Source organism: Pseudomonas versuta, from assembly GCF_001294575.1.
Taxonomy (GTDB): Bacteria; Pseudomonadota; Gammaproteobacteria; order Pseudomonadales; family Pseudomonadaceae; genus Aquipseudomonas; species Aquipseudomonas versuta.
The window spans coordinates 2,117,627-2,174,982 of record NZ_CP012676.1; the positions used below are offsets into that span (position 1 = coordinate 2,117,627).

General features: G+C 59.6%; 51 protein-coding genes, 1 tRNA gene and 1 pseudogene (2 of these 53 running past the window's edge). 15 read left to right on the forward strand and 38 right to left on the reverse strand.

Annotated features, from left to right (window positions below; translation table 11 throughout):
- The 4 genes from AOC04_RS09420 to AOC04_RS09435 form a co-directional block, all read left to right on the forward strand.
- On the forward strand, window positions 1–568 hold the 3' portion of the coding sequence (locus AOC04_RS09420; RefSeq protein WP_060692722.1) for a sugar phosphate isomerase/epimerase family protein. The gene continues 215 nt to the left of window position 1, outside the view; the window shows 568 of its 783 coding nt (coding positions 216–783); its start codon lies beyond the left edge, outside the window; the stop codon is at window positions 566–568.
- Window positions 561–1,514, forward strand: a complete 954-nt coding sequence (locus tag AOC04_RS09425) for a sugar kinase (RefSeq protein ID WP_060692724.1) — start codon at window positions 561–563, stop codon at window positions 1,512–1,514. The genes AOC04_RS09420 and AOC04_RS09425 overlap by 8 nt, the downstream gene beginning before the upstream one ends.
- Window positions 1,515–1,578: 64 nt before the next feature.
- Window positions 1,579–2,874, forward strand: coding sequence for an MFS transporter (locus tag AOC04_RS09430; RefSeq protein WP_060692726.1), 1,296 nt, complete (start codon window positions 1,579–1,581; stop codon window positions 2,872–2,874).
- Between the two features lie 65 nt (window positions 2,875–2,939).
- Window positions 2,940–3,869 carry a 2-hydroxyacid dehydrogenase gene (locus tag AOC04_RS09435; protein WP_237178941.1) on the forward strand — a complete coding sequence of 310 codons (930 nt, stop codon included), beginning with the start codon at window positions 2,940–2,942 and terminating at the stop codon, window positions 3,867–3,869.
- On the opposite strand, the gene AOC04_RS09440 is transcribed toward AOC04_RS09435, so the two are convergent.
- From AOC04_RS09440 to AOC04_RS09455, 4 genes are all read right to left on the reverse strand, one after another.
- Window positions 3,870–4,949 (reverse strand): polyamine ABC transporter substrate-binding protein, encoded by a 1,080-nt coding sequence (locus tag AOC04_RS09440; protein ID WP_060692728.1) that lies wholly within the window; start codon window positions 4,947–4,949, stop codon window positions 3,870–3,872.
- Window positions 4,950–5,011: 62 nt separating this feature from the next.
- Window positions 5,012–5,353 (reverse strand): cupin domain-containing protein, encoded by a 342-nt coding sequence (locus AOC04_RS09445; RefSeq protein ID WP_060692729.1) that lies wholly within the window; start codon window positions 5,351–5,353, stop codon window positions 5,012–5,014.
- 38 nt (window positions 5,354–5,391) lie between these two features.
- Window positions 5,392–6,798 (reverse strand): NAD(P)/FAD-dependent oxidoreductase, encoded by a 1,407-nt coding sequence (locus tag AOC04_RS09450; protein WP_060692731.1) that lies wholly within the window; start codon window positions 6,796–6,798, stop codon window positions 5,392–5,394.
- Window positions 6,799–6,847: 49 nt separating this feature from the next.
- On the reverse strand, window positions 6,848–7,666 hold the full coding sequence (locus tag AOC04_RS09455) for a helix-turn-helix domain-containing protein (RefSeq protein ID WP_060696918.1): 819 nt from the start codon (window positions 7,664–7,666) through the stop codon (window positions 6,848–6,850).
- A gap of 259 nt (window positions 7,667–7,925) precedes the next feature.
- Between AOC04_RS09455 and AOC04_RS09460 the strand changes: the two genes are divergently transcribed.
- Window positions 7,926–8,204, forward strand: coding sequence for a DUF1652 domain-containing protein (locus tag AOC04_RS09460; protein ID WP_060692732.1), 279 nt, complete (start codon window positions 7,926–7,928; stop codon window positions 8,202–8,204).
- A 244-nt stretch (window positions 8,205–8,448) separates the two neighbouring features.
- Here AOC04_RS09460 and AOC04_RS09465 read toward each other — a convergent pair whose 3' ends face one another.
- A complete protein-coding gene (locus AOC04_RS09465; RefSeq protein WP_060692735.1) occupies window positions 8,449–10,926 on the reverse strand; it encodes a UvrD-helicase domain-containing protein in 2,478 nt (825 codons plus the stop codon).
- Between the two features lie 258 nt (window positions 10,927–11,184).
- On the opposite strand from AOC04_RS09465, the gene AOC04_RS09470 reads away from it, so the two are divergent.
- Window positions 11,185–11,880, forward strand: a complete 696-nt coding sequence (locus AOC04_RS09470; RefSeq protein ID WP_060692737.1) for a pirin family protein — start codon at window positions 11,185–11,187, stop codon at window positions 11,878–11,880.
- 81 nt (window positions 11,881–11,961) lie between these two features.
- On the opposite strand, the gene AOC04_RS09475 is transcribed toward AOC04_RS09470, so the two are convergent.
- Window positions 11,962–12,498, reverse strand: coding sequence for a hypothetical protein (locus AOC04_RS09475; RefSeq protein ID WP_060692739.1), 537 nt, complete (start codon window positions 12,496–12,498; stop codon window positions 11,962–11,964).
- 56 nt (window positions 12,499–12,554) lie between these two features.
- Window positions 12,555–13,736: a purine nucleoside transporter PunC gene (gene punC, locus AOC04_RS09480; RefSeq protein WP_060692741.1), complete on the reverse strand. Its 1,182-nt coding sequence runs from the start codon at window positions 13,734–13,736 to the stop codon at window positions 12,555–12,557.
- 118 nt (window positions 13,737–13,854) lie between these two features.
- Between punC and punR the strand changes: the two genes are divergently transcribed.
- Window positions 13,855–14,778: a DNA-binding transcriptional activator PunR gene (gene punR / locus AOC04_RS09485; RefSeq protein ID WP_060692743.1), complete on the forward strand. Its 924-nt coding sequence runs from the start codon at window positions 13,855–13,857 to the stop codon at window positions 14,776–14,778.
- A 200-nt stretch (window positions 14,779–14,978) separates the two neighbouring features.
- On the opposite strand, the gene AOC04_RS09490 is transcribed toward punR, so the two are convergent.
- From AOC04_RS09490 to AOC04_RS09500, 3 genes are all read right to left on the reverse strand, one after another.
- Window positions 14,979–15,515 carry a DUF4174 domain-containing protein gene (locus AOC04_RS09490; protein WP_060692745.1) on the reverse strand — a complete coding sequence of 179 codons (537 nt, stop codon included), beginning with the start codon at window positions 15,513–15,515 and terminating at the stop codon, window positions 14,979–14,981.
- Window positions 15,516–15,731: 216 nt separating this feature from the next.
- Window positions 15,732–16,313: a DedA family protein gene (locus AOC04_RS09495; protein WP_060692747.1), complete on the reverse strand. Its 582-nt coding sequence runs from the start codon at window positions 16,311–16,313 to the stop codon at window positions 15,732–15,734.
- Window positions 16,314–16,382: 69 nt separating this feature from the next.
- Window positions 16,383–17,429, reverse strand: coding sequence for a DMT family transporter (locus tag AOC04_RS09500; protein ID WP_060692749.1), 1,047 nt, complete (start codon window positions 17,427–17,429; stop codon window positions 16,383–16,385).
- 342 nt (window positions 17,430–17,771) lie between these two features.
- On the opposite strand from AOC04_RS09500, the gene AOC04_RS09505 reads away from it, so the two are divergent.
- A tRNA-Leu gene (locus AOC04_RS09505) sits at window positions 17,772–17,858 on the forward strand.
- Between the two features lie 594 nt (window positions 17,859–18,452).
- Window positions 18,453–18,587 carry a hypothetical protein gene (locus AOC04_RS24325; RefSeq protein ID WP_257719956.1) on the forward strand — a complete coding sequence of 45 codons (135 nt, stop codon included), beginning with the start codon at window positions 18,453–18,455 and terminating at the stop codon, window positions 18,585–18,587.
- A 77-nt stretch (window positions 18,588–18,664) separates the two neighbouring features.
- On the opposite strand, the gene AOC04_RS09510 is transcribed toward AOC04_RS24325, so the two are convergent.
- The 4 genes from AOC04_RS09510 to AOC04_RS09525 are packed head-to-tail and all read right to left on the reverse strand — an operon-like array spanning window position 18,665 to window position 22,158.
- On the reverse strand, window positions 18,665–19,285 hold the full coding sequence (locus AOC04_RS09510; RefSeq protein ID WP_060692752.1) for a PqiC family protein: 621 nt from the start codon (window positions 19,283–19,285) through the stop codon (window positions 18,665–18,667).
- A complete protein-coding gene (locus AOC04_RS09515) occupies window positions 19,282–20,943 on the reverse strand; it encodes a PqiB family protein (RefSeq protein ID WP_060692754.1) in 1,662 nt (553 codons plus the stop codon). The genes AOC04_RS09510 and AOC04_RS09515 overlap by 4 nt, the downstream gene beginning before the upstream one ends.
- A complete protein-coding gene (locus tag AOC04_RS09520) occupies window positions 20,936–21,550 on the reverse strand; it encodes a paraquat-inducible protein A (RefSeq protein WP_060692756.1) in 615 nt (204 codons plus the stop codon). Before AOC04_RS09520 ends, AOC04_RS09515 begins: the two co-directional genes overlap by 8 nt.
- Window positions 21,547–22,158, reverse strand: a complete 612-nt coding sequence (locus tag AOC04_RS09525) for a paraquat-inducible protein A (protein WP_060692760.1) — start codon at window positions 22,156–22,158, stop codon at window positions 21,547–21,549. Before AOC04_RS09525 ends, AOC04_RS09520 begins: the two co-directional genes overlap by 4 nt.
- 326 nt (window positions 22,159–22,484) lie before the next feature.
- Between AOC04_RS09525 and AOC04_RS09530 the strand changes: the two genes are divergently transcribed.
- The gene (locus AOC04_RS09530; RefSeq protein WP_060692762.1) at window positions 22,485–22,826 is read left to right on the forward strand and encodes a hypothetical protein; all 342 of its coding nucleotides are present in this window, start codon (window positions 22,485–22,487) and stop codon (window positions 22,824–22,826) included.
- 156 nt (window positions 22,827–22,982) lie between these two features.
- Here AOC04_RS09530 and AOC04_RS09535 read toward each other — a convergent pair whose 3' ends face one another.
- From AOC04_RS09535 to AOC04_RS09640, 22 genes and pseudogenes are all read right to left on the reverse strand, one after another.
- Entirely contained in the window at window positions 22,983–23,378 is a 396-nt protein-coding gene (locus AOC04_RS09535) for a hypothetical protein (RefSeq protein WP_060692764.1), read from the reverse strand.
- A gap of 239 nt (window positions 23,379–23,617) precedes the next feature.
- A complete protein-coding gene (locus tag AOC04_RS09540) occupies window positions 23,618–23,986 on the reverse strand; it encodes a histone-like nucleoid-structuring protein, MvaT/MvaU family (protein ID WP_060692765.1) in 369 nt (122 codons plus the stop codon).
- Window positions 23,987–24,135: 149 nt separating this feature from the next.
- The gene (locus tag AOC04_RS09545; RefSeq protein WP_060692767.1) at window positions 24,136–24,957 is read right to left on the reverse strand and encodes a MinD/ParA family protein; all 822 of its coding nucleotides are present in this window, start codon (window positions 24,955–24,957) and stop codon (window positions 24,136–24,138) included.
- A gap of 1,237 nt (window positions 24,958–26,194) precedes the next feature.
- A complete protein-coding gene (gene ggt / locus AOC04_RS09550; protein ID WP_060692769.1) occupies window positions 26,195–28,009 on the reverse strand; it encodes a gamma-glutamyltransferase in 1,815 nt (604 codons plus the stop codon).
- A 138-nt stretch (window positions 28,010–28,147) separates the two neighbouring features.
- On the reverse strand, window positions 28,148–28,813 hold the full coding sequence (locus AOC04_RS09555; protein WP_060692770.1) for a methionine ABC transporter permease: 666 nt from the start codon (window positions 28,811–28,813) through the stop codon (window positions 28,148–28,150).
- On the reverse strand, window positions 28,810–29,556 hold the full coding sequence (locus tag AOC04_RS09560) for a methionine ABC transporter ATP-binding protein (RefSeq protein ID WP_073514916.1): 747 nt from the start codon (window positions 29,554–29,556) through the stop codon (window positions 28,810–28,812). The genes AOC04_RS09555 and AOC04_RS09560 overlap by 4 nt, the downstream gene beginning before the upstream one ends.
- Entirely contained in the window at window positions 29,553–30,368 is an 816-nt protein-coding gene (locus tag AOC04_RS09565) for a MetQ/NlpA family ABC transporter substrate-binding protein (protein WP_060692773.1), read from the reverse strand. Before AOC04_RS09565 ends, AOC04_RS09560 begins: the two co-directional genes overlap by 4 nt.
- 15 nt (window positions 30,369–30,383) lie before the next feature.
- Window positions 30,384–31,421 (reverse strand): isopenicillin N synthase family dioxygenase, encoded by a 1,038-nt coding sequence (locus tag AOC04_RS09570; RefSeq protein ID WP_060692775.1) that lies wholly within the window; start codon window positions 31,419–31,421, stop codon window positions 30,384–30,386.
- Between the two features lie 452 nt (window positions 31,422–31,873).
- Window positions 31,874–32,455 carry a peroxidase-related enzyme gene (locus tag AOC04_RS09575; protein ID WP_060692777.1) on the reverse strand — a complete coding sequence of 194 codons (582 nt, stop codon included), beginning with the start codon at window positions 32,453–32,455 and terminating at the stop codon, window positions 31,874–31,876.
- The gene (locus AOC04_RS23940; protein ID WP_060692779.1) at window positions 32,452–32,958 is read right to left on the reverse strand and encodes a CMD domain-containing protein; all 507 of its coding nucleotides are present in this window, start codon (window positions 32,956–32,958) and stop codon (window positions 32,452–32,454) included. Before AOC04_RS23940 ends, AOC04_RS09575 begins: the two co-directional genes overlap by 4 nt.
- A complete protein-coding gene (locus tag AOC04_RS09585) occupies window positions 32,955–34,214 on the reverse strand; it encodes an acyl-CoA thioesterase/bile acid-CoA:amino acid N-acyltransferase family protein (RefSeq protein ID WP_060692781.1) in 1,260 nt (419 codons plus the stop codon). Before AOC04_RS09585 ends, AOC04_RS23940 begins: the two co-directional genes overlap by 4 nt.
- A complete protein-coding gene (locus AOC04_RS09590; protein ID WP_060692783.1) occupies window positions 34,214–35,782 on the reverse strand; it encodes an ABC transporter substrate-binding protein in 1,569 nt (522 codons plus the stop codon). Before AOC04_RS09590 ends, AOC04_RS09585 begins: the two co-directional genes overlap by 1 nt.
- Window positions 35,783–35,794: 12 nt before the next feature.
- Window positions 35,795–36,775: an ABC transporter ATP-binding protein gene (locus AOC04_RS09595; protein WP_060692785.1), complete on the reverse strand. Its 981-nt coding sequence runs from the start codon at window positions 36,773–36,775 to the stop codon at window positions 35,795–35,797.
- On the reverse strand, window positions 36,765–37,778 hold the full coding sequence (locus AOC04_RS09600) for an ABC transporter ATP-binding protein (protein WP_060692787.1): 1,014 nt from the start codon (window positions 37,776–37,778) through the stop codon (window positions 36,765–36,767). Before AOC04_RS09600 ends, AOC04_RS09595 begins: the two co-directional genes overlap by 11 nt.
- Entirely contained in the window at window positions 37,775–38,686 is a 912-nt protein-coding gene (locus tag AOC04_RS09605; RefSeq protein ID WP_060692789.1) for an ABC transporter permease, read from the reverse strand. The genes AOC04_RS09600 and AOC04_RS09605 overlap by 4 nt, the downstream gene beginning before the upstream one ends.
- A pseudogene (locus tag AOC04_RS09610) lies at window positions 38,683–39,656 on the reverse strand (ABC transporter permease). The gene AOC04_RS09605 and the pseudogene AOC04_RS09610 overlap by 4 nt, the downstream one beginning before the upstream one ends.
- Entirely contained in the window at window positions 39,653–41,113 is a 1,461-nt protein-coding gene (locus tag AOC04_RS09615; RefSeq protein ID WP_060692791.1) for an FAD-dependent oxidoreductase, read from the reverse strand. Before AOC04_RS09615 ends, AOC04_RS09610 begins: the two are co-directional and overlap by 4 nt.
- A 43-nt stretch (window positions 41,114–41,156) precedes the next feature.
- Window positions 41,157–43,655: a TonB-dependent receptor plug domain-containing protein gene (locus tag AOC04_RS09620; RefSeq protein WP_060692793.1), complete on the reverse strand. Its 2,499-nt coding sequence runs from the start codon at window positions 43,653–43,655 to the stop codon at window positions 41,157–41,159.
- A gap of 368 nt (window positions 43,656–44,023) precedes the next feature.
- The gene (locus AOC04_RS09625; protein WP_060692796.1) at window positions 44,024–44,974 is read right to left on the reverse strand and encodes a LysR family transcriptional regulator; all 951 of its coding nucleotides are present in this window, start codon (window positions 44,972–44,974) and stop codon (window positions 44,024–44,026) included.
- A 63-nt stretch (window positions 44,975–45,037) separates the two neighbouring features.
- The gene (locus AOC04_RS09630; RefSeq protein WP_082363680.1) at window positions 45,038–46,426 is read right to left on the reverse strand and encodes a tripartite tricarboxylate transporter permease; all 1,389 of its coding nucleotides are present in this window, start codon (window positions 46,424–46,426) and stop codon (window positions 45,038–45,040) included.
- The gene (locus tag AOC04_RS09635; protein ID WP_060692798.1) at window positions 46,423–46,881 is read right to left on the reverse strand and encodes a hypothetical protein; all 459 of its coding nucleotides are present in this window, start codon (window positions 46,879–46,881) and stop codon (window positions 46,423–46,425) included. Before AOC04_RS09635 ends, AOC04_RS09630 begins: the two co-directional genes overlap by 4 nt.
- 140 nt (window positions 46,882–47,021) lie before the next feature.
- Window positions 47,022–48,308, reverse strand: coding sequence for a hydroxymethylglutaryl-CoA reductase, degradative (locus tag AOC04_RS09640; RefSeq protein ID WP_060692800.1), 1,287 nt, complete (start codon window positions 48,306–48,308; stop codon window positions 47,022–47,024).
- Between the two features lie 125 nt (window positions 48,309–48,433).
- On the opposite strand from AOC04_RS09640, the gene AOC04_RS09645 reads away from it, so the two are divergent.
- Window positions 48,434–49,807, forward strand: a complete 1,374-nt coding sequence (locus AOC04_RS09645; RefSeq protein ID WP_060692802.1) for an aminotransferase-like domain-containing protein — start codon at window positions 48,434–48,436, stop codon at window positions 49,805–49,807.
- A gap of 214 nt (window positions 49,808–50,021) precedes the next feature.
- Window positions 50,022–51,308, forward strand: coding sequence for an amidohydrolase (locus tag AOC04_RS09650; protein ID WP_082363681.1), 1,287 nt, complete (start codon window positions 50,022–50,024; stop codon window positions 51,306–51,308).
- A gap of 18 nt (window positions 51,309–51,326) precedes the next feature.
- Here the strand turns inward: AOC04_RS09650 and AOC04_RS09655 are convergent, their stop codons facing one another.
- Window positions 51,327–52,001, reverse strand: coding sequence for an MgtC/SapB family protein (locus AOC04_RS09655; protein WP_060692806.1), 675 nt, complete (start codon window positions 51,999–52,001; stop codon window positions 51,327–51,329).
- A gap of 181 nt (window positions 52,002–52,182) precedes the next feature.
- On the opposite strand from AOC04_RS09655, the gene alr reads away from it, so the two are divergent.
- Window positions 52,183–53,412: an alanine racemase gene (gene alr / locus AOC04_RS09660; RefSeq protein ID WP_060692808.1), complete on the forward strand. Its 1,230-nt coding sequence runs from the start codon at window positions 52,183–52,185 to the stop codon at window positions 53,410–53,412.
- A 255-nt stretch (window positions 53,413–53,667) separates the two neighbouring features.
- On the forward strand, window positions 53,668–55,770 hold the full coding sequence (locus AOC04_RS09665; RefSeq protein ID WP_060692810.1) for a TonB-dependent siderophore receptor: 2,103 nt from the start codon (window positions 53,668–53,670) through the stop codon (window positions 55,768–55,770).
- A 215-nt stretch (window positions 55,771–55,985) separates the two neighbouring features.
- Here the strand turns inward: AOC04_RS09665 and AOC04_RS09670 are convergent, their stop codons facing one another.
- Entirely contained in the window at window positions 55,986–56,438 is a 453-nt protein-coding gene (locus AOC04_RS09670) for a carboxymuconolactone decarboxylase family protein (protein ID WP_060692812.1), read from the reverse strand.
- A gap of 111 nt (window positions 56,439–56,549) precedes the next feature.
- Between AOC04_RS09670 and pdxR the strand changes: the two genes are divergently transcribed.
- Window positions 56,550–57,356 carry the 5' portion of a MocR-like pyridoxine biosynthesis transcription factor PdxR gene (gene pdxR / locus AOC04_RS09675; protein WP_060692814.1) on the forward strand. Its footprint extends 594 nt past the window's final position, so the window shows 807 of its 1,401 coding nt (coding positions 1–807); the start codon lies at window positions 56,550–56,552; its stop codon lies beyond the right edge, outside the window.

The following is a 57,356-nucleotide window of genomic DNA, read 5'->3' on the forward strand; positions in this document are numbered from 1 at the left end:
GTGGGAAGCCGGGCAGTCGCGCCCCAATCCACAATTGATCGCCACCCTGCAACGGGCCCATGCATTCGGCGCAAAATGGCTGAAGGTTTCACTGGGTTATTTCACCGAACACTGCGATCTGCCAATCCTGGCCGCCTGCCTCAACCAGCAGCCCGTGCAGTTACTGGTAGAAAACGACCAGACCTCCCAGGGCGGGCGCATCGAGCCGATGCAGCGTTTCTTCGACAAGGTCGAGCAACAGCAGGCACCGATCAGCATGACCTTCGACATTGGTAACTGGCAGTGGCAGGACCAGGCAGCGGGCACTGCTGCGCGCCTGCTGGGCCGGTACGTCACCTACCTGCACTGCAAAGGGGTGGCCCGGCGCCCGGATGGCAAGTTGATTGCCATACCGCCCACCGACACTGACCTGCAAATGTGGCAGCAACTGATGACTCACATGCCCCACGGGTTGACCCGGGCCATCGAATATCCGCTGCAGGGCAGCGACCTCGGCTGGCTGACCAACGAACATGTGGCGGTGCTGGCCAAACTGAATCAACAGCAACAGGAGCTGAGCCATGTCTAAGGTTGATGTGCTGTCATTTGGCGAAACCATGGCCATGTGGGTGGCCGAACACACCGGCGATCTGGCTCAGGTCGAACTGTTTCACAAACGCATTGCCGGGGCCGACAGCAACGTGGCCATCGGTCTGGCACGCCTGGGTTTCAATGTGAAATGGCTAAGCCGTGTAGGTGACGATTCCCTCGGACGTTTCGTACGCAATACCTTGCAAGCCGAAGGCCTGGACTGCCAGCACGTGGCCATCGACCCGCAGCATCCGACCGGTTTTCAACTCAAGTCACGGGTGGATGACGGCAGTGATCCGCAGGTGGAGTATTTCCGTCGCGGTTCGGCCGCCAGTCATCTGGGCCTCGATGCCATCACCGCACCATTGCTCAGCGCCCGCCATTTGCACGCCACCGGCATCCCGCCCGCTCTTTCGGCCAGCTGCAATGAATTGTCTTTCGAACTGATGAAGTCCATGCGCACAGCCGGCAACAGCGTGTCGTTCGATCCCAACCTGCGGCCATCGCTGTGGGCCAGCGAACAGCAAATGATCCGTGACATCAACGCCCTCGCCTCCCACGCCGACTGGGTACTGCCGGGGCTGAGCGAGGGCCGGCTGCTGACTGGCTACAACGATCCGGGCGACATCGCGGCGTTCTATCTCGATCAAGGGGCTGAAGCGGTCGTCATCAAGCTTGGGGCCAAAGGCGCCTACTTGCGCACCGCCGAACTTGAACAATTTGTACCCGCCGTAGCGGTCACCCAGGTGATCGACACCGTCGGCGCCGGTGATGGCTTTGCCGTGGGAGTCATCAGTGCCCTGCTGGAAAACCTTGGCTTTATCGAAGCCGTGCAGCGTGGCAACTGGATTGGCAGCCGTGCCGTGCAGAGCCGTGGCGATATGGAAGGCCTGCCGACCCGCGCCGAACTGAATCAACACAGCGCGCTGACTGCGAGCGCTTAAACACTGAAACCCTGTTGTACCCGTTACCTGCTGCGACAAAAAAAACAAGCTCAGGAGCACCGCTATGCACACGCTAAAACTTGCCGCCCGCCGTTGGTGGTACATCATGCCGATTGTATTTATCACCTACAGCCTGGCCTATCTGGACCGCGCGAACTACGGGTTCGCCGCGGCCTCCGGCATGGCCGAAGACCTCAACATCACTCCGGGGCTGTCGTCGCTGCTCGGGGCCCTGTTCTTCCTCGGGTATTTCTTCTTCCAGGTACCCGGGGCGATTTACGCGCAGAAAAACAGCGTTAAAAAACTGATATTTGTCAGCCTGATCCTCTGGGGCGGCCTGGCGACGCTGACGGGCGTGGTGTCCAACGCCTACAGCCTGATTGCCATACGTTTCATGCTTGGGGTGGTAGAAGCCGCCGTGATGCCAGCCATGCTGGTGTACCTGTGCCACTGGTTTACCCGTGCCGAACGCTCGCGAGCCAATACCTTTCTGATTCTCGGCAACCCGGTGACCATGCTCTGGATGTCGGTGGTGTCAGGCTATCTGGTGCAGCATTACAGCTGGCGCTGGATGTTTATCGTCGAAGGCCTGCCAGCCGTTCTCTGGGCATTTATCTGGTGGCGTCTGGCCGATGACCGTCCAAGCGAAGCCAAGTGGCTCAACAGCCAGGAGAAACAGGACCTGCAAAGCACGCTGGATGCCGAACAGGTGGGGATGAAGCCGGTAAAAAATTACGCCGCAGCCTTCCGCTCACCGAAAGTGATCCTGCTGTCGTTGCAATTCTTCTGCTGGAGCATCGGGGTTTACGGCTTTGTCCTGTGGTTGCCGTCGATTCTCAAGCACGGTGCGAAGATGGACATGATCGAGGCCGGCTGGCTCTCGGCCCTGCCTTATCTGGCCGCCGTGATTGCGATGCTTGCCGTATCCTGGGGTTCGGACAAACTGCAAAAGCGTAAACGCTTCGTCTGGCCGCCACTGCTGATCGCCTCCATCGCCTTTTACGGCTCTTACACCCTGGGCGCAGAGCATTTCTGGTGGTCCTACACCCTGTTGGTGATTGCCGGCGCCTGCATGTACGCACCCTATGGTCCGTTTTTCGCCATCATCCCGGAAATTCTGCCGTCCAACGTGGCAGGTGGCGCCATGGCGCTGATTAACAGCATGGGGGCGCTGGGCTCATTTGCCGGCTCGTACCTGGTCGGCTACCTGAACAGCGAGACCGGTTCACCGGGCGCCTCATTCCTGCTGATGAGCGGCGCGCTGATGATTTCCGTGCTGCTGACCCTGATGCTCAAACCTACGGTCAATGACACGCCTGCGCCCAAGCAATTGGCTACGCAGCGTATGGCCCACTCTTGAATTCAACGCCGGTGATTACCTTGAAAAAGAATGTCGTGCTGTACAAAGAACTGTCCGCGCCCCTGATGCAACTCCTTGAAGAGCAGGCCAACGTCACGCTGATCAAACGCCTTGATGCCCAGGGCCTGGATCAACTGCGGGCCGCCCTGCCCCTGGCCCAGGGGTTGTTGGGCGCCAGCCTCAAGCTGGATGCGCAACTGCTGGACCTGGCCCCCGCACTGGAGGCCGTGGCCAGCGTTTCGGTGGGGGTCGATAACTACGACATCAACTACCTTACCGAGCGCAAAGTCCTGCTCACCAATACGCCGGACGTGCTTACCGAAACCACCGCCGACACCGGTTTCGCCCTGATTCTGGCCAGCGCCCGACGCGTGGTGGAGCTGGCTAATCTGGTACGCAACGGGCAATGGAAAAAAAACGTCGGCCCCGAACATTTCGGCACCGATGTGCATGGCAAGACCCTGGGCATCATCGGCATGGGCCGTATCGGCGAAGCCCTGGCCCAGCGCGGCCACTTTGGCTTCGGCATGCCAGTGATTTACCACAGCAACTCGCCAAAACCGGCGGTTGAGGAGCGCTTCAATGCGCAGTACCGCAGCCTCGATGAACTGTTGCAACAAGCCGACTTTATCTGCCTGACCTTGCCCCTGACCGCGCAAACCGAAGGCTTGATTGGCGCCGAACAATTTGCCCTGATGCGCCCCGAGAGCATCTTTATCAATATCTCCCGGGGCAAGGTGGTGGACGAAGCAGCGCTGATTCACGCCTTGCAACAGGGCCAGATTCGCGCGGCCGGGCTGGATGTGTTCGAGCGCGAACCGCTGGAGCTGACCTCGCCACTCCTGCAACTGGATAACGTGGTGGCCACCCCGCACATCGGCTCGGCCACCGTTGAAACCCGCGAAGCCATGGCCCGCTGTGCCGTCGACAACCTGCTGGCGGCACTGGCGGGCGAGCGCCCGGCCAATCTGGTCAACCCGCAGGCGCTGCGCTGATCAGTCACCGGCCTTGATTTTGGTCCATAGCCGCGTACGGATACGGTCGATATTCAGCGGCATGGCCTGAAGGGCAAACAGCTTGTCCATCATCGCCGCCGTTGGATAGACCTTGGTGTCAGCCTTGATCTCAGGGCTGACCAGGGCATCGGCCTGCTCATTGCCATTGGCGTAATGCACGTAGTTGCTGATGCCGGCCATCACGTCCGGGCGCAGCAAGTAGTTCATAAAGCTGTAAGCGGCCTTTTCGTCCGGCGCATCCACGGGCATGGCCACCATGTCAAACCAGATCGCGGCACCTTCCCTGGGAATCGAATAACCGATATCGACCCCATTGCCGGCTTCTTTGGCCCGGGTTTCGGCCTGCAGAATGTCTCCCGAAAAACCTACCGCTACACAAATATTGCCGTTGGCCAGGTCGCTGGTGTACTTGGACGAGTGAAAGTAGCTGATAAAGGGGCGGACCTTCATCAGCAGCGCTTCGGCCTTTTTGTAGTCTTCGGGGTTCTTGCTGTGATGGGGCAAGCCCAGGTAGTTCAGTGCTGCGGGCAATACCTCCGGGCCGTTATCAAGGATAGCGACCCCGCATTTGCTGAGCTTCTCCATGTTTTCAGGCTTGAAAATCAAGTCCCAGGAATCCACGGGGGCGTCATCCCCCAATACCGCTTTGACCTTGGCCACGTTGTAGCCGATACCGGTACTGCCCCACAGGTACGGGAAGCCATGCTGGTTCCCCGGATCATTGACCTCCAGCGCCTTGAGCAGCACCGGGTTAAGGTTTTTCCAGTTGGGCAGCTGGCGCTTGTCGAGCTTCTTCAGTGCTGCGCCCTGAATCTGTCGCGCCATAAAGTGGTTGGAGGGAAACACCACGTCATACCCGGAGTTACCGGTCATCAACTTGCCGTCCAGGGTCTCGTTGCTGTCAAACACGTCATAGGTGAAAGCAATCCCGGAATCACGGGAAAAGCTCTTCATCGTGTCGGGCGCAATGTAGTCCGACCAGTTATAGACCTTCACGGTCTCGGCGGCCTGAGACAAGGTGGCGGCCAACATCAGGGGCAACAGGGTCATACGGATCATGGTTCGATTCCTTGCATGTTCTGGCAGCTTTTTTATAGGCAGGTATCGGCAGTTTTCAGCGATCAAAGGATCAGTACATAGGTCTTGCGCACGGTCTCCTGGATGTCCCAGATGCCGGCACTGTTGGCAGGCAACATCAGTGCATCGCCCGCTTCTATGATCAGGGTTTCTCCGTCATCCGGGGTGAAGGTGCAGCGGCCCTGAATAAAGTGACAAAACTCTTGCGCCACAATCTGCCGGCGCCAGCGCCCGGGGGTGCACTCCCAGATGCCGGTTTCGACCCCGTCGGTACGCTCGACAGAGGTCACCGAGGTGATGGCCACCGGCGTGTCCAGCGGCACGGCCACCGGGAAGGACTCTTGCAACGGTACCCGGGCGGTGTTTTTGAATTGAGTGATACGCATCGGATGCTTCCTGATCAAAGCCCTGTTGAATGGTTGAGTTACTGCATGAAACCTTCCATAAACCCGGCCACCCGCGTGGCAAGCTTGCGCCGCCAGGGCGGGCTGTGGGGATTGGCCAGGGTTTTGTCTTCATGGACGAAGCTGCGGATAATCGCGTTGTAACCCAGCCAGCGGCAGGGTTCCGGTTCCCAGGCCCGGAGTGCGCCCAGCCCGCCTTCGGTCAACACCCAGGGCTGTTTAACCTCAAGGGTGTCGCGCTGCAAAATCAGGTCAGCCAGGGTGCGTCCCCCCAGATGGCTGGCGCCTACCCCTTCGCCGCCATATCCGCCCGACAGTGCAATACCTTGCCGGCGGTCACAGAGCATGTGCGGGTGAAACCGCCGCGACATCCCCAGATTGCCGCCCCAGGCATGGCTGATACGTACGTTTTCAAGCTGCGGGAACAGTTCACCAAACAGGTAACGGCGCAGTTCTATTTCGCTCTCGCTGAGGTCGAAGTTCTCCCGCAGGCGCCCGCCGAACTGATAGCCCCCGCGCGCACCGAACACCAGGCGGTCATCGACTGTGCGCTGGCCATAAGTGACCTGGCGGCTGCTCTCGCTGAAAGCCTGCCCCCGGGAGAGCCCGATCTCGTCCCACACCGATTGCGACAAAGGTTCAGTGGCGACCAGCAGGCTCTGCACCGGCAATTGATAGCGCCCCAGGGCTGGCAGGGTATTGGCGTAGCCTTCTACCGCAGGTACCACCCAACGGCTGCGCACCCGGGCCCTGGCGGTGGACACCTGGCCCGGCTGCCATTGCGTGACCGGGCTTTGTTCGAAGATCCGCACGCCCATGCGCTCAACGGCACGGGCCAGGCCGCGTACCAGTCTGGCCGGGTGAATGGTCGCAACATGCGGCGTAAAAATGCCGCCATAAGGCCTGGCAACACGGATCTGTTGCGCCAGTTCATCCGGGCTCAGCCAGTGATAGTCGGATTCGTTCAAGCCTTCGGCGTAGAGGCTGGCCAGGTAGCTGCGCAAACTGGCTTCTTGTTCGGGGTAACGGGCCGCGCAATACAAAGCACCACCTTTGCGGTAATCGCAGTCGATGCCTTCACGGTCAATGACGTTCTTCACTTCATCGGGGATGCCATGCAGCAAATCGAAGGACTCTCGACGCTGCCCGGGTGAAAGACCCGCAAGCATCCGGTCCTCACCGAGCAAGTTACCCATCAGCCAGCCACCATTGCGACCGGACGCGCCAAAGCCGGCTGTTTGCGCTTCAACAATGGCAATGCTCAGTTCAGGCGCATGGCGCTTGAGGTAATACGCAGTCCACAGCCCCGTATAGCCGGCACCGATGATGGCCACATCGACATCCAGGTCGTGCTCGAGCGTCGGCCGCGGAGCAAGCTCGTCTCCAAGCTGGTCCATCCATAAACTGATTGAGCGCCATGCTGGCATCACCGACTCCACACTGCTTCAAAGAATCGGTCGACACTACCTCCTGGCGTCAGGGAAAGTCTTGCGCGCGTACCCGCAAAGAAATTTGCCTGGCGTAAGCCTTGGGTGACTGGCCAGTGTGCTGGCGAAAACAGCTGTAGAACGCCGAGATCGAATTGAAGCCGGCCGCGAATGCCACTTCATCGACTTTCGCCGGCGTAACCGCAGCATCCATGGCGGCCAGCACATGCCGCAGACGGGCCTGATTCACATAGCGATAAAAGCTTTGCCCGAGCACCTGATTGAGCAAGTACGACATCTGGTTGCGCGTATAGCCACAGGCTTTTGCCACTTGTTGCAGGTCGAGCTGGGGGTCGAGATAGGGTTGCTGGCGCTCGAAGTAGCTTTGCAGGTCACGGGCCATAAAACTCAATTGCCGGGCAGAAAGCCCGAGACGGCTCACCGCCGGCCTTAATGAGGGCTGTAGCGCAGGGTTCACGGCTGTTTCGTGGACCAGCGAGGCGTACTCATTGACCCGCCAGATCAAGCCGTCACGCACCGTGATCGCTTCGCTGGCACGGAACGACACCAGCCCCTGACTGCCGCGCAGGGTCATGCGGTATTGAATGAACGCGGTATCGCCATCGAGACGAATGCGGTCGCTATGTTCCAGTGCTTCATCGGCTTCTCTTGGCATGGACTGCTGCACGTACTCGCGCAGCTCGCCGAGGGCCATGACCCGATTCTGGAAAAAGTCGTGATAACACACATCCGGGTGGTAAAGCGCCATCACCCCGTCCAGGTCACGATGCTTCCAGCACAAGTGGTAGCGCATCACAGTCTGGCCGGTAGCGCGGGTCTGTTCGGGGCCGTCAACGGGGTCTGACATGGAACGCTCGAAGGCAAAAAACAAAGAGTGCCGAGTTTGCACGCCGGCATCAATGGCCAGACGTGAGGGACCAGCGGTGTGAAAAAACGCTTCAGTGCATGATTTGCATCAAAACACGACTAAACAGTCTATCGGTATGTAACAAATTGCTTAGCAGCACGGGATAGGGGTGATAGGTTTAAACACGAAACACTCACAAAAACATCTGGCCGCAGGATGCCCTCCGGCCTTTCCAGTCCAGAGCAAAAGGAAGTGCTCCATGAACCAGACAAGCAACATACACAAGGTTACCTTCCCCAACGCCTGCCAGCTGATGCGCTGGCATTTTCATCCAATGGGCTTCGAGGCGACCATGGATGCGCCGGGAAGCATGGTCGCGCGCTTGTTTGACCGCGCCAGTGGCGAAACCTTCATCGCCATCGCCGGCATCCCCTGCGCAGCCACCATGACCCCCAGTCAGGTGAGCCATATCATCCAGGCGGTGGAAGACGAACTCGAAAGTTTCGTACCGCCGGTGGCCTGGCGGGCACAAGCCTGATCACCTGAACCCACAAAAAATCTGACCGGCGCCTGCCACTGTGGGAGCGGGCTTGCCCGCGATGGCATCGACCCGGTTCACACCCCTGGCCACGCTGCCTGAATCGCTGGCAAGCCAGCTCCCACAAAAAGTCTGACCGGCGCCTGCCCCCTGTGGGAGCGGGCTTGCCCCGCGATGGCATCGAACCGGTCCATACGCCTGACCACGCTGCCTGAATCGCTGGCAAGCCAGCTCCTGCAATCGTCTAACCGGCGTGCTCAGATACCTTGCGCTGATCCTCAAAAAACGCCTTGCCCCGCGGGATGCGGTCCGACGCCTTGGGGATGTTCGGGCCCTGGGCGTCGGGACTTTCCAGGTACCAATAGCAATGCGTGACCGCACGGGTAATACCGACATAGGCCAGGCGCAAAATTTCATCTTTCTGCGCGGTGTCGTAAGGGTCCGGGTCGCTGTCCTTGCCCAGGCCCGCCATGCGGTAAACCTGGTTTTTATACGGCGAAGACGTCAGGTGCTGACAGTCACCCAGCAGGAATACCGCGTCGGCCTGCAAGCCCTTGGAACTGTGATAAGTCAGTTGCTTGAGCCGGCGATCTTCTGGCGACAATCTAGAATCCACATTAACTACAGACTGAATATCCTTTTCAATCAATAGCTTATCGCTGCTTTTTCGATACAACATCAAGATGCTATCGCCGGCGTTGTAATGCTCGGTCAAGCGCGCAGCCAGCCCCTGATCATCGCGACTCAATACATTCACCGGCACTGGCGTCTTCGGGTCGCCGCTGGCTTTGGCGCGTTTCCCGGCAATGGATGGCGCCGCGCGGACGATATGCTCGGCAGCATCGATGATGTGCTGATGGCTGCGGAAGTTGTCGCTGAGCATCACCCGCGTGGTAGCGGGCGACGGGAATTCCTTGTTGAACTCCATGAAGTACTTGGGCGAACTGCCGCGCCAGCCATAGATCGACTGCCAGTCATCCCCCACACACAGTAACGACGAACGCTGGGCGCCCCGCCCGACATGCATCGCCGGGCCGCGGCTGCGGATTTCACGCAAGCTGGCACGCAACCAGGAAACGATTTGCGGCGAGACGTCCTGGAATTCATCAATCATCAAATGCGACAACGGCCGCAGTTGCTCATGGCTCAATAATTTGAAGTTTTGCGGCGTGTTCTCGCCGAACAGCGAAAACATGCGGTTATAGGTCATCACCGGGGGCGATTGCGCCAGCAAGTGATCTTCCAGCGCGCGCCAGTACAGGCTCAGGGCCTCGAAGAAATGACGGTCCGGATCATCTTTGGCAAATCGCATTTCCCCCACAGCAGCGGCAACATCGAGCCCCAGGTTCTCGATAAAGCTGGCAGCAGCGACAAAACAGTCCAGCAATGGCGCCGAACTCAACTCGCCCTTGAGCTTGTAATCAAAGCCCGGCCCGGCACTCGCGTCGCCCGCCAGCGAAGCAATAACACGCTTTGCAGCATCATAGCTTTCCAACCAAATCAAAGGCTTACTGCAAAAAGCTCGAAACAGTGTGCGTTTAACAGCCCATTCCGCGCGCACGCTCAACTTGGCCCCCGGCCTGCAGATTTGCGGGTTTTCGCGCGGATCAAAGCCCAGAACGACCCAGGCGTCCAGTTGTGGCACGTACCCGTGGCAGTGGAACTGCGAGCCATTGATTTGTACGGTTTCACGACTCGGTTCAATGCCCTGGATGGGCCAGGCACCTGCGGCAAACCACAGATCTTCGAGGGTGTCGCACAGTTCTTCGTCACGCTTGGCGGCCAGCTCAGTCACTGCCATGCGTTTTTGTACATCGGGGTGATCGCGCTCCAGCTCCTTGAGCTGCAGGGCATGCCTGCACAGCGGTGCCAGGGTGTCGCGAAAACGCTCATCTCGGGTATAGAGCCCGTGGTAGCAGGCATTCAGTTGTTGGCGCTGGGCATCATTAATGCGCAGGTCAAAGGGGTTGCTGTCGCTGTCATCGTCATTGAGCAGACTGCGTGTACTCAGGGTCTCAAAGGCCTGCAACTGGCTGTAGCCGGGCAAGCTGCGGACCATGGGCAAAATCCGCGAGTGGAAGGTGCGGACCACATCCCGCGCCTCCTTGAGACTCAAGGTGCGGCCCCACAAGGCAAAAATGGATTGCAGCTTGCTGATGAAGTCCTTGCGCGACTCGCGGGTGAACGTCACCACCGTCATTGAGCTCAGTTCAAAACCCAAATAGTGGCTGAGCAACAGAATGCGCAGAACCAGCGATGTCGACTTGCCGGCACCGGCACCGGCCACCACCGACGTCGACGGCGTGTCACTGAAAATCATCTTCCACTGTGCAGCACTGGGCTGAGCCTGCTCGGGGAGGAGCGCTGCAACATCGGCCTTAATCTGTTTTTTAAGCTCGCCAGTCAAGGGCAGGCGCCAGTCATCGAACAGATTGTCATCAATGCCGGGCGCACGCAGTACCTGGGGGCGAGTATCACTGATGATCAATACCTGCCGGCCCTCTTCCAGCCCTTCGACGCGGCCTTCTTGAAAGCCGTAATCCACCCCGGCGCTGTGACCGCTGCGAAACCCGTCCGCCTGGCCCTGTAACCAGGAGGCCGCATGTTGTGCGCGCAAATGGGTCAGGCCGCTGCCAAACAGTCTGGCGGCCAGACGCTTGAGCAAAGGCAATCGGGTCAGGGGGGCAAGTTCTTCAGGCAGATCGGGAATGTGTTGCGGCACGCTGACTCCAGGGTGTGAGGCTGTCCGGGCGGATGGGCTATGGTCGCTGCATTGCGTCAAGATATCTAGGAGCATCAGCTCTTTAGAGGATTTTTTGAAGGTAAAGAGCCATGTATCGCCCTGGAAAAGCATCTAATAAGTTGATTGTTTTAAAGCATTTTTTCCGCTTTTTATCGATATGTTCTTGAAGGAAAATCATCCCATCATCAACCGGGTAACCGTTCACAGCACACGGGCGACCTGAACAGGAGAAGAATCATGCTTGAACTCAGACCCTTCAACACCCTGGGCGGCGCAAACCATGGCTGGTTGGACGCTCACCACCACTTTTCGTTCGCCGAATACTACGACCCGACCCGGATGAACTGGGGCAACCTGCGGGTGTGGAACGACGACGTGATCGCCCCCGGCACCGGTTTTCCGAAACATGCCCATCGCGACATGGAAATCATCACCTATGTTCGCGAAGGTGCAATCAGCCATGAAGACAACCTGGGCAACAAAGGCCGCACTGAAGCCGGTGACGTGCAAGTCATGAGTGCGGGCACCGGGATTGCCCACAGCGAATACAACATGGAGTCGACCCCGACCAAAATCTTCCAGATATGGATCATTCCCAATCAGGAAGGTGACGCACCGACCTGGGGCGCCAGGCCCTTCCCCAAAGGCCAGCGCGAAGGCTTTGTCACCCTGGCCAGTGGCAAGCAAGGCGACCACGAAAGCCTGCGCATCCGGGCCGATGCACGCCTGGTGGCGGCTAATCTGAGGGCCGGCGAAACAGCTGAATATCAGCTCGAAAGCGGTCGCAGGGCCTATCTGGTACCGGCCACCGGCGTAGTAGAAGTCAATGGTTTGCGAGCAGGCGCCCGGGATGGCGTGGCCATCGTCGATGAGACCCTGTTGCGGGTCACGGCAATTGAAGACAGCGAAATCGTGCTGGTGGATGTGGCCTGATTGTAAACAAGGCCGGCACCTTCAAGGGTGCCGGCCTTTTTATTGCCCGTCTTGTTCCTGCGGCGGCTCAAACAGGCGTCCTCAGGTCAAGGGGTTGTCGATCTGGATATAAAGCGAAAACGCGCCCAATACCAGCCAGAAACAGGAAAATAGCCAGGGCGAACGCACAGAAAACATCAAGGATTTTTTGTAGCCCTTGTGGGTGGACTCCATTTCGCAGAACAGCGGCGACTCATCGTAAGCCATACCCATGACGGGCTGGCTGCTGAGCAGTTCACTTTGCTTGAAGTGCCAGTGATCGATGATGTCGTAGGCCGCCCGAATGCCCGGCCACGCATTGAGTGAAATCAGTATCCCCAGCACCGCTAGCATCGGCGGCACAGTGAGGGTAAAAAACTTGCCCCATTCCGGGTTCAGGTTGGCCATGCAGGAGGCAAAGGCGATCACCAGAAATGACTGTGCCGCCAGATAAGCATCCGTGCGGTGGGACAGGATGCTGGTCTCGTACTGGATTTCACGCCGGTAAAAGTCCAGCCGGTCCTTGGGCGAACCAAACATTTTGGCATCGCGGTCGCTTTGTACCTGCTCCGGATTGTTTGGCGTAATTATTTGGACCATCTGCAGCGCTCCGCAATGTCTGGGACACGTTTGGATAGCGCTGCCAATGACAAAGTTCAGCCTGTGACACAGGCCCGCGCAGGTGATTTGCGGCGCTGGATCAGATACCCCAGCACTGCCAGGGGAGCCGTGGCCAGCATCACCTCAACGGTAATCTGCAGTGGTTCAGTGATAAAACCCGAGACCAGCAGGCTGCCCAGGAAACACAGGCCCAGCTGCAGGGTGTTTTGCAAGGCGGCGGCCTTGCCCGAATTCTCCGAAAACGGCATCAGTGCATGGGCAACCACGATCGGATAGCTTGCGCCGTTAACCAGCGCCATCAAACAAAACGGGATCAGCAACGTCGTCAGCGTCGGCACGGTCAGCGTCGCAACGCAATACAGGCCCACCATGCTGATGCAATATGCCAGTAGCAGCCACGGCAAAAGCGTGTGGCCCTTGATGCGCTGCAAGGCACTGCGGCAGCTGTAACCACCGATCATGAAAGCCAGGGTCGGAAACGCGTAGCTCAACCCGATATCACTCGGGCTGTAGCCCATATCGCCAAGGATGAAGGGTGAAGCCGTCAACCAGGCGAAGAAACTGGCCGAGCACGCGGCAAAAATCATCACGTTGCCGCTGAAACCCGGCGTACGCAGCAACTGCCAATAGCTCACGGTGCTGGTTGCCGCCCTGGTTGTTGTGCGCACTTTTTCCTTGAGCAACAAGGTCGGCACGATCAGCAGCAGGGCCAATCCGAGCAGGACGCTGAAAATCGCCTGCCAGCCCAGATGGTTCAGCACCACAGCCCCCAGCAACGGGGCCAATGCTGGCGACAAGGCCATCAACGGCATGATGCTGGCAAACACCCGATTGGCTTTATCGGCCGGGTAGCGATCAATCACCAGGGCTTGCCATGTAACCGCCGCCGCGCAGATGCCGATCGCCTGGATAAACCGCAGGCTCAAGAGCAACACGCTGTTATCGACCCACAACATCCCCAGGCAACCCAGTGCAAACATCGACAAGCCGGCCAGCAGCACCGGCTTGCGCCCCAAGCGATCAGAGAGCGGCCCCCACAGCAGCTGACCAAAGGCAAAGCCGGCCAGAAATATGCTCAGGCTGGCGCCGACAGATCCGGCCGAAAGGCCCAGCTCGCTGCGCAACGTGCCAAAGGCCGGCAAGTACATATCCATGGCCAGGTAGCCCAGCATGCTGAGCCCCGCGAGGTAACAGGTAAAACCGAAAGAGTTTTTCATGGGGTTCCAAAACTTGCCATCAAACAATTTGTTGACTGGCGTGCATTATCCAGCTGCACATTTGCTTGTGAAGCGATAATAATTGCCTACAGACATCAAATATTTTGAAGGCAAGCCCATGTGGTCTGAATACTCCCTGGACGTAATCGATGCCGTCGCCCGACACGGTAGCTTCAGTGGTGCTGCACAGGAGTTGCACCGCGTGCCTTCGGCTGTCAGCTATACCGTGCGCCAGCTCGAGCAATGGCTGGCCGTGCCGTTGTTTATACGCCGCCACCGAGATGTCGAGCTGACCCCGGCCGGGCAAATGTTCGTCAAGGAAGCACGCGATGTAATGAAAAAAATGCTCGGCACCCGCCGCCTGTGCCAACAGGTCGCCAATGGCTGGAGCGGCCAGTTGCGAGTGAACGTGGATTCGATCGTCAAACACCCGCGATGCCGGCAAATGGTGATCGACTTCTACCGGCACTTTCCCGATGTGGAGCTGATTGTTCAGTACGAGGTGTACAACGGCGTGTGGGATGCACTGGTCGATGGCCGCACCGACCTGGTCATCGGCGCCACCAGGGCCGTTCCGGTGGCAGGCAGTTTTGCTTTCCGCGACATGGGCTTTCTGCACTGGCTGTGCGTGGTCAGCCCGCAGCATCCGCTGGCGAGAGTTGAGGGTTTGCTCGGTGATGAACAGCTGCGGCCCTACCCTTCACTGTGCATGGACGATACCTCGCGCAGCCTGCCAAAACGCGATACCTGGACCCTGGATAACCAGCGCCGGATGATGGTGCCTGACTGGACGACAGGGCTGGCCTGCCTGACGGATGGCCTGTGCGTAGGCATGGTGCCCGCGCATCTGGCACAGCCCCTGATTGAAAGGGGCCAATTGCTCGCGCTGCACTTGCAACAGCCCTTCCCGGCCAGCCCGTCATGCATCGCCTGGGTACAGAGCAATCATTCCCCGGCCATGAACTGGCTACTGGAATATTTGGGAGACACGCCCACCCTGAGCCAGGAGTGGCTCAATGACGCGGGATCTGAGGGGCAGTAATCAACCTGCGTTCTGGCTGAATGCCAGGGGATGCAAGTCTGAGCAGAAATCGTCATAAATTGAGAATGAATTGCGTTTTGACTACATGGTTTTCACGCCACTTTCACATGGACTGACATAGATTGGATCCACTCCTTTAGTGAATCCCATTTGGCCCGCTCCCCCCAGCGGGCCTTTTTTTGGCCGCGATTTAACAGGCCTCAATCATCCAGCTGAGCAGGAGCCTTGGCCGGTTTTACAGGCTTGCCGGCCTTGCCTGCCGGCGCGGTTTTCTCGGGGGGCACCACCTCAGCCTGGGCCTGAGTCTGGTTTTCGGCCACAGGCAAGGCGTCAACCGTTTTGAACAACTCAGTGAGGTCGGCATCACCCTCGGTTTCGAGCTTCTTCTCGCCATCCTTGCCAATCAAAATCACCTTGGCTTTGTCGATAATCATCCCGGGTTTGAGCCCGCGAATCAGCGACATCGTGCTCTGGGGTTCAAGGTCTTTGCCATCACGCTTGCCGGTGATGCCGACAATCGTATACAGCACCATGTTGCGCTCATTGAAGGCCTTCTGATTGGCCGGATCTGCCAGGGCTTGCTTGAGCGTGGTCAGGGTAGGATCGACTTCAGTGCGGGCAACGATGATCAAGGGGCGAAATTTGCCGCGATCCTGTTCAAGGGGGCTTGGAACTTCAACAGCCTGCGCCAGGCCGGTCACCAGCAAGCCGGTAAGGATCAATAAACGGATAAACATCCAGAACTCCTTTTATTAGCGGACCGGGTTCGTGAGCGAGCTGCCAATGCCTTGAAACCCGTGGCGTTGAGCTTGTCATTCAAAGCGTAGGCCAAGGGCTTGATCACGCAACCGGGTTCCCGGACTTTGCCTTTCACGTGTATTTTTTGCAACCGCACCCACTTCTATGGCCGAGGACAAAGCTGCGCCACAGCCTGCCCGCCTCAACTGGTAAACCTATTTGGCGCTCACCCGGTTTTTAGCGCGCAAATGGCGAGCCAGTGCCACCGCCACCATCAATACGATCACCGCCAGCACAATCGGCAAACGATACGGTTTGAGGTCGCCCAGAAAGCGCTGCAGAAACTCACCGGCCCAGTAGCCACCGCTGGCAAACAGAGTTGCCCATACCAGCGCGCCGGCCAGATTGACGCAGAAGAACTTGAGCGGTGAAACCTTGCTCGCCCCAATGACCATAGGCCCTACCAGACGCATGCCATACAGAAAACGCACAGAGAAAATCGACGCCGTGGGGTGCTGATTGATCAACTGCGTCACCCGTCCGATGGTGGCCTGATGTTTGTGCAGACGGGGCAACAGGCGAGCACCAAAATAACGACCGACCCAGAACAGCAACTGGTCTCCCAGCATCCCCGCCAGACTCGCGTAGCCAATCACCGGCAACAGCTTGAGCACATGTTGATGGGCGGCCATGCCCCCCAGAATCAGGATGGTCTCACCCTCCAGCAAACAGCCGATAAAGATGGCCAGATAGCCATAGGTCGCCAGCAAGTAGTTAAAATCGATGTGTTCAAACATGGGCGATCTGTAGCTCCATTCAAAGAGAGTGTGCGTGCATCCTGCCAGCGCAATTTAACACGCAGCCGGTCAGTGCCTATGCCGGTGATGGATATCCGGAAAATGCGGATGGTTATGCCGTACCGGATAATGCAGGTGCGCATGGCTGTGTGCAGAACCGGGCGCTACCTCTTCGGCATGCTCATGCTGATGGTGCTCATCATGAATGTGACGATGGGTGTGCTGCAGCGGCTGGTGCTCATGCATGTGCTCATGCTGCTCGGTGAGGTGCAGCCAGACGCCGAACATCATAAATGCCGCAGCCACCCAGAACAGCATCGAGACTGACTCGTCGAGCAGCACAATCGAAATGGCCGCCCCCAGAAATGGAGCAGTGGAAAAGTACGCCCCCGTCCGCGCAGCACCCAACCCGCGCAACGCCAGCACAAAAAGCACCAGGCTGACCCCGTAGCCTAAAAAGCCGATAAGCAAGGTAGGGCTCAGCGCCGCCAGAGGCGGAATACTGGCGCCCAGGGTCAGCCCTATTGCGCAGTTGACCAGCCCTGCAAACAAACCTTTGGTGCCGGCAATGAACAGCGCATCAGAAGCCGAAACCTTGCGCGTAAGATTGTTGTCCACCGCCCAGCACAAACAGGCAAACGCCACGGCCAGGGGCCCGCCCCAGGATTGCTCGACGCTGGATGCCTGCCCGGACGGCCACGACAAAACAATGCCCCCGGCAATAATTGCCAGCATGCCCACGACAATCCTGCGGTCTGCATTTTCCTTGAACACTACCCATGCCAGCACGGCTGTCAGCACCGGCTCCAGATTGAGCATCAACGACGCTGTCGCGCCACTGGTCAGGGTCAACCCCAGCATCAGGGCAACCGGGCCAAGAATCCCGCCGAACACAATCGCCCCGCCCAGCCACGGCCACTCTCTGACACTAAGCCCGGACTTTTTCCACCCCCGATCGCGGATAAAACGCAGCAACACCAGCCCTATGCCGCTGCCCAGATACAACAACCCGGCCAGCAGTACTGGCGGGATTTCAGTGCCCAGCAGCTTTGCCAGCGGAGTACTGGCCCCGAACAGTGCAGCCGCGGCCAATGCATAAATCACACTTGTATTCATCACACCCACTTCTGATTCAATCGTGCAAGCAGCCTAGACCAGTGCCCAGGCAAAGCGACCCGAATAAGTACCTGCCAGCAACAACGCAGTGCAGTCCCCTTAGTGACCGTGCCTTGGCGGCAATAGAGGCGCAATATTGCCCCCTGACCGGCCCGCTAGTTTCATAGCTCTATGATTTTTCGAGTGTTTTAACCAGGCCAAAAACAAAAAAACTCGCGCCACAGGCACTAACCAACTTGCCTCATCGGTGCAGTCTCTATATATTCGTCCACCTGTCACCCAGGCTCTTGAGTACTTTGTTCCTAAAGCACCTTCCTTCCTGACCCGCTTTATAGCGCTGCCGCCCGAATGGCGAAATTGGTAGACGCATGGGACTTAAAATCCCCCGTTCGAAAGGACGTGCCGGTTCGATTCCGGCTTCGGGCACCAAACAAATCAAGGGCTTGCATGAGATTCTTCGTGCAGGCCCTTTGTTTTTGCTCCGCAAAAATTCAGACCGCTCCGCAATTCTCGATTTTCGCCCCTCCCCTGGCATCTTGCCAAAGTACGCCCCCTGGTACCCCATTCCCGAAGGGACATTGCAGCCCTTTGATCATGGCCATTATTGATTAGCCATAGATTTCCTCTAACCATTCATCGAAGTTTAATCCGCAAATACATCCAACTCTGGAGACCGGATTGGAAACGATGCTGGTTGGCGCATTAACCTGGCTGAATGCGTCCTCTTGAGCCAAATGGGAATAGGCGCCTGAGCTTCAATTAGATATATAGATTTTCACTGAACAATCAGTGCCAACGACAGCCTGTCGCTAACTGCCCGATCCCTCACGGGAGGTCGCATCGGAGTGTGATTTGAAACGCAGGCCGAAAGTGTCCCCCGGTCAGCCGGTATACCGGAGAAAGTCAGGGCAGATCACACCCCGATGTGACCACGCATCAATCAAGGTTGTAGAAAAATTGAATTAGCCTGCTGCTTGCCCGGTCAAGAATTATGAACGCAGTAAATCTGACGAGGTAACAGCAATGACTATCCAGGCAGAGACACTCGTACAACTGACCGAAGCGCTACAAAAGCGTGGCCTGCATCTGGTTTCAGATGTCCACTTCACCCGCGCGCCCTATCGGCACAATCACCGCTGGATCTGCATCGTGGACTAATGCTCCATATGGACCACGGACAGCCGGTGACCGCGAGGATGTTACGAGCACGATTGGGGCCCCGCTGCAGCACGCCCTCACTGCGGACATTGAACACTGGTGCTCTGCGACCAGCGCCGTGCCGTGCTGGCAATAGTTGCTGCCAGCGCTGCGATGGTTTCGCGGTGCGCCAGAACCACTTGCTGCACCGACTGGCCCGCAGGCTGACGCAGCGTACTGCTGCAGGTCAGGGTGCGAGGGGGCTGGCCGTTCTGGCGCAGGGACAAGCTCCAGACCACATCAATCAATGCGTATTGACCAGGCCACGAATCAAAACGCCTGACTTCAGTTTGCACGCCCAGTACAGGCACTGAAGCCGACTTGGGCAGGCCAGCCAGATCACGCACTCCCAGTTCACTCTCAAGACGGTCGACCAAGGTGTCATGGAATTCATCCGCCAGCGGCGAACTCCAGCGCTCGGTTTCCAGAATCGCCAGCCCTCCCCCTGCTTCACGCACCACCAGTTGCGGCTGATCAACCTGAACCGGCACGCGCACCACGCCCACGTCCAGTTGAAACCCGGGGGGTGTGACAGGGCGCTGTCCCTCACGGGCGTCTGCGGGAGACATCAAGGTGTAGAAGTGAGTCGGCGCCGAGCTGCAGGCGGTCAGGGTCAAAGTCGCCAAAAGGCCGAGGCACAACCGGGTCTGAGCACTCATTGCGGATTATTCTCACGGGAAGTGGGCGAGGTCATGAGCGGCTGATCTTTGGCACGGCCACGAATCAGCGCTTCAGGATGGCGACTCAAAAAGTCTGTAAGGGTTCTGACCGAACGGGCGGTACGTTGAACCTCATCCATGGCCGCACCGAACTGTTGGCGCTGAGGTGAATCCTCGGCAACGCTGTTGCCGGCTTCGGTCACAGTGCGCTTGGTTTGCACCAGAGTGTCCTGCAGTTGCGGTAGCACCTGCCCGTTGACTTGCTTGAGCGTGCCCTGCAACGCCAGCAGGCTGCCATTGAGGTTGCCGGCGATCTGATCCAGAGGCAGTTTGCTGATTTTGTCGACGATTGATTCAAGCTGAACCTGAAGCTTGTCGAGGCTGCCCGGCACTGTGGGAATTTGCGAAGGCCGTGCAGTGATATCAAACTTCACCGGCTTGGCACCCTGGACAAAATCCATTGCGATATACAACTGGCCGGTCAGTAAATTTCCGCTGCGCGCCTGCGCCCTGAGCCCTCTCTCGATCATTGTGCCCAGTACACGTTGCGGGCGCAGCTTGTCGTTTTCATCACCATCGCGGTTGAGCTGCTCGTGAGCACGTCCCAATCTTTGCGGATAAATCACGGCGCCAATGATGGTCGGAAAAGTCTTGGTCACCGGGTCGTAATCCAGATCAATCGACACCACGCGCCCAAGATTTACCCCCAGAAACTCTACCGGGGCATTCACTGACAACCCGCGCAACGACTGATCGAAACGCATCTGGATATAAAAAGAGGCACCGTCAGGCGGTGCCAGGGCTGTTTCCTGGTCGGCGAACAGCGTGAACTCGGCCCGCTCTTTGGCCCGCTGCGGGTTTGGACTGTAGCGCGGCTCGACGAATGCGATGCCGCCCGCCAGGATTGAAGACAAGGACTGTGTATTGACCTTCAACCCGTTCGCCGTAAGGTTGACCTCCACCCCGCTCGCATTCCAGAACCGCGTGTCACGGGTGACAAACTGATCATTGGGGGCATTGACGAAAATCTGGATATCGACACTTTTACCGTCCTCAGCCAGCGCGTAGGACATCACCTGGCCTACCGGTATTCTGCGGTAGTAGACGCTGGAGCCTATGTCGAGTGAGCCCAACTCGTCGGTGTGCAAGGTAAATTGAGTGCCCTTGTCGCGATAGGTCACCGCCGGCGGGGACTCAAGACCAATAAAGTCGCTTTTCAGGGTCGACGAAGATCCGGCATCGGCCCCGATAAAGGCGCCCGACAACAACGTGTCGACCCCGGAGACGCCATTGGCACCGATACGCGGACGCACCACCCAAAAGCGTGAATCCTGCGCTGTAAACGGCTTGGCCGAGGCATCGAGCTGCAGCGTGACATCCACCTGATCGCGATCCTCGTTCAGGGCAATTGACGCCACCTTGCCGATCACCACGTTCTTGTATTTGACCAGTGTCTTGTTGGCCTCAAGCCCTTCTGCTGTGGAAAAGCTGACGTTAATCTTCGGCCCCGCTGTGCGCACGTTGTGTATCACCATCGACACACCGACCAGCACGGCCACGACAGGCACCAGCCAGACCAGTGAAATGTTCAGGCGCCTGCGTTTTACTTCAGGCGAGCCAGGGGCTTTTGCATCATCGCATCCAGGGGTTTCAGTCATCTTTAGCCTCTGCATCCCAGATCAGTCGGGGATCAAAACTCATGGCCGCCAGCATGGTCAGTACCACCACACCACCGAAAAAGAGGATGCCCATACGCGGCTCAATGCTGCTCAGGGACTTGAACTGTACTAACGCGACAATCAGTGCCACCACCAGCACGTCGAGCATCGACCAGTAGCCAATCACTTCAACCAGCCGGTACAACTTCGCCCGTTCGCGCCGAGCCACCGCACTGCGGCGCTGACAGGTAATCAATAAAGTGCCCAATACCAGAAACTTCACACACGGCACTGCGACGCTGGCGATAAAAATCAGCAGCGCAAGATCCCATGATCCGCTCTGCCAAAACTCCCAGACCCCGCTCATGATGGTGTTTTCACTGCCATTGCCAAAGGCATCGGTGTACATCACCGGCAAAAGATTGGCCGGGATATAGAACACCAGGCTGGCAATCAAAAAAGCCCAGGTGCGGCTAAAACTATTGGGTTTTCGCCCATGCAACACAGAGTCACAACGCGGACAGCGCCGGTCGCTCGCCGCACAGGCACGGTCGCAGGTATGACAGAGCGTCAGGTTCAGCTCTGAAGCATAGGGAGGAGACATCATTGTGGCGACACTTCCAGGTCATCCCACAAACGACGAATATCCTTGCCGGAAATCAGTATGATCAGCACCGTCAGCATGCCCAGCGCCCACAGCCCGAGGCCGGGGTGCACATCCAGCATGCCCGCCAGTTTGACCACCGTCACCAGAACGCCCAACAGACACACTTCGAGCATGCTCCATGGCCGCAGTTGCTCCAGGGTACGCATGCATATCTTGAAGCCCGGCGCGGCGCGGCGCCTGAGCGCATAAAACAACACCCAGCAAAGCAACACGATCTGCAGCAGTGGCGCGACAATGATCGTAATACCCGCCACTATTGCGATCACACTGATAGGCCCTTGCGCCAGGGCGCTTACCGACTGCCACAGCTCGGCCTGATTATTCAGACCCTGAAAACTGATGGTGATGACCGGAAATACATTGGCAAAGACGAACATCACCGCGGCGGCGATGGTTAAAGCCAAGTGTTGTTGAAGGTTCAAACGCCTCGAGCGATCGAGGATGCAAGCACAACGTACACAGCGGGCCACCTCACCGCGCTTCAGAACCACGGGTGTGTAGACCGAGTCGCAATGTTCACAAATTTTCAAGGCACAAGAAGCGGTCATATCGCACAAGCCCGTAAAGTTGGTTAGCAGTGCTAGAACGCGAGGGTCGGGCTTGTGAAATCCACGTCCATTGGTTGCCCGCTTACCTGAACGCCGAAACCGAAAATATCTATAGGGTGTTAATCGCCCAGCATGACAAACATCGAGAGTGAGTCCTGCCAGGAACTCAAATGACTCTAGACTGTTTTTGAGGCGCCATCGAATGGGTACAAAAGACCGAACGCAACAGGACGATTGGGGGGCTGATTGGGGTCCCCCTTGACGCGATGCAGCGACTGGATCAATAAACGGCTTTATCCCTTCAACTCAACATGAGTGAGAGACCAATGCACAAATTTTGGGAAAGATTTCTGTGCCTGCTCGACAACGACATCAGCACAAAGATATTCGACAACATCAAAAACCTGCTCGTCTGCGCGTTAATGTTTGCGGCCGGGACCAACGCGCTGAAAAACGGACGTCATGTATTTTTCGACCTGACCGCGAGCAACCTGGCGGGCTGGGGCATCATTGCCATCTCCGCAATACTGACCCTGCTCAATGTCTGCGATGGCCTGCGCAAGTTGGCAAAACTTCGCTATCACACGGCGCTGCAAATAGTACTGTTTCTAGCCTATGTACTGGTGGCCGGACGCATTGTAGAGGTGGTCTGGAACTTCCGTGCGTGACACTTTCAAAACCCGAGACTCACCAACATCATCTTATTACTGGCCACTTCGCAGCCTGCCTCTACGTAGATGCTGCTTTGGGCAGAGCTTTACGAGCAAGGTGATCGGCGAGAGTGTTATGACCCAAAGTAGTAAATCATGATCACTGCTGCGTAATTACAGGAGGCCACTGATTTTCTCAGTGCCGCATTTATCAACGGCAGGCGATGAAAGAAAAATCGATACCACTTTCTCAGAGACCTCCCTCCCCAGACTGAAACGTATGCTTGGGGTCTCTAATGCATTAATCACCCTCACATCAGCAACCTGCAGACCATTTATGGTCACCTTCAGGTTTCCCTGAATGGAGTCACGCGTGATTTCAAACATGCGCTTGCGGGCCGCAGGGGCAAGCTCGACATCCAGTGCAATCTGGTTGGGGTCAGCCGCATCGTGGTCCAGCAAAACAAGGCTGACTCGGTCAAAGTCACACCGTGGCGACAAGTCGATTGTTGCGGCTTGGGCTTTAGCTGTGAAGCAAACCATAAGCAGCAGCGTTGCATAGCGGCTCATAACATTTGATCTCGCGCGACAAGGGATATCCAGGAGGCAGGCACTGCTGTGGCAAAGTTGACCCTATATGGGCGGGAGCTGGCTTGCCAGCGATGGCGGTGAATCAGCCAGTAAGCCTTGTGCCTGAATGTAACGGCTTCGGGTCAGGGCATTTTTACCGGCTCAGCGTCCTGTAGGGTCAAGAGTGCTAAGGAGGTCAGTGAAGCCGCAACCCCCTTTACCTCGATAGCTTCCAGGGCTTACGCCATCACCCAGCTCTGAACCTGCTGCGAACCGTGTTCCTGTCTCCAGGCTTTAAGCGTCTTGTGATTGCTGCCCTTGGTCTCGACGACTTCGTTGGTGTGCGGGTTCAGATAGCGCTTAAGAGCCCTGGGAGCCCGCTGCCCTTTGCGACCGGCCACTTTCTGGGCATTGCCGGCAGAAACGTGCGGCCCGAGCAGAGCGACGATCTGAGGCAGGCCTACACCGTACTCACTCATAAGCGAGCGCAGTTTGTCTTCGAACTCTGACTCGGCCTGGAAAGACTTGTCATTTTTGAGGGTTTCCAGGACGTGCTGCTGTTCGGCGATCAGACGCTCGAGTTCTCGGTATTGGGCGATTTTGGACATGGGCGGATACTCTCTGAATAAGTACTGGGAAAAATCATGGGTTATTAATGAAGGCGATTGTGCAACCTTGTTGCCGACACTCGCTGTGCAGACGACCCGGGGCGGTTTGACAGCCCCCCAGTAGAACCCTCGCCTGCCCAAGAGCAACTTCATCTTCTCGAGTTATTAATCAATCCCTCGATAAAAAACTCTATATGCCCTCTGGGACTACTCGGCATTGGCCAGGTGCCAATATTTTTTGCGAGGGCCCTGAATGCTTTTGCGCTCTTGGAGCGAGGAAAACTTCGGTAGACTGCGCGTTGTTGAAGTGCCGCCGTGCGCATATCCTGGTCGTACGGAATCGCCCCCGCATACTGCAAAGTGACATTCAAAAAGTTATCCGTAAGCTTGATCAACTTGGCGTACAGCCGTTGGCCGTCCAGAGGGTTGTGCAGCATGCTGGCCAGCACCCGAAAACGGCTGATACCGTAATCACGATTAAGCAGTTTGATCAGTGCATAGGCATCGATGATTGAGGCCGGTTCGTCACACACCACCAGCAACACTTCCTGGGCCGCCCGAACAAAACTGACGACCGACTCACCGATCCCTGACGCTGTATCAATCACCAAGACATCGAGTGTATCCGCTATGTCTCTGAATACATTGATCAAGCCGGCATACTGAGCCGGCGACAAATAAGCCAGGTTTGGTATACCCGATGCTGCATGGGCAATAATGACCCCGCCGGGCCCGCGTATCAGTACATCGGATAATTCACAGCGGCCCTCAATCAGATCAGCCAGTGTGTACTGCGGGGTCAGCCCCAGCAGAATAGCTATATTTGATAACCCAAGATCAGCTTCCAGCAATACAACCCGTTTCCCGAGTTCCGCCAACGCCAATGAAAGATTGATAGCAACAACTGTCTTGCCGACGCCACCCTTACCGCTGGTGACGGCAATAACTTGTACACAATGTCCGCGTTCCATACTTTCTACGCCCTTCCATGTGTGACGTGTGAACAATCTTTTAAAGCGGGGAGTAACTTAAAAGCCGAGGCGACAAACTTTAATAACATTGGCCGATAGAGTAACTGACACCGAAATACAATTAAACCAGCTCACCTGCCGCCACCGATTCCTGCCTCAGAACATAAAACACAGTCGACCCCGAAAGTTCTTGGGCGCCGGAGGAGATGGCACAGGGTGATACCTGCTGCAGGCCAACTGTTTTTTATGGTTAACGGGTGGCCCGCCCCCCAGGAAACGATTCAACCATCCTCTTGAAGAATCACTAGTCCAGGCAATGCAAGGCGTCAAGAACGCTAATTTATAAAAAAAAAAAGCAAAAGAAAAGCCATATAAAACAAATTCCAAGTTTAAAGCGCCTAAAAGTCAGCCTAATGGCGCCGGTATTCTGTCAACGCCAAATCGCTCAAAGGAGAATTCCCCGCGCTATATAAGGCTAACGCCGGATTGCCGAATATCGACAAGCCGGTTCTATGGCGCCAGCCACCCGTCAACTCGCAAGAAAAACACAAATAAAAGCGTCAACGCCTGTTACAGGCCACCCACTTTGGCACTATCATCAACTACTGGTTATTTCCCGTGCCGAGAAACTCACACTGAAAAGAACCGACTTCTACAACTAAAAAGTTAAAAACAGCTAACACCTAAACTTAGTCACTCCCCAAAGACCCTTTCCATATACACGGACAAAACCCTCAAGCCTGCACACTTGCCTATCAGGCACTTAAAGCCGTCGCGATTGCACTCATCGCAACTTCTTCGTTATAAAGATAACGGATAAATCTATTAATGGATGATCTCATGCCCCCCGCCACCAGCCCACCACTAAACAATGACGCCTACAGTTCAATAAATGATCTGTTCAATACACGCTCGACCCCAAAGGCATACTCATGAAAAAAGTATCGAGCCGTGGCTGGAGGTGGGCTTATCACAAGTTACGCGGTCTGCAGTGTTCCAGAGTGTCTTCTTTGTATAGAGCAACACTGTTTTCGATGCGAGGCGATACCGGGACTTTTATGAACGACCGCACGTGGCAAAAGATACGCCTGCACCGATAGCCAATGGTCAGGCTTTGTTGATGCGCTCAACAATCCGGTACACCGCCGGCAAGTGCAGCTACCACCCCGCCTCTGCAGGAGCGAGCACGCCCGCTCCTGCAACAGGTTTGTGCGATGGCGCGGTGAACAGCCCAGCCTCAATCGCCCAATGCCGTACCTTCACGCCGAGGATCGGCACCGGCGGCCCAGCCGGTTTCATCCCGAATAATAATCTGGGTTCCACTGGTCATCTCGATAGCGGACACCTCGTGCCCTCGGTCTTTCAACGCCTGCACCAGTGCCGGGCTGACACGTCCGGCTTCGACCTCTGTCGCGACATTGCGACTGCCGAAATTGGGAAGGCCGATGGCGTCCTGCGGGTTGAGTTTCCAGTCCAGCAGCCCCACCACCGCCTTGTTTACGTATTCGATGATCTGCGAGCCCCCAGGTGAGCCGACAGTGGCAACCAGCTCGCCACTCTTGCGATCAAATACCAGGGTCGGGGCCATGGAAGAACGGGGCCGTTTGCCCGGCTCGATACGGTTGGCAACCGGCTGACCGTTCTCATCCGGGATGAAGGAAAAGTCAGTGAGCTGGTTGTTGAGAATGAAACCATTGCTCATCACATGCGAACCAAATGCCGACTCAACCGAAGTGGTCATCGAGATCGCGCCCCCCTGATCATCGACGGCGGCAATCTGCGAGGTCGAAATCCGCAGCGGGGATCGATCGGGTGCCAGGGCCAGGTTGATCCCCGGTGGCGTTCCGGCATCCGCACGGCCCATACTTTTGTCCCCGATCAGGGTCGCCCGGCTCTGCAGATAATTCTTATCGGTCAGGCCTTTCACATTCACCGGGACGAAGTCGCTGTCCGCCAGATACAACGCCCGGTCGGCATAGGCCAGGCGCTCTGCTTCAGCCATCAGGTGCACCGCAGTGGCCGAGGGCTGCAGGCCAACAGGAGGCATGGTGGCCAGATCCAGCGCGGCAGATCTGCGTTGCAAGGCATCCAGAATCCCCAATGTCTGGAGCACCGCGACGCCCCCTGAAGAAGGCGGCGGCATGCCACACACGCGCCACTGCTTGTAATCACCACACACCGGGTGACGCTCTTTGGCCCGGTAACCGCTGATATCGGCCAAAGACAACGAACCCGGATTGGGATGGGAATTGACCTGCTCAACCATCGCCTGCGCGATGGCGCCTTGGTAGAACGCCTCCACGCCCCGGTCGGCAATGGCCTGAAGGGTGCGGGCCAGCTGCGGGTTCTTCAGCACTGTGCCAACCGGCAAGGGCTGGCCCTGCTCTGTGAGCAGGTATTTGGCCAGGGCCGGCGACTGTGCAATGAATTTGTCTGCCACGATCTGCGAGTGCAGTCGTGCAGACACCGGAAAACCTTCACTGGCCAACCGAATGGCGGGTTCAAACAGTTCATTCCACGGCAGTTTGCCGTGTTGTTCATGGGCCATTTGCAGCGCCCTGAGCACACCGGGCACCCCCACCGAAAGCCCGCCTATCTGAGCATCGGTAAAGGCAACCGGCTTGCCGGCTGCATCCAGGAACATGCGTTTGTCGGCCCCTGCCGGTGCTGTTTCCCGACCATCAAAGGCCTGCACCTTGTGTCCGTCCCAGTACATGATGAAAGCACCGCCGCCGATGCCGCTTGCCTGCGGCTCTACCAGCGTCAGGACGGCCTGCATGGCAATGGCGGCATCAATCGCAGAACCGCCTTTGCGCAGCATCTGCTGGCCTGCAGCGGTGGCCAGCGGGTTAGCCGCCGCAGCCATGTGGCGCGTGGCATGCACGGGCACCATATCGGCCCGATAACCCGAGGCGATCTCGGGTGCGGGCGGTAATTCGGAGGTTTTCCCAAGGCCCGGTTTCTCACTGCTGCAGCCCCCGATCCAGAGGGCCAAAGCCGACAAACCAATCACATAGACATTATTTTTTTTAGCGCGCAGGGTAATGATCAAAACGGCTTCCTTCTTCCTTGCTTGGTAATGCGCGGCCCAGCGGGCCAAAACGCAAACCCTCAAAAGTCATGACTTCAGAGGTACGGCTGGACGTGATCCTGCATCACATCGCGAGCCTGGCAAAGAACAAATAACCCGTCAGCGCCGATGGGCCAGTGAACGCACCAGCCCGTCGCCCAGGCTTTGTACGCTCTGCACCAGAATCACCAGCACCACCACCGTGGCCACCATCACCTGATTATTGAAGCGCTGATAGCCATAACGGATCGCCAGGTCACCCAGCCCGCCACCGCCAATGACCCCGGCCATGGATGAAAACCCGATCAGCATCACCAGCGTCAATGTCAGCCCCGCCAACAAGGCCGGCAGTGCTTCGGGCAGCAGCACCTTGAAGATCACATGACCAATATGGCCGCCCATGGCCAGGATCGCTTCGATCCGGCCCTTGTCTACTTCGTCCAGCGCGTTCTCGACAATCCGGGCAAAAAACGGAAAGGCACCAATGGTGATCGGCACTACCGCGGCGGTACTGCCCAGAGTGGTACCCACCAGCAGCCGGGTCAGCGGAATCAGGGCAATCAGCATCACCACAAAGGGCAGTGAGCGCCCCAGGTTGATCACCGCCCCCAGCACCCGGTTGATTCGCGGCAGCGGGAAAAGTCCGTCGCGGCGGCTGATGAATAGCAACACCCCGACCGGCAGGCCGATCAGCACGGTGAAGATTGCTGCCAGCAGCACCATGTACAAGGTTTCGCCGGTGGCGTTGAGCAACAGTTGGAGAATTTCATGCCAGTCCGTTTTCATCCTGCCCTCACCATTTGCAGACCGGGCGCCAGCAACCGCCCCAGTTTTGACGACGGATCAGCCTGCAACTGCACCAGGCTGCCACTCTCCACAATGCGCCCGGCGGCCAGGGACACCGCGCTGTCGCAAATGGCCTTGACCACCTCCAGTTCGTGGGTAATCAACACGATGGTCACTCCCAGCTGACGATTGATATTGCGCAGCAATTGCAGAATCGAATCCGTGGTTTCCGGGTCCAGGGCGCTGGTGGCCTCGTCCGACAGGATATAAGCCGGACGCGCTGCCAAAGCCCGGGCAATGCCCACCCGCTGTTTCTGCCCGCCGGACAGCTGGGACGGAAATGCTTGCGCCTTGTCGCTCAGGCCCACCAGATCCAGCAGCTCGCGGACCCGGCTATGGCGCTGTTCTTTGCTGACCCGGGCAATTTCCAGGGGCACGGCGACATTGTCGAAGACATTGCGCGAGTGCAGCAGGTTGAAGCCCTGGAAAATCATCCCGATGCGCTGACGCTGACGGCGCAATTCACTGTCAGTCAGGGCTGTGAGGTCCGCCCCGTCCAGCAGAATGCGCCCGCGGGTGGGTCGTTCGAGCAGATTGAGACAACGCAGCAACGTCGACTTGCCCGCCCCGCTACGCCCGAGAATCCCGAAAATAGCGCCATCGGCAATGCTCAGCGACACCTTGTCCAGCGCCGGAGGCTGGCCCGGCCCATAGATTTTGCTCAACTGCTCGACGACGATCATGGCTTGCTGTCCGCGGCCGTCACCGGGAGCACCGAACCCGAGAAATTGTCGGTGATGTACTTGGCAACCTCAGGGGAAGTCAGGTCTTTGGCCAGTTGCCTGATGCGTGGGTCATCCTGCAGTTTGGGGAGGGTCACCAGAATATTGGCGTACGGATTACCCGCTGACTTCTCCAGCCCCAGCGCATCCTTGGCCGGCACCAGGCCTGCTTCCAGCGCGTAGTTGCCGTTAATCACCGCCAGGTCCACGTCATCCAGTGCGCGGGGAATCTGCGGTGATTCGATTTCGAGGATCTTCAGTTGTTTGGGGTTTTCGGCAATGTCCTTCGGGGTTGCCTGATCGGTGGCCGGGTCATTGAAGCCGGGCTTGAGCTTGATCAGCCCGTTGTCCTGCAACAGGTACAGCGAGCGACTGAGGTTTGTGACGTTGTTAGGCACTGCGACCGTCGCTTTTTGCGGCACATCGGCGAAGGTCTTGTGACGATGGGAATAAATCCCCAGTGGCTCGATATGCACAGTGGCCGCCACCACAAATTTTTGCCCGAGCGCCTGCTCCTGAGTTTTCAGATACGGCAGATGCTGGAAGTAATTGGCGTCCACATCACCATGGGCCAGCAGCTCATTGGAGTTCACGCCATTGGGGATCTCGATCACCTTGATATTCAACTGCGGGTCGATCTTTTGCACAAACGCCAGAATCTGGGCGTGGGGTACCGGGTCCGCCGCCACTCTTAACGGCTCCTGGGCCAGGGCACTGAAAGAGGTCAGCAACGCGCCGAGCACGGCCAGGGTCAAGCCAGTTTTTTTGAACATGGTGCAGTCCTTTTATCAAGCGCTCAGGGCGTCGGGAATCAAAGCATCGGCGTAATAACGCCGGGCAACATCAGGGTGCGAGCGCAGGCGGCCTTTGAGATAGTTCCAGCCCACATCACGAAACAACGGATTATCCGGATCGCTGGCCGGACCCCGCGCTTCACGCAGCAATGCCGTCGGCAAGGGATACAGCGGCACCACGGCATCCAGTTGCGCGCCGAGAAAAAACGCAATCGACAGCCGCTCATTACCCGCCTGCGGTGACAGCACCCGGTGCACCGTGGCGCGCAGATAACCGTTGGTGGCCAGCTCCAGCAGTTCACCGATGTTCACCACCAGCGTGTTCTCCAGCGGCAGCGCATCGATCCAGCGCCCCTCTTCAATCTCGACTTGCAGACCGGCCTGGCGGTCTTGCAACAGAAAGCTCAGAAAGCCCGAGTCCTTGTGCGCGCCCACCCCCTGATTACTCTGCTGCGGCGCCTGCCCCGGATAACGCATCAACTTGATGTGCTCATTGGGCTGGTCGCCGTACAGCCGGTCGAAAGCCTCCTGGGGCAGCGACAACGCCTCAGCGAAAGCCCGCAACAGCCGCAGAGACATGCCAGTCATGGCTTGTTGCCAGTCAAGCAGCAAGGGTTTCAGTTCAGGCAGTGCCGCCGGCCATTGATTGGGGCCTTGCAGGCGCGCCCACCAGGGGCTGTTGTCATCGATCGGCAACACCGCTCTTTCGGCACCCAGATCGAACTGTTCACGCAGATCGGGCTGGCCCCGGGTGATCTCGGAAGCGGCACGGTTGTAACCGCGAAAGTGCGGTGAATTGATCATGCCGACCGCGGCTTTTTCGCTGTCCGGCAGGGCAAAGAACTGCCTGGCACTGGCCTGTACCTGCTGCAACAATTCGCTATCAATACCGTGCCCGGTCAGATAGAAAAAACCCACATCCCGGGCGGCATGGCGCAGATCGTCAAGAAACCCCTGGCGCTGGATCGCGGTCCCGTCCAGCAAAGACAGATCCAGAATCGGCAAGGCGGTAATGTCCCGTGTATGCGGCATGGCTCACTCCCCTATGAATCAGCTAAAAGACGTTTTACCGATGTTTGACCGGCGATGACTTAAAGCTAAACGATCTTAAAAAGAGTCAGCCAATAACTTATTCGCATTACCTTAGGTGTAAAAAAGTCTCAGGGTTTGCGATTTTAAAGTGCATTGAAATTGGCAAAGCTGCAGGAGCAGAAAAGCTCGCGAGGCAAGCTCGCTCCCACAATCGATGTTTGCACGAGAAAAGAATCCCCCGACAACCCCGCCCCCGTGTAGGAGCGAGCTTGTCTCGCGATGGCGGAGTGTCTGAACCGATGCCCATTCTGGTTCACCGCCATCGCTGGCAAGTCAGCTCCTACAATAAATCCCCGACAACCCCCTCCCTGTAGGAGCGAGCTTGCTCGCGAGCTTTTCAAAGCAGCAATAAAGCGCTCGCGAGCAAGCTCGCTCCTACAGATTCTGTACCCTTACAGCCCCACCGGCTCCCCAAGGTTGAGCATCAAGCGATTGGCCCAGGCGAAGATCGCAATAGCGTGGATCAGGTCAAGAATCTCGCCGTCGTCCAGCCCCTGTTCGCGCAAGCCCTGCAATAACTCGGGGCGCAGTTGACCCGGGTTCAGGGTCAGGTCGATGGCGAACTGCACAATCGCCCGCTCCCGGGGGGTGGTGCCGGCACTGTGGGGGTCGGCAAAGACCTCGGCGATTGCATCATTGCGCTTGGCCAACTGCTCGAAACGCTGGGCATGCACCGAGGCGCAGTACACGCACCGGTTGATCCGCGACACCACTGCACTGGCCAGTTCGCGTTCGGCACGGGACAGGCCGCCCGGGGCATACATGATCGCATTGAACGCCAGCGAGCGCTGGCGCAGCACTTCAGGCTGATGGATCAGGGTCAGGTAATAGTCCGAAACTTTGGCCTGGGGATGGCTCTCTTCCAGTACCGCTTGCTGCTCGGCCGTGGCCTGCGCCAGATCGAGGGTCGGCAGCCAGGCCTTCCAGCCCAGGCTGCGGCTGGTGAAACCTTGAATATCCAGAAACTCACTCATTGCGCCGCCCCCAGTGCCTGCAGCGCACTCAGGCCTGCAGCCAGACGCACTTGATAGGAAATAAAGGCGATCAGCTGCCCCAGCGTGACCACATCCACCGGTGCCAGCCCCGCCGCCAACAGTTGCTCAAGGGCTGCGCGATCACCTGCAACCGGGTCCAGCACCAAGGTGCGGGTAAACCCCAGGATCGCCTCCAGCCGAGGTTGCCCCAGTGTGTGCAGCGCATCCTCTTCAACCGCCGCCAATACCCGGGGCTCCAGGTGCAACAGCTCGCGATAATGGGCCGCCAATGGCCCGTGCGGGGTCAGCAGGCAGGCGTACCAGGCCACCAGCAGCCGTTCTTCAGGGCTGAGGTTGCCGGGCAGGTCAGGGTCGAACAGCGTCTCATAGCTGCCCTGGGTGGCACTCACCACCTTGGCCCGTGCCTGTCGCAATTGCTGCACCGGCCCCCCGGCGTCGAGTAACAGTCGATCCAGCAGATCGGGTATGGCAGGACTGTTCATTGCAACTCCTTGGTCTGCGCCCGGCGTGCTGCCACGGCGTTCTGCAAAAATTCCCTGACGGCTTGCCACGACTGTTGATTGGCCCGGGCATTGGCTGCCGGCTCACCGTCGTCGCTATAGGTCGCAGGTATGAAAGGCAACAAAATGCTGTGCCCGGCCAGCGGGTAATCGTGTTGCGCCACCGGCCACGGGTGTCGCGAGGACTGCAGACGCTCACAGACCATCTGCCCGAAACGGCTGGACGGCCAGGCCGCATCATCCCCCGCCGTCAGCAGCAGTACCGGGCCACGAATCTGCTCCACGGCTATGCACGCCCGCGCCACCGCTTGCGCGTCTTGCAGCGCAGTGCTGATCGACAGCGCATTGCGCAACCCGGCATCCCGGGCCGCCCAGCTGGCGTGACGATTGTTGTTCCACACATGCACCAGCGGCTGGCCACGGTACAACCAGGCCGGGCCATCGCGCCCCACCGCCGGGTCCGCCGCTGCCTGGCCTCCATGCACCAGCGCGCTGGGCACGTAGCCGATTACCGCAGCCACCGAGCGGGGAAACAGGCTACCCAGCAACAGCACCAGCTCGCCTCCCCGGGACTGGCCACTGAGGGCGATAAAGCCATCGGCCGGCGCCAGTTCGCGGTGCATCCATGCCAGGCCTTGCTCGAAATATTCCAGCGGAGTGTTGGAGATGTAATCCGACAGCCCCGGCGCCTTGAAATAACCCAGCGCCAGCGCGCTGTAACCCCGCGAGGCATAGAGCGCAGCACGGGCTTCGTTGATCCCGCCGCCGGAGCCGTTGAGCACCATCACCGCCGGGTGCGGGCCAGGGCCTGCGGGCACAAACAGGGTGCCCACCAGGCCGTTCTCTCGAATCTCGCGACGGCTGACACCTTCGCCCGCCAGGCGCTGGATCAGGGTCTGCATCTGGTCGCTGCCTTCAAGGCGAATCTCGGTCAGCAAGGGCTGCACCACTGAGTCATTGAATACTGCAGTGCTGCGCCCTTGCCCGGCACGCTGGCTCCACAGCAGGCCCATGGCCGAAACACCGCTGTAATCACCTGTCAGCGGCGCATCCTGTTCAAGATCAACCCGGCCCCGGGCGTCAGCGACAAACGTCGCCGAGCTGCGCCACAGGTGCTCGCCGCCACGTCGGGTCTGGCTGCTCAGGGTCACCTGCTGCCCCGCTGCCAGCCCCTCGACCACGATCTGCCGCGGCTCGTCCAGCAGGCCATCGGCAGGGCTGATGTGCAGCGTCGCCATTACTTTTTTTCCTCGCTGACCATCATCGCCGTGGTGCGGTCGCTGAGCAGCGGATCGACCCGCAGCCCTTTGCGCGCCGCCCAGATATTCTGGTAATGGAACAGCGGCAACACGCCCACATCGTCCGTCACCAGCGTCACCGAATGACGCAGGATCGCCTCGCGCTTGCCATCGTCGAACTCTGACGAAGCCTGCTCCAGCGCCTGGTCCACCAACGGATTGCTGTAACGCCCCCAGTTCGATGAGCCCAGGCCTTTGCCGGCATCCGCACTGGCCAGCACATTGGTCAGCCCGTAACTGGCCTCACCCGTGCCATTGCCCCAGGCAATCACCGTAACCGCGTACTCGTTCTTGTTGGCGCGGCTGGCATACACCGACCATGGCACCACTTGCAGATCCACCTTGACCCCGATCCGGGCCCAGAACTGCGCCACCGCCTGCAGGGTTTCCGGGGCCAGCGGGTAGCGGTCGCCGGGCACGTGTACGGTCAATTGAAAGCCATCGGGGTACCCGGCCTCGGCCAGCAGTTTTTTCGCCTGCGCCGGGTCGTTGGCAATATTTTTCACCTGCGGGTTGTAGCCAAAGGTATTGGCCGGCATCCATTGGTTGGCCTCGGTCACGGTGTTCTGCAGGATGCGTTCAACAATCGCCTTGCGGTTGATTGCCAGCGACAGCGCCTGACGCACCCGCACATCGCGCAACGGGTTTTCGGCCAGTGGCCTGCCCTGGTTGTCGCGAATGAACTCGTTGGGGCCTTCATGAAAGCTCGGCTGGATCAGCAATGCGCGCAGGCCCGGGTAGGCAAACAGGCTGACGCCGGGAGTGGCTGCGAGCTTTTTCACATCCGCGGGCGAGACCTTGTCGATCACGTCCACATCCCCCGCCAGCAAGGCTGCGGTACGGCTGGCCGGGTTGGCGATATAGCGGTAATCCACCTGATCCCACACCGGCGGCTTGCCCCAGTAATCAGGGTTGCGCTCAAACAGGCTGCGATCACCCTGGGCATTGGACACCAGGCGATAGGGCCCGGTACCGATCACGGCTTTGCCGCTGTTGTATTCCTCGGTACTGGAGTGTTCTCCCACATGGCGACTGACGATGTAGATCGAATCGATGTTTTGCAGCAACAACGTATTGGGCTCTGTGGTCTTGACCCGCAAGGTATACGGGTCCGGGGCACTGACCGAGGCGATGGTGCGCAGTGAACTGGAATACGGTGCCACGCTGCCCGGCACGTTGCGCGCCCGCTCCAGAGAGAACACCAGATCATCGGCGGTCAGGGGCTGGCCGTCCTGCCACTTGACGTCTTTGCGCAAGTAAAACTCCCAGGTGGTGTCATCCAGGGTCTTCCAGCTTGTCGCCAGGCCGGGCAAGGTCTGGTTGTCATGACGCTCCAGCAGCGACTCCCAGACATGCAGTGCCAGGGAGCGGTCCCCGGCGTGGTTGTTCAATTGCGGGTCCAGAGACGACACCGGGTCGGCGTAAGCAATGCGCAGGGACTGGGCACTGGCCCCGGCCGCAGCGCTCAGCAATGCAGCAGTCAATAACGTAAGCAGCAGCGGTTTCATGGTCGGTTCCGTTCAAGAGTTGAGATGGCAGGCACTGAAATGGCCGGGTGACACTTGCAGCAGCGCCGGCGCCTGTTCGCGGCAGCGGGCTGTGGCATGCGGGCAGCGCGGATGGAAATGACAGCCGGAAGGCGGATTCAGCGGGCTGGGAATCTCCCCGCGAATGGCCTGGTACTGACTGCGGCGCAGTTCAAAACGGGGGATCTGAGCCAGCAGCGCCTGGGTGTAGGGGTGATTGGCGCGGGCAAACAATTCGTCCACCGTGGCCGACTCCACCACCCGCCCCAGATACATCACCACCACCCGGTCGCAGAGGTGTTCCACCACGCCCAGGTCGTGACTGATAAACAGATACGTCAGGCCCAGTTGCTCGCGCAGGTCCATGAACAGATTGAGGATCTGGGCCTGAATCGACACGTCCAGCGCCGCCACCGACTCATCGCACACCAGCAACTGCGGCTGCACGGCCAGCGCCCGGGCAATGCCGATGCGCTGGCGCTGGCCGCCGCTGAACTGGTGCGGATAACGCTGGCGCAACTGCGGGCTCAAACCGGCACGGCGTAACTGGGCACTGACGTAATCATCGAAGCCGCCAGCGTCGGTCAGCCCCTGACGCAGTGCACCTTCGCCAACAATACGGTCAACCCGCAGCCGCGGATTGAGGCTGGCGTAGGGGTCCTGAAACACCATCTGAACCTTGAGCCGCTCGCTGCTGCTGAGCGACTCCATCGGTTGCCCGTCGACACTTACGCTGCCGCTTGAGGCCGGCAGCAAGCCGGCAACCATGCGCCCCAGCGTGGATTTACCGCAGCCGGACTCGCCCACCAGCCCCACCACTTCACCCCGGGCAATGCGCAGGTCGACGCCCTCCACTGCCCGGGTCACCGGTCGCGGCTGGCGCAGGCCGAGGCGTTGCAGCAGGCCGCCGGGGGCCTGGCCAAACTGTTTGCTGACCTGGCGCAACTCAATCAGCGGCACAGATTCATTGGCCATGGGCAACTCCAGGCTGAACAACGGCGGGATGGAAGCAGCGCAGGCTGCGACCGGGTTCAATTGCAACCGCGGGCGGCTGCACCGCGCAGGCACTGCTGGCCCGGCTGCAACGCTCGGCAAAGGCACAGCCGGCAGGCATCGACAGCAGATCCGGGGCCATGCCCGGAATCTGCCGCAGCCGCTGACCGCGCTGGTTGCGACTGGGCAGGCTGTCGATCAGGCCCTGGGTGTAGGGGTGCAGTGGCCGGTCAAGCACCGCGTCGACACTGCCCTGCTCGACGATGCGCCCGGCGTACATCACCGCCACCTCATCGGCCAGGCCTGCCACCACCGACAAGTCATGGGTGATCCAGATCAGCGCGGTGCCCTGCTCGCGTACCAGCTTTTGCACTTCGCCGAGGATCTGCGCCTGAATCGTCACATCCAGGGCCGTGGTCGGTTCATCGGCAATGATCAGGTCCGGGCGATGCAGCAAGGCTATGGCAATGGCTACCCGCTGGCGCATGCCCCCGGACAGTTGATGCGGGTAGGCACGCAGGCGTTCTTCGGGGCTGGCAATGCCCATCGCGGCCAAGGTGTCGCTGGCATGCTGGCGGGCCTGGCGCCGGTTCATAGGGTTGTGCGCCTGTACCGCCTCGATCATCTGGGTGTCGATGCGCAACACCGGATTGAGGGTCATCATCGGGTCCTGAAAAATCATCGCGATGCGATTGCCCTGCAAATGCCGCAGCTCTCTGGCTGACAACCGGGTCAGATCGCGGCCCTGGAACAGGATCTCCCCGGCGCTGATCCGCCCCGGTGCATCCACCAGCCCCATGATCGAGAAACCAGTGACCGACTTGCCCGACCCCGACTCCCCCACCAGCCCGAGAATCCGCCCCGGCTGCAATCGCAGCGAGACTTCGCGCACCGCCGGCAGGATGCCGTCGCGGGTATGGAAAGAAGTCGACAGGCCGCGCACCTCAAGGGTCGCGGGCAGCACAGCAGTCTGTAGTGCGTTCATCGCTGCAACCTCGGGTTGAGTACATCACGCAGGCGGTCGCCCACCAGGTTGATCGAAACGATGGTCAGCAGCAGCGCCAGGCCCGGAAACACGCTGATCCAGTACTCGTCGCCGAGCATGAACTGAAAGCCGTTGGCGATCAGCAGGCCCAGCGACGGCTCGGTGATTGGCACCCCGAGGCCGAGGAACGACAGGGTCGCTTCCAGGGTAATGGCACGGGCGATCTGCAATGCGCCGATCACAATCAGCGGTGGCAGGCAGTTGGGCAAAATGTGCCCGACCACAATCCGCCAGCGGCTGATGCCCTGCCCCCGCGCCGCCTCGACATACTCGCGACGGCTTTCGACCAGCGCCTGGGCGCGCGCCGTACGGGCGTAGTAGGCCCACTCCAGCAGCACCAGAGTCAGCATCACGTTACTCACCCCCTTGCCCAGCCAGGCCAGAATCATCAGCGCCATCAGGATCCCCGGGAACGACAGCAACAGGTCCACCACCCGCATGATCAGCGCATCGACCCAGCCCCCGGCATAGGCCGAGATCAGCCCCAGCAAAGTACCGACCACGGCCGCGATCAACGCAGAGCCCACGCCCACCAGCAAGCTGATGCGCAAGCCATAAATAATCGCCGAGTACAGGTCGCGGCCCTGTCCGTCCGTGCCCAGCCAGTAGGTGTAAGCGCCTTCCTGGCTGATGGCACCTGGCGCCAGGCGTGCATCCATGACGTCCAGTTGCATCAGGTCATAGGGGTTTTGCGGGGTGATCCACGGTGCCAGCAACGCGGCCAGCACAATCGCCAGCAGCACCAGCAGGCCGGTGACGGCCAACGGCGAACGCAGAAAATCCACCGCGCCGCGTTGCCACAGCGATTGCACCTGCAACTGTGCAGGGGGTTTGATCAGCACGGTCATTGCGCACCTTCCAGACGAACACGCGGATCAAGCAGGCGATACAGCACATCGACCAGCAGATTGAGGGTCACGAAAATCACCACCACGACCATCAGGTATGCCACCACCACCGGCCGGTCGAGGTTGTTGATGCTGTCCAGAATCAACTTGCCGGCGCCGGGCCAGGCAAAAATGCTCTCGGTCACCACCGCGTAGGCAATGGTCGAGCCCAGTTCCAGGCCAAGTACCGTCACCAGCGGGATCAGGGTATTGCGCAGCACGTGCATGAGGATCACCCGCGTCGGCGACAGGCCTTTGGCCCGGGCAAACTTGACGAAGTCCTGGGCAGGATTTCGCGCACCCCGGCACGGGTCAGGCGCAGCACCAGAGAGATCTTGAACAGCGCCAGATTCAGCGCCGGCAGCAACAAATGCTGCCAGCCGTTAAGGGTCAGCCACGACCACTGAATGCCCAGCCACTCGCGGGTTTCGCCACGGCCGCTGGCCGGCAGCCAGCCCAGATGCACCGAGAACAGCAGGATCAGCATCAGTGCCACCCAAAAAGCCGGCAGCGAAAAGCCGATAATGCTCCCCGCCATCATTAGCCGTGCCGCAGCCGTGTCCGGGTAAAGCCCGGCGTACAGCCCCAGTGGTACGCCGATCAGGATCGCCATCAACAGGGCACTGAATGCCAGTTCCAGAGTCGCAGGCAGGCGCTGCAAAATCAGTTGCAAGGCGTCTTCGTGGTAGACATAACTTTTGCCCAGATGGCCGTGCAGCACGCCATTGAGGAAGTTCAGGTATTGCTGCCATAACGGTTGATCCAGCCCCAGGCGGGCGATCGCTTGCAGGCGCTCGGCCTGGTTCAGGTCTTCGCCCACCAGGATGTCCACCGGGTTGCCGATGGCATTGAGGCCGACGAACACGATCAGGGTCATCAGCAGCATCACCAGCAAGGCTTGCCCCAGGCGTCGCAATAGCCAGCCACTCATGTACGCAGCTCCTCGGCCCGCAAGCGGCCCGGCTGCCATTCATCGCCCTGCAGCTCAGGTTCGTCATAGGCCTGCATGGCCTCAAAATGCAGCGCCACATCGTCGTTGAACAACTGCCCGGCCAGGCCCTGAGCCATGCGTTTGGCACCTTCGCTGATGGCCGGAATATCGCCTGAAACACCGCCGTAAGTCAGGGCTGCCGGGTAGCTGAAACAGTGCACCCGATCCAGCCCCGGGCAGGCGCCGGGCGTGCGTTGCTGGAACTCGAACAACGGGCCCAGGTCCGGCAGTTGCGACAGCTCCTGGTCCTGCCGGCCCTCGGGGGCGGTGTAGCGATCACCCCAAAGCTTGATGTGCGAAGCAATCGGGGCGAACTCCGGCCGCAGTTCCCAGTTGCTGCGAAAGCCGGTGGCGAACACCAGAAAGTCGTACTGCAAACGTGCCGTCGGGGTCTGCAACAACAGGCTGCCATCGGCTTGCACCGCCACTGATTCAACCGGGCTGCCCAGCAGAAAACGGGCGTTGGCATGCCGCGAAACACGCAGGGTGCTGCCATGGGGCGGCGGTACCTGCTGCAAGTTCAGGTAGTGGCGGATGCTCCACTTCCAGTCATCCGGCAAGCGCCAGTAACCATGGGTCATGCCCGGGTTACCGGCCCCTTTGCCCTTGTTGACCCGTGGCAAATCGGTGCGCCGCACCAGCAGGTCCACCGAACGCGCACCAGCTTCCAGCGCAGTGCCCGCCGCATCCATGGCCGACGCGCCACCGCCGATCACCGCAACCCGCTTGCCGACAAACCAGTGATCCTGCAGGCCATCGGCCGAATGCGCCCAGTACTCGCGCGGCAATTGCAGCGCCACTTCGGGTACCCAGGGCCCGCCCAGACCGTCTCGCCCGGTGGCCAGAATCACGTGCCGGGCACATACCGTCTGTAGCTTCCCGATGTTGTCGATCTGCAACTCCACGCAACCGTCCGCCCGGGGCTGGACCCGGGTAACGCGGTGGCGATTGCGCACATCCAGCGCCAGTACCTGGCGGTACCAGCGCAAGTATTGCGCCCATTGCAGACGTGGAATCTTGTCCAGCGCCTCCCACTGCGCCAGCCCGAACTGCGCCTCGAACCAGGCGCGGAAGGTCAGGGCCGGCAAGCCCAGCGCCGGGCCGCTCAATTGCTTGGGCGAGCGTAGGGTCTGCATCCGCGCCGTGGTTGCCCACGGCCCTTCAAAGCCCTCTTCAGACTGATCGAACACCACCGCCCTGATCCCCAGATGCCCCAGCTCGGCAGCCACCGCCAGCCCGGCCATACCGCCGCCGATCACCGCCACTTCAAGCAGTGGCCGGTCTTCCAGGTGGCGCGGTTTGACCCAGGGCCGGGCGGGTAAATCGAGCCACTGCAAATCCTCGCGCAGGCGCGCTTCAAGGGCAGTCAGACCGAGGGGTGCAGGGGTGTGGGGCATTGTCGGTTTCTCAATCAGGTGAGCGGGCGCATGGCCCATGGGCTTAAAAATCGATGTTCAGGCGGCTGTAGTAGAACGCTCCGTAAGAGCCGAACGGCGAGATCGACGAGTAGTAGGAGCCGCCGGAGACATCATTCACGGTGTGCTTGTCCGGGTAGACGTTGAACACGTTGTCGGCGCCCAGAGACACCGACACGTTGTCGGTCAGGGCATAGCTCACGTCGACATCGGTGATCCATTTGGCGCTGAAGGTTTCATCGATACCGGTGGTGCCGCTGCCAAGGCGCTTGACCTTGCCGTAGCGGGTACTGCGCAGGCCGATGTCCCAGTCGTTGACTTGCCAGTTCACCCCGACGATGTATTTGCTCTTGGGGATCAGGTCGGTCACACCGCCCAGCTCAGTGGCTTCAAAGCGCGACAGACCGAGACTTTGCAGCTGTGCCGGGTTGGCCTTGAGGTCAGTGATGGTGGCCTTGTTCCAGTTGGCGCCCAGGTTCCAGCGCAAGCGCCCGAAGCGGTCCAGGTGCTGGGTGTAGTCGGCAACCAGGTCCAGGCCTTTGCTCCGGGTGTCGAAGGCGTTGGCGTAGTACTGCACCTGCTGCACATGGGAAAACCCGTTGGCGGCGAGGATCTTGTCCACCGCCGAACCCGACAGCGGGCTGATCAGCGCGATACGGTCCTGCAGGTCAATCAGATAGGCGTCCAGGGCAATATTGAGGTCCTGGACAGGGGTCCAGGTCAGTCCGGCAGAAACGCTTTGCGACTTCACCGGCTCCAGGTCTTCGGCGCCCAGCGCCCGGCCAATGGCCGAGTTCGGCTGCACCCGCTTGATCATGATGTCCTGGGTCTGATTGCCCACGGTGCGACGGCCAAGGCCGGTTTTGGCATAGCCCTGCTGCACCATCGAAGGCGCAACGAAGCCGGTGCTCAGGGCCCCCCGGGCAGCCAGTTGCGGCGTTAAGGCATAGCGGGTCGAGAGCTTGCCGGTCCAGGTGTTGCCCGAGCTGTCGGTGTAGTGCTCGAAACGCCCGGCGGCGCCGACAAACCATTTGTCAGTCACATCCAGCCCCAGATCGACATAGGCCGCCGAGTTGCTGCGCCGCAGATTGACCTCATCCTCGGGTAACAGCAGGTAGTTGCCCAGGGCACCAATGGCCGACAACTGACCGGCACGCGGGTGTCCGGCCGGGTAGCGATAACCGCCGTTGGCATAGGAAGCAGCGTCGCCGGACTCGGTGCGGTACTGCTCGAAGCGGTACTCAAGCCCGGTGGCAAAGTTCAGCGGGTTGCGCGTACCGATGTCGAACTTGCGGTGGAGATCCAGGTTGGTGGTCCACTGGGTGAACTGGTTGGTCTGCAAATCGAAACGGGTCGGGCTGGCGGTGCCCAGGGACGGGTTGAGGTTGTTTTTGCTGCTCTGCTTCTGGCGGTTGACGCCGTAGGAAGTACTGAGGTCCCAGCCCCAGCCGGCCAGATCATCGCCACGGGCACCGAACACGCTCTGGTAGTCAAAGCTGTCAAAGGTGAAATCCGGGGCGACACCGTCCGGGTACAGCTCGTTGATGATGGTATTGCCGTTGGGTCGACGATAGGCAATGGACACCAGCGCGTTCTGCTGGCCGACGGTGCTGAACGAGTACAGGGCGATGGCATCGTTGAGCGGCAGTTCGGCGTTGTACGAAACGTTGATCTGCTCGATCTCTGGCAAGCCACCGCCGTAGCTGCGCTTCTCGATACTGGCTTCACGCGGGTCCGGCTGGCCGTTGACCGGGTAGTAGAAATCACCGGTGGCCACCCCCGAACGCTTGGTGCTGTCCTGCTTCTTGGCATCCAGGGCAAAGTTGAAGAACCCGTCATTGGGCAATGGCATGCCGATGTCGAAAGTCTGCTGATAGGTTTCGCCGTTGGAGCCGACGCCGCTGGCGTAATGCGAACGGCGCCCGGCCATGGTGCTGGCACTGCCGCCGCTGCTGTTGGACTTGAGGATGATATTGATCACCCCGGCAATGGCGTCAGAGCCGTATTGCGCCGCAGCGCCGTCGCGCAGCACCTCGACCCGGTCAATGGCGCTGATCGGAATCAGGTCCAGGTCGGCCGGGTTCCAGCCTTCGGACAGCACCGAGTTTTCGGAGGCGACGGAACCGCCGTGACGGCGTTTGCCGTTCACCAGCACCAGCACATAACCGCCGCCCAGACCGCGCAGACCTGCCGCCCGGGCGACATTGCTGTAGGCACCGCCGGTGACCTTGGCCACGTTGAACGAAGGCAGCAACTGAGCCAGTGCATCACGCAGGCTGGTACTGGCGCCCTGCTTGAGCAATTCCTGGCCGCTGATCACATCGATAGGCACCGCGCTTTGCGCCACCGTGCGCTGAGTGCCGCGGTTACCCACCGAGACCACGGTTTGCATCACAGGCTCGGCCTTGCTGCGGGCCTTGTCCTCATCCTCTTGCGCCAGCGCAGGCGCGCTGACCATCCACAGACCTGTCAGCGCGATGGCTGCCGGTGAAAAAACTGAAGCCGATGATGCGCCGGATTGCATAAGCAAACTCCCCCGATAAATCGCCAAAAAGGTTGAAGCAGGTCGTGCGGCGATTTGCCGAGGTCGGCTGGATGTCCGCGAAGCTTGAAGGTCTATGTTGGTAGCCTTCAATTCGTTTTCGTGATTCTTAAGCGCACTGAATGTGGTAACTGAATACTAAGGGGCGCTGTTTATTCCATCAACTGCCAGATCAGGATATGGATATTTCCAAAAAGAATATGCGCCCACCCTGCAGGAACGAGCTCTACGCTGTCGCGATGAAAAAGCTCGCGAGGCAAGCTCGCTCCTACAGGGGGTTGATGCGTCTGCGGGACCGGGGGGGTTCCCTATGGAGGTCTGCGGGGCCGCGATGAAAAGGCTCGCTCCTTTCAGCCCGCGTAGATGCTTTGCATCAGCGCATCGTGACGGCTTGCAGGGTGTACGGTCATGCCCGGCAGCAGGTCCCGGGAGGACACTTTCAAGGTCTCGATCAACGCCTGGGCCACTTCCGACAGCGGGCTGGCAAAGGCCGAGATCAAACCGAAGAAAAACGGGATGTTGCTTTCAATCGGGCGTACAACCACCCCGCTCAACGGCACACCAAAGGCGGTGAACGGGTCAACCAGGGCCACGCCCAGACCGACCCGGGCCATCTGCATGGCGGTCAGGGAGGTGTTGGTATCCAGAATGTGCTGCGGTTCAACACCCGCCGCTTCGAAGGCGCGATTGATCCGACGACGAAAGCGAAAGGGATTGGAAATACTGATCAGGGTTTGCTGCGCCAGGGTCTGCATGCTCAGTACCGGCTGCGCCGCCAGCGGTGAATCAGCCGCCAGCACAGCCACGCAGGCCGCCTCGCCAATCCAGTGCAGGTCCAGGCCACGGTGCTCGACCGGCAGACTGACCACGCCCAGGTCCACGGTTTTCGCCAGTACCGCCTGTACCGCCGCTTCGGCCGTGAGGCTGTGCAATTGCAACTGTTGCGGTTGCAGGCCCGCCGGTAACAGTGCCAGCGCCGGTGGCAGCAACCCGGACGCCAGCGCCGGAGTGGCCACCAGACGCAAGCTGCGGTTCTCGTCCCGGGCAATGTTCAGCGCCCGCTGCTGCACGTGACGCACCCCTTGCAAGGCACTGTCCACCTCGGCCGAGAGCATGAAGGCCTTTTGCGTCGGCGTGACCTTGGGCCCGCTGCGCTCGAACAGGGCAAACCCCAACTCCTGCTCCAGCTCCTGAATCAGGCGGGTCACGGTGGGTTGTGAACGCCCGAGCATTTGCCCGGCCCCCGTGACGCTGCCCGCCGACATTACCGCGGCAAACGCTTCCAGCTGGCGTAGATCCACCGGGATCTCCTTAAACATGACCGAAGCGGTGGAGTGTACACAGCAGCACCGGCGCTGGGCAGATCAGGCTCCCAGCAAGGCCACCAGCGCCGGCACGGTCAGTACGGCGGTGTAGTAACCCATGAACTGCACACCGATGTTAAAGCCCAGAAAACGCGAGAGAAACCCGCCCAGCAGCCCCACGGTGACGATCACCAGCAGCCCCAGCAAGCCGCCTTCCCAAATGCCGATCACCAGGATCAGGCCGACAAAGGTGGCGATGACCGCTTCGTGGCTGATCTTGCGCGTGACCCAGGAAGCCGCCCGGTAGGCGTAGTTCATGGTGAACGGATAGGCGATCAGAATGGCGACGATCACCGCCAGCATGCCGTAGCCGAAAAACTCCCAGGTGCTGAGCAGCGTGTGCAGGTTGTGTACCTCACCGGTGGCCGAGTCCACGGTAAAGCGTGGCGGTGCATTGAACAGCGGTGCTGCCGGGCCCGCTGCCACGGGGCTAAGGGGCAGCCCGAAGGCAATCAGCGGAATCAGCGCTTCGGCGATGTAGGTCGATTCCGTCACCCCGTTGCGCGCAGTAATCACGGTGGTCAGGCGGTGATAGACATGCTTGATTCTTGAGCCCACCAGTTCGCCCATGATCACGGTCATAGCCACCGGGCTGAAGACAAAAGTGGCGCTGGAGATGACCGCGGTGATGGCGGTCCAGCGGCTTTGCTGGCGGTCGAGCACCTTGAGCGGGTTGGGGAAGTAGCCGCCGCCGCTTTTGACATCCGGCGACAGGGAGAACGTGCGCACTTCGCTGCGGCGCATGTGGCTGCGCTCGTCAGGTGCGAGCAAGGCGAACAGGGCGGCAATCAACGGGCCGATGGCGATGCCCAGGAAGTAACTGACACTGAGTTTGACCCCGTACTGCCCGGTGAGGGTCTGCAGACCGAGGATGATCAGCACAAAGGGAATCAAGGCCAGTACGGCCGCCAGCCGGCCCTTGGAAAACCAGGCAATGGCAACTGCCGCCGCCAGGAAAATCCACGGTGCGGTGCGCTTGATGGTGTCGCCGAACGGCGCCAGCATCACCGCGAACAATACGGCCATCGGCACTGCAATCAAGGCGGCGATCACCGCGCCCGAGATCATCTTGCGCAAGGCGATGTGCGGCACCCCGAGCTTGCGCAGCAGGTTGGCTTCGCGCATCAGCGGCGTGGCCAGGGTATCGCCGGGGATGCCCAGCAGTGCAGTGGGCACGGCATGGGTCATGTGTTTGGCCACCGCCCCGGCGAGAAAAAAGGTCAGCACGCCAGGCGCCGGAACCCCGAGCAACACCACCAGCAGGGTCAGGGGCGCCAGGGTGGTGGTTTCATCGCTGCCGGAAATCAGCCCGATACCGGCAAAAATCACCGCGCCCAAAATACCCATGCCCAGCGCGATCAGAATCTGGTCCAGCAAGGGCGCGATCATGACCGGCTCCCACTGACACTCAGGCCACTGGCCGCGTCCGCAACCGGGGCGGCTGCCAGGTTTTTTTCATAGTTGGCGAACAGATCGTAGAGGTCCATTTCCCGAAGCTCGGCCACGGTTTCTGGCGGCAAGTCAGCGAGCCGCCCGAGGTCGCCGAATTCGTTTTGCAATTCCACCAGCACTTGCGCGCGCCATGCCGGGTCAGCCTGATGCTCGACCACATGGCGTTTGGGTTTAAACAGGGTGGCACTGATGGCCCCGCCAGCCAGACAGCCGAGGATGCCCACCAGCATCGCGTAGGCCCGCGCCATCTGCGCCGACTCCACCCACATCAGCAGAAAATGCTGGGCCACGAAAAATGCGCTGAGGCTGACCACGGCGCCAATGGCGATGGCGTACACCAGGTGACGGGCGTCAACCGTGTCGCCCCATACTTCGTACAGTTCGGGTTTCAAAGGGTTCTCCCACTTTTATTGTTATGGCGGTGAAGAGATGGCGCCTACCCCTGTAGGAGCGAGCTTGCTCGCGAGCTCTTGGTCGCGGCATTGAAAAGGCTCGCGAGCAAGCTCGCTCCTACAGGGTTGGCGGGGCAGTCTTACAGCCCGCGCTTTTGTTTGAGCAACGTTGCTGCATGGTCGGCACGTACATCACCGGCGTCGACCATTTGTGCGACCAGCCAGCTCACCTCTTCGCCACGGGCTCCCGCAGACAGGGCGATGTTGCGGGCGTGCAAGGCCATATGTCCACGTTGTATGCCTTCGGTAGACAGCGCCCGCAACGCGCCGAGGTTTTGCGCCAGGCCCACGGCCACGGCAATTTCTGCCAGCTCCTGGGCGGTTTTCACGCCAAGGATGCGCAACGACAGCTGGGCCAGCGGATGGGTTTTCGTTGCGCCGCCCACCAGGCCCACGGGCATGGGCATTTCCAGAGTACCGACCAGATTGCCCGCCGCGTCCTTTTCCCAGGTGGTCAGGGAGCCGTAATGACCATTGCGGCAGGCATAGGCGTGGGCGCCCGCCTCGACCGCTCGCCAGTCATTGCCCGTGGCAACGATCAGCGGGTCGATCCCGTTCATGATGCCTTTGTTGTGTGTGGCGGCGCGGTAAGGGTCAACCACCGCAAAATTGTAAGCATCCAGAATGCCTTCAATCACGTCCTCGCCCTTGAACGAAGCGGTGGTCAGCAACTGCGGGGCCACGCGGATCTGGGCCCGCGCCAGACGCAAGTCGGCGAGGTTGGACAGAATCCGCAGGCGCACCTTGCCGCCGGTGATTTCTTCCATCAACGGCGCGACAGCTTCGGCCATGGTATTCACGGTGTTGGCACCCATCGCATCGCGCACATCGACAATCAGGTGGGCTACCAGCATCGGCCCGCGCGGGCTTTGGGCAAAGGTATGCACCTCAATATCGCGGCAACCGCCACCGAGCCTGTTCAGCAACTGATCCTTGCGGTTGGCCAGCTCGATGATTTCGTCCTTGCGCCGCATCAGGCTCAGGCGGGCGTTGTACGGGTCCGACACCTCGACAATCTGCACCTGGGCACGCATCAGCGGCAGCGAACTTGAGGTCTGAAAGCCCCCGGCCTCACGTGCCAGTTTGGCCATGAAGGAAGCGGCAGCCACCACCGAGGGTTCTTCAACCACCATCGGCACGATCACGTCCCGGCCATTGATCTGGAAATTGCTGGCAACGGCGTAGGGCAGCTCGAAAGTGCCAATGACGTTTTCGATCATCCCGTCGGCGACTTCAAGTGCCAGTGCGCCCGCATCGCTGAGCAGGGCAACGTCGTCGGCGCTCAGCTTGAGCACCTCTTGCAAGTGCCCCAGACGCGCGGCTGGCGTCATGCTGCGGAACCTAGGAAGACGCGAATCAATGCTCATGAATAAATCCTGTGATCTTTATTATTTGACTTGCACCCTAATTCGCCTTGGCCCCGGGTAAAAGGTACAGTTCGGACAAACAGTACCCAAGCTGTACCCTCCTCTGATTTTCGGGACTCCAGACCATGACGCGCGTCACACTCGCCCAGCAGCTGGCGGCTTCGCTGGTCGAGCAAATCGGCAATGGCACATACCGCGCAGGCGATCGTTTGCCGTCGCTGCGTGAATGCATGCGCCTGTTCGGCCATTCAAAAAATACGGTGATCAACGCCTACGAATCACTGGCGTCCCAAGGCCTGGTCGAGGCCCGTCACGGGCTCGGTTTCTTCGTGCGCCCTGGCGCCCCTGCCACTCACGAATCCGATGACCCTTTGCCCTACGCCCGGGCCATGGACACGGTATGGCTGATGCGCCAGCAATTTGTCCGCGAGCCCGGCCAGTCGCCGCTTGGCGAAGGCTTCCCGCCAGTGGACTGGCTGATGGACATGCGGCTGGACAAATTCACCCGGCAGATCATGCGCACCGGCGTCAGCACCCTGTTTCGCTATGGCAACCGCCTGGGGAACGCCGGCCTGCGCCAGCACCTGGTACAGAAGCTGGCGAGCTATTCGATTAGCGCCACGCCCCGGCAAATCGTCACCACCCATGGGGCCAACCATGCACTGGACCTGATCGTGCGGCGCTTTGTTGCCCCGGGCGATACGGTGCTGGTGGAAGACCCCGGCTACTACCCCCTGTTCGGCAAGCTGCAACTGCAAGGTGCGCGCATGCTGCCAGTACCGCGTTTGCCCGACGGGCCGGACATCCAGGTGCTGGAGCAGCATCTGCGCCTGCACAAGCCAAAGCTGTTCTTCATTCAATCGGTGGGCCACAACCCTACCGGTTCCGATATCTCGCCAGGCGTTGCCCATCGCCTGGTGCAACTGGCACAGGCGCACAATTTTATTCTGGTGGATGACGATGCACTGGCCGACTTCAAGCCGGCTTCGGCCATCAAGGTTTCGGCACTGGATCAGCTCCGGCACTCACTGTATGTGGGCAGCTTTTCCAAATCGGTCTCGGCCGCACTCAGGGTCGGCTTCATCGCCGGCAGCAAGGAGCTGATTGACGAACTGGGTGACCTGAAGATGCTGTTGCACACCAGCTCATCGGAGTTCTGTGAGCGCACGGTGGATGTGATTTTGATGGAGGGGCATTTCCTGCGGCATCTGATCCGCCTTCAGGAACGGCTCAAGGCCGCGACGACGGCCGGCCTGCAGATGCTCGACGAGATTGGCGCCCAAGTGTTTTGCCGCCCTGAGCAGAGCCTCTACCTGTGGGCCAGGTTCAAGCACATTGACGATGCCCGGGAGCTGACTCGCCAACTGCTGCCCAAGGGTTTCATGATTGCCCCGGGGCACATCTTTTCCCCCGAGCAGTCGCGGATCAACCCCTGGACCCGGCTCAATGTGGCGTACTTGAATGACCCCTTGCTGATGGCTATTTTCAAGGACACCTGAGCAACATCGCTGCCCCCCCTGCAGGAGCGAGCCTCGCGATGGCAGCGATGGAGGCCCCACCGCCAATGCCCGGTAATCGAACACTTTTCGGCTGCCGGCCTTTGAACCCGTCAAGGCAACCACATACCCTGCCCGGATCCAAAACAACAAGAAGTGAACCGCCATGCCCATGCCCCTACGACCTGGTCTCTTATACCTTGCGTTGCTCAGCGCAATGACCGTGACCACGACCCAGGCCGCCGACCTGAGCTGGGTTGACCCGGCTGTAGCCTCAGTCAACCAGGAGGTGATTGACCTGCGCCATACCATTCACCAGAACCCCGAGCTGGGCAATATGGAGGTTAAAACCGCAGCGCTGGTGGCCGATCGACTCAAGGCGCTGGGTCTCGAAGTGCGTACCCAGGTCGGCAAGACAGGTGTGGTCGGCGTGCTCAAGGGCGGCCTCCCCGGCCCGGTGGTGGCGCTGCGTGCCGATATGGACGCGCTGCCCGTCAAGGAACTGAACGACCTGCCCTATGCCAGTAAAGCCACTGGCGTACGCCTGGGTAAAACCGTGCCGGTCATGCATGCCTGTGGGCATGACACCCATACCGCCATGCTGTTGGGCGCAGCCAGGGTACTGGCCGAGCATCGGGACCAGGTGGCCGGTACGGTGGTGTTCCTGTTCCAGCCGGCCGAAGAAGGCGCCGCCGATGTGGACGACTCGCAAACCGATACGCTGATCGGAGCCCAGGCCATGATCCGTGACGGTGCACTGGACTCGCCCAAGGTTGAAGCCGTGTTCGGGGTTCACGTGATGGCGGGCTACCCGACCGGGCACCTGTATTACAAAGCCGGAACGGTACTTAACAGCAGCGATCAGTTCCGCATCACCGTGGACGGTCAGCAAACCCATGGCTCGGCACCCTGGAGCGGGGTTGATCCGATTGTTGCCAGCGGCGCCATCATTGGCGCACTGCAGACCTTGGTGAGTCGTCGTGCGGACCTGAGCCAGGGCATGGCCGTGGTCAGTGTCGGCACCATCAATGGCGGCTCGGCCAGCAACATCATCGCGCAGACAGTCGAACTCACCGGGACCATCCGCAGCAACAGCCCGGCGATCCGCGACACCATCCTGAAAAAAATGCCGCCGCTGGTTCAGGGCATTGCCAGTGCCTATGAGACCCGGGCCGATCTGCAGGTGACCAACCATACCCCGGTGACCGTCAACAATCCGATCCTGACCGAGGCCATGGTGCCGGCGCTGGAACTGGCAGCGCCGGGCAAGGTTGAGCGCCTGCCTGCATCGCTGTCGCCCAGCGAAGACTTCTCGTATTACGCGCAAAAAGTCCCGGGGCTGTTCGTGTTTCTGGGGGCCACTCCCGCAGACCAGGACATGGCCTCGGCCCCCAACAATCACAGCCCCTACTTCACCGCCGATGACGCGACCCTGGCCACCGGTGTAAAGGCGCACGTGCAGTTCGTGCTCAATTACCCGGGGCGAGCCAACAGCAAGTCGTGACCGCTGCCAGACCGCAAGTTACTGAACAGCCTGCTCTTCAGTAACCTGCGGTATGCCGAGGATGTCGTTGACGATGGCGTTGTATTCCAGCCGTGACGTATTCCTGAACTCGATGGTGACGAATTCCGTGTCGTGGACCGGCCCCCGCTCGGTCACCAGATGCTTGATGTTATCGGCCCGGGCACCCAATACCTCCTTGAGCCGGTTCATTGTCAGGGTACCGGTCGGAGCCACCAGCCTGACCACGTGCACCTTCAGGTAATCGCGGTACTTTCGCTCCAGCGGTCCAAGGATCGCCAGAATCACCAGGATCAAGACTGCGGCCGCCACCGACAGCGTATACAGCCCGCCGCCCACCGACAGGCCAATGGCGGCCACTGCCCACAAACTGGCCGCCGTGTTCAGGCCCCTGATCACGGCACCCCGCTGCAAAATTGAGCCCGCCCCCAAAAAGCCGATGCCGGTCACCACCTGCGCCGCGATCCGCGAAGGGTCCAGTCGGGTACCGGGCATGGTCAGCGCCTGCTCGAAACCAAAGGCCGAAACCATCATGAACAGGCAGGCCCCGGTACACACCAGCATGTGGGTGCGAAGCCCTGCGGACCAAAACAGATGCTCGCGTTGAAGCCCGATCAGACAGCCCAGCAAGGCCGCCAACAACAACCGTAAACACATTTCCGGATCAGTAATCATCGCACGCGTCCCCCCGCAAACTTTCGAGCATAGCCAAGCTTTGGGGATCGGCCACAGATCATCGGCATCACGACACAATGAGACAGATCCGCGGCCAGGGGAGTGACTTTACCCGGCGTCACTTCTAGTATCGGCCCGCCCTACCGCCCCTCCCTAAAAATAATGTATGGAAACTCCGATAATGCCCTTCACTCGCACCCTGCTCGCCCTCTCTTTAGGCATGGCTCTGCTGCAAAACCCGGCCTTCGCCGCCCCGCCCCTGTCGATGACCAATGGTGTCGCGCAGGTCAATACCCAGGACAGCAATGCCTGGGTCGAAATCAACAAGGCGGCCTTTGAAAACAATATCCGGGTGCTGCAAACCACCCTGGATGGCAAGTCGAAAATCTGCGCCGTACTCAAGGCTGATGCCTACGGTCACGGTATCGGTCTGCTGATGCCGTCAGTGATTGCCATGGGCGTTCCCTGTGTCGGGGTCGCCAGCAACGAAGAGGCCCGTGTGGTGCGTGAAAGCGGCTTCAAGGGCCAGTTGATCCGCGTACGCACCGCCGCCCTCAGCGAACTGGAAGCGGCACTGCCCTACAACATGGAAGAACTGGTGGGCAACCTCGATTTCGCGGTCAAGGCCAGCCTGATTGCCGAGCAGCACGGCCGCCCGCTGGTGGTACACCTGGGGCTGAACTCCAGCGGCATGAGCCGTAACGGCGTTGAGATGACCACCGCAGAAGGTCGCCGTGACGCGGTCGCCATCACCAAAGTGCCGAACCTGGAAATACGGGCGATCATGACCCACTTCGCGGTCGAGGATGCCGACGACGTACGCGCCGGGCTCAAGGCCTTCAATCAGCAGGCAGAGTGGCTGATGAATGTTGCCGGGCTCGATCGCAGCAAAATAACCCTGCATGCCGCCAACTCGTTCGCCACCCTGGAAGTGCCCGAGTCGCACCTGGACATGGTCCGCCCGGGCGGCGCGCTGTTCGGTGACACCGTGCCGTCGCACACCGATTACAAGCGCGTGATGCAGTTCAAGTCCCACGTGGCCTCGGTCAACAGCTACCCCAAGGGCAATACCGTCGGTTATGACCGCACCTACACCCTGGGCCGTGACTCGAAACTGGCCAACATCACGGTTGGCTACTCCGACGGCTACCGCCGTGCGTTCACCAACAAAGGCATCGTGCTGATCAACGGCCACCGCGTGCCAGTGGTGGGCAAAGTGTCGATGAACACACTGATGGTTGACGTCACCGATGCCACGGATGTGAAAAGCGGTGATGAAGTGGTGCTGTTCGGCCAGCAGGGCAAGGCGCAAATCAGCCAGGCAGAAGTCGAAGACATCAACGGCGCGCTGCTTGCCGACCTGTACACCGTATGGGGCAACTCCAACCCGAAAATCCTGATCGACCAATAACAACCTGAAATCTGAAATCTGAAATCTGAAGCTGTAGGAGCGAGCTTGCTCGCGAGCTCTATCCATATGGCACCTCAAATCGCCAAAAGCTCGCTCCTACAGTCAGTCCGTCAGTCCTTCAACTGCATGAACACCCCCTCCGGCAAACGCGAATCGTAAAGATTGGTAAATAGCATTGATTGTTATTTACGCAAATGTGAAAATTTGTAACCAATTCTCGTTTACGCAGTTCCTTGCCCGGAGTATTCGCAGATCATGCGCAAAATATTCACCCTGCCCACGTCAGCCCTCACGCTGATCGCCCTGGGCGTTCTCAACAGTGCCGTTGCCGACACCCTGGACCTGCCCTCCACCAGCATCACTGGCGACAGTGAGGACGCGCCGCAGGGTTATCAGGCCAGGCCGAATGCCAGCACCACGCGGCTGAACCTGACCGCAGGGCAAACTCCACAAGGCGTGACCAGCATCAAGCGCGAGCAACTGGATGACTTCAAACTCAACAGTATCCGCGACGTGCTGGACAGTACTCCGGGGGTCAACGTGCAGAAGATCGAGACCGATCGTACTTACTTCACGGCCCGCGGTTTCGACATCACCAACTTCCAGTACGACGGCATGGGGATGCCATTGAATGGCGGGTTGCTGGTGGGCGATATCGACACGGCGCCTTATGAGCAAGTGGACATTTTGCACGGTGCCAACGGCCTGATGACCGGCAGCGGCAACCCCTCGGCCACGGTCAACTTTGTGCGCAAACGCCCCACCTATGACACCGAAGCCAAGGTCAGTGTCAGTGCCGGTTCCTGGGACAAACGCCGCGTCGACCTCGATGTCTCCGGGCCTCTGACCGACTCGGGGAATGTGCGCGGACGGGTGATTTACGCCAACGAGGTGGGCAATTCCTACCTGGACCGCTACTCGCGGGAGAAGAATATTTTCAGCGGCCTGCTGGCCTTCGACCTGACTGACAACGACACCCTGACTCTGGGCATCGAAGACCAGAAGACCAATGCCAACGGCGCCAGCTGGGGCGCGCTGCCGCTGACCGATGCCAGCGGCAAGGCGCTGCACTACAGCAGCACCCGCTCCAGCATTGCCCAGCCGTGGGTGTACTGGGACGTGCACACCACCCGCGCCTTTGCCGAGTGGCAACACAGTTTCGCCAATGACTGGAAGTCGACGCTGACCCTGACCGCCATGGAGCACCGCGAAGACACCAACATGTTCTACGTGTACGGCAACAGCGGCTCGGCCACCGGTTTCACCGGCCTTGCCTCCAACTACAAGGACAAGACCCGGGAACTGGATGGCGACATCTCCTTCAGCGGCCCTTTCACCCTTGGCGGTCGTGAACACCAACTGACCTTCGGCGCCAACGTGGCTCGCTCGCGCACCCAGGAGACTTCGCTGTATGGCACATCGTCGTACTACACCGACGTCTCGCTGCAAGATGCCCTCAACGGGGTCATCCCCAAGCCCACCTACAACATCGCCAACGCCGCTGATACTTCGAACTACACCGACCGCCAGAAAAGTGTCTACGCCGGTGCACGCTTTAGCCTGACCGACGATCTGCACCTGATCACCGGGGCACGCATGCTCAGCGCCGACAGCGACGGCGAGAACTACGGCTCGGCCCGGGATGTGAGCATCCACGGCAAGGTCACGCCGTATGCGGGCGTGGTCTACGACCTGACCCCGCACTACTCGCTGTATGCCAGCTACACCGAGATATTCAATCCCCAGTACTACCTCAACACCCAGGGCAAAGTGATCGACCCGCTGGAAGGCAAGAGTTACGAAGCAGGCATCAAGGGCCATTTGCTGGACAACAAACTGGATGTCAGCGCGGCAGTGTTCCACACCAAACAGGACAACGTCGCGACCTATGCCGGCTTCAACCCGGCGCTGGGCGGCTACCTGTACGACGGCATGTCCTACAAGAGCAACGGGATCGAGCTTGAGGCATCCGGCGAACTAGCGCCGGGCCTGCAAATCAGCGGCGGCTACACCTACGTCTACATCACCGATGCCGACAATGACCGCGGGCGCAAATTCATCCCGCGCAATGCCCTGACCTCCTCCATGACGTACAAACTGCCGATGGCGCCGAAGGTCAAGGTGGGTGGCAGCCTGAAATGGCAAAGCAAGATCGAGAACGACGCCGCGGCTGCGGCAAACCAGGCGGCCTATGCACTGGTGGGTTTGATGGCCAGCTACGACATCGACCCGCACTGGAGCACCCAGCTGAACCTGGATAACCTCACCAACCAGAAGTACCTGCAAAGCGTGCGCTATGGGCAGAGCAACTACGGCGACCCGCGCAACCTGACCGCTTCGGTCAGCTGGAAGTTCTGAGTAACGCCTGACCGCCCCCCTACTGTAGGAGCGAGCTTGTCTGTAGGAGCGAGCTTGCTCGCGAGCTTTTTATCGAGCCGATACTGATGACCGAGTGAACGCGAGATTCTCGAGAAGCTCGCGAGGCAAGCTCTTGGTCGAGGCATTGAAAAGGCTCGCGAGCAAGCTCGCTCCTACAGGGTTATGTGGTGAATGTGACAGAGCAAGAGGCCCGATTACCCCCGGGCCGCTGCCGGGGTCATGCGAAAGGCCACGCCGAAGCGGTTGAAGGCGTTCATCAGGCCGATGGCATAGGTCAGGTCCGCCAGTTCCTTGTCGCTGAATTCAGCCGCCGCCTGTTCATAGTCAGCATCACTTACCCCGCTCTGCTCTACCCGGGTCACGCTTTGTGCCCATCTCAACGCAACCCGCTCACGCCGGCTGAACAACTCGCCCCCTTCTTGCCACACCGGTAACAACACCAGCTTTTCAACGGCCATGCCGTGCTTGAGCAAATCGCGCGAGTGAAGATCGATGCAGTAGGCACAGCCATTTATTTGCGATACCCGCAGATACACCAGGTCGATCAACGCTTTTGGCAGACCGCTGTTTTGCACACAGGCGTAGACATTGGCAAATGCCTTGTTGCCCTCGGGTGAAGCCTTGGAGTAATCGATACGCGGGTTCATGACTGTCCTTGCAGTGGCACATTAGGTGAGACCATAGTGCCGGCTCATGGCTCTATCAAAAAGAGCCATGAATTGCCTTCTTCCATAGGCCATGATTCCTTCAGGCAGACCATGAAAACCACTGTGCCGCGTATTTCCCCGCTGGACCCGACCTCCAGTGAACCCATTTACCGCCAGCTCTACGCACGCTTTCGTGCGGCCATAGCCAACGGCTCGCTCAAACCCGGTGAGCGTGTGCCCGCCGCACGGGCTCTGGCCAAAGAACTGGGACTGGCCAGAGGCACTGTGGATGGCGCGTATTCATTGCTGAGCTCCGAAGGCTATCTGCACGCGCGGGGCCAGGCAGGAACGGTGGTGGCGCAAGGGATCAGCAGTAAGCTTGAACCGACAACCGCCCCTGGCACAGCCAGCCCGGCCCTGCGCCAGCAACCGCAGATCTTGCCCTTTCAAATGGGCCTGCCGGCGCTGGACGTTTTCCCCCGTAAAACCTGGGCCCAAATCGGCGCACGTTGCGTGCGCAGCGCCACCGTCGAGGACATGGCCCTGCCCCCGGCCCAGGGCCTGGAAGCGTTACGCATCGCCATTGCCAGCTATTTACAGGTTGCCCGCGGGATTAGCTGTGCCCCGTCCCAGGTGTTCATCACCACGGGGTATCGGGACACTCTGTCGCTGATCGCCCATGCATTGCTCGAACCGGGCGACCGGGTGCTGGTGGAAGACCCCGGTTATCCGCCTACCCGCCAGTTGCTCGGGCACTTGGGTATAGAGGCAGTCGCCACTGCCGTGGATCAGGACGGCATATGTTTGCCCCGGACCATGGACGACCGGTTTCGTGCGGCCGTGGTCACCCCCGCCCACCAGAGCCCTCTGTGTGTATCGCTGACACTGCCGCGCCGCCAGCAACTGCTGGCCTGGGCC

What these genes read in the sequence shown, in the direction of transcription:
- AOC04_RS09425 (WP_060692724.1), top strand. Translation starts at nt 561, where the DNA reads ATGTCTAAGGTTGATGTGCTGTCATTTGGCGAAACCATGGCCATGTGG.
- AOC04_RS09430 (WP_060692726.1), top strand. Translation starts at nt 1,579, where the DNA reads ATGCACACGCTAAAACTTGCCGCCCGCCGTTGGTGGTACATCATGCCG.
- AOC04_RS09435 (WP_237178941.1), top strand. Translation starts at nt 2,940, where the DNA reads ATGCAACTCCTTGAAGAGCAGGCCAACGTCACGCTGATCAAACGCCTT.
- AOC04_RS09440 (WP_060692728.1), bottom strand. Translation starts at nt 4,949, where the DNA reads ATGATCCGTATGACCCTGTTGCCCCTGATGTTGGCCGCCACCTTGTCT.
- AOC04_RS09445 (WP_060692729.1), bottom strand. Translation starts at nt 5,353, where the DNA reads ATGCGTATCACTCAATTCAAAAACACCGCCCGGGTACCGTTGCAAGAG.
- AOC04_RS09450 (WP_060692731.1), bottom strand. Translation starts at nt 6,798, where the DNA reads ATGCCAGCATGGCGCTCAATCAGTTTATGGATGGACCAGCTTGGAGAC.
- AOC04_RS09455 (WP_060696918.1), bottom strand. Translation starts at nt 7,666, where the DNA reads ATGTCAGACCCCGTTGACGGCCCCGAACAGACCCGCGCTACCGGCCAG.
- AOC04_RS09460 (WP_060692732.1), top strand. Translation starts at nt 7,926, where the DNA reads ATGAACCAGACAAGCAACATACACAAGGTTACCTTCCCCAACGCCTGC.
- AOC04_RS09470 (WP_060692737.1), top strand. Translation starts at nt 11,185, where the DNA reads ATGCTTGAACTCAGACCCTTCAACACCCTGGGCGGCGCAAACCATGGC.
- AOC04_RS09475 (WP_060692739.1), bottom strand. Translation starts at nt 12,498, where the DNA reads ATGGTCCAAATAATTACGCCAAACAATCCGGAGCAGGTACAAAGCGAC.
- punC (WP_060692741.1), bottom strand. Translation starts at nt 13,736, where the DNA reads ATGAAAAACTCTTTCGGTTTTACCTGTTACCTCGCGGGGCTCAGCATG.
- punR (WP_060692743.1), top strand. Translation starts at nt 13,855, where the DNA reads ATGTGGTCTGAATACTCCCTGGACGTAATCGATGCCGTCGCCCGACAC.
- AOC04_RS09490 (WP_060692745.1), bottom strand. Translation starts at nt 15,515, where the DNA reads ATGTTTATCCGTTTATTGATCCTTACCGGCTTGCTGGTGACCGGCCTG.
- AOC04_RS09495 (WP_060692747.1), bottom strand. Translation starts at nt 16,313, where the DNA reads ATGTTTGAACACATCGATTTTAACTACTTGCTGGCGACCTATGGCTAT.
- AOC04_RS09500 (WP_060692749.1), bottom strand. Translation starts at nt 17,429, where the DNA reads ATGAATACAAGTGTGATTTATGCATTGGCCGCGGCTGCACTGTTCGGG.
- AOC04_RS24325 (WP_257719956.1), top strand. Translation starts at nt 18,453, where the DNA reads ATGACTATCCAGGCAGAGACACTCGTACAACTGACCGAAGCGCTACAA.
- AOC04_RS09510 (WP_060692752.1), bottom strand. Translation starts at nt 19,285, where the DNA reads ATGAGTGCTCAGACCCGGTTGTGCCTCGGCCTTTTGGCGACTTTGACC.
- AOC04_RS09515 (WP_060692754.1), bottom strand. Translation starts at nt 20,943, where the DNA reads ATGACTGAAACCCCTGGATGCGATGATGCAAAAGCCCCTGGCTCGCCT.
- AOC04_RS09520 (WP_060692756.1), bottom strand. Translation starts at nt 21,550, where the DNA reads ATGATGTCTCCTCCCTATGCTTCAGAGCTGAACCTGACGCTCTGTCAT.
- AOC04_RS09525 (WP_060692760.1), bottom strand. Translation starts at nt 22,158, where the DNA reads ATGACCGCTTCTTGTGCCTTGAAAATTTGTGAACATTGCGACTCGGTC.
- AOC04_RS09530 (WP_060692762.1), top strand. Translation starts at nt 22,485, where the DNA reads ATGCACAAATTTTGGGAAAGATTTCTGTGCCTGCTCGACAACGACATC.
- AOC04_RS09535 (WP_060692764.1), bottom strand. Translation starts at nt 23,378, where the DNA reads ATGAGCCGCTATGCAACGCTGCTGCTTATGGTTTGCTTCACAGCTAAA.
- AOC04_RS09540 (WP_060692765.1), bottom strand. Translation starts at nt 23,986, where the DNA reads ATGTCCAAAATCGCCCAATACCGAGAACTCGAGCGTCTGATCGCCGAA.
- AOC04_RS09545 (WP_060692767.1), bottom strand. Translation starts at nt 24,957, where the DNA reads ATGGAACGCGGACATTGTGTACAAGTTATTGCCGTCACCAGCGGTAAG.
- AOC04_RS09555 (WP_060692770.1), bottom strand. Translation starts at nt 28,813, where the DNA reads ATGAAAACGGACTGGCATGAAATTCTCCAACTGTTGCTCAACGCCACC.
- AOC04_RS09560 (WP_073514916.1), bottom strand. Translation starts at nt 29,556, where the DNA reads ATGATCGTCGTCGAGCAGTTGAGCAAAATCTATGGGCCGGGCCAGCCT.
- AOC04_RS09565 (WP_060692773.1), bottom strand. Translation starts at nt 30,368, where the DNA reads ATGTTCAAAAAAACTGGCTTGACCCTGGCCGTGCTCGGCGCGTTGCTG.
- AOC04_RS09570 (WP_060692775.1), bottom strand. Translation starts at nt 31,421, where the DNA reads ATGCCGCATACACGGGACATTACCGCCTTGCCGATTCTGGATCTGTCT.
- AOC04_RS09575 (WP_060692777.1), bottom strand. Translation starts at nt 32,455, where the DNA reads ATGAGTGAGTTTCTGGATATTCAAGGTTTCACCAGCCGCAGCCTGGGC.
- AOC04_RS23940 (WP_060692779.1), bottom strand. Translation starts at nt 32,958, where the DNA reads ATGAACAGTCCTGCCATACCCGATCTGCTGGATCGACTGTTACTCGAC.
- AOC04_RS09585 (WP_060692781.1), bottom strand. Translation starts at nt 34,214, where the DNA reads ATGGCGACGCTGCACATCAGCCCTGCCGATGGCCTGCTGGACGAGCCG.
- AOC04_RS09590 (WP_060692783.1), bottom strand. Translation starts at nt 35,782, where the DNA reads ATGAAACCGCTGCTGCTTACGTTATTGACTGCTGCATTGCTGAGCGCT.
- AOC04_RS09595 (WP_060692785.1), bottom strand. Translation starts at nt 36,775, where the DNA reads ATGGCCAATGAATCTGTGCCGCTGATTGAGTTGCGCCAGGTCAGCAAA.
- AOC04_RS09600 (WP_060692787.1), bottom strand. Translation starts at nt 37,778, where the DNA reads ATGAACGCACTACAGACTGCTGTGCTGCCCGCGACCCTTGAGGTGCGC.
- AOC04_RS09605 (WP_060692789.1), bottom strand. Translation starts at nt 38,686, where the DNA reads ATGACCGTGCTGATCAAACCCCCTGCACAGTTGCAGGTGCAATCGCTG.
- AOC04_RS09615 (WP_060692791.1), bottom strand. Translation starts at nt 41,113, where the DNA reads ATGCCCCACACCCCTGCACCCCTCGGTCTGACTGCCCTTGAAGCGCGC.
- AOC04_RS09620 (WP_060692793.1), bottom strand. Translation starts at nt 43,655, where the DNA reads ATGCAATCCGGCGCATCATCGGCTTCAGTTTTTTCACCGGCAGCCATC.
- AOC04_RS09630 (WP_082363680.1), bottom strand. Translation starts at nt 46,426, where the DNA reads ATGATCGCGCCCTTGCTGGACCAGATTCTGATCGCGCTGGGCATGGGT.
- AOC04_RS09640 (WP_060692800.1), bottom strand. Translation starts at nt 48,308, where the DNA reads ATGAGCATTGATTCGCGTCTTCCTAGGTTCCGCAGCATGACGCCAGCC.
- AOC04_RS09645 (WP_060692802.1), top strand. Translation starts at nt 48,434, where the DNA reads ATGACGCGCGTCACACTCGCCCAGCAGCTGGCGGCTTCGCTGGTCGAG.
- AOC04_RS09650 (WP_082363681.1), top strand. Translation starts at nt 50,022, where the DNA reads ATGACCGTGACCACGACCCAGGCCGCCGACCTGAGCTGGGTTGACCCG.
- AOC04_RS09655 (WP_060692806.1), bottom strand. Translation starts at nt 52,001, where the DNA reads ATGATTACTGATCCGGAAATGTGTTTACGGTTGTTGTTGGCGGCCTTG.
- alr (WP_060692808.1), top strand. Translation starts at nt 52,183, where the DNA reads ATGCCCTTCACTCGCACCCTGCTCGCCCTCTCTTTAGGCATGGCTCTG.
- AOC04_RS09665 (WP_060692810.1), top strand. Translation starts at nt 53,668, where the DNA reads ATGCGCAAAATATTCACCCTGCCCACGTCAGCCCTCACGCTGATCGCC.
- AOC04_RS09670 (WP_060692812.1), bottom strand. Translation starts at nt 56,438, where the DNA reads ATGAACCCGCGTATCGATTACTCCAAGGCTTCACCCGAGGGCAACAAG.